The following is a 57,671-nucleotide window of genomic DNA, read 5'->3' as shown; positions in this document are numbered from 1 at the left end:
CTGGTGTTTGCCAAGCAGTACATCATGCAATGCGAGGAGCGCCATGGTATCGACGCCGTCGAGGACCTGCTGGACTCCTGCCACGCCCTGATGAACTACGGCGTCGATCGCTACAAACGCCCCTACCCGATCTCGGCGGAGGAAGAACGGCGCCGCCAGAAGGATCGTGAAGAACACCTGCAAAAGCAGATCAACGACCTGTGGCGCACCATCCCCAAGGGCGCCGACAAGTACAGCGAGAAAGACAATGCGCGTTTTCCCGCCGAACCTCAGGAGAACATCCTGTATTTCATCGAGAAACACGCGCCGCTGCTGGAGCCCTGGCAGCGGGAAATCGTGCGCATCGTGCGCAAGATCGCCCAGTACTTCTACCCACAACGCCAGACCCAGGTGATGAACGAAGGTTGGGCGACGTTCTGGCACTACACCTTGATAAACGACCTGTATGACGAAGGCCTGGTCACCGACGGTTTCATGATGGAGTTCCTCACCTCCCACACCAGCGTGGTTTACCAGCCGGGGTTCGACAGCCCGTACTACAGCGGGATCAACCCCTACACCCTGGGATTTGCCATGTACCGCGACATCCGGCGCATGTGCGAAGAACCCACCGAGGAGGATTACCGCTGGTTTCCGGACATCGCCGGGACCGACTGGCTGTCGAGCATCAAGTTCGCCATGAGCAGCTTCAAGGACGAGAGTTTTATCCTGCAGTACCTGTCGCCCAAGGTGATCCGCGACCTGAAACTGTTCAGCATCCTCGATGATGACCAGAAGGACGACCTGCTGGTGCCCGCCATCCATGACGAAGACGGTTACCGGACCATCCGGGAAACCCTGGCCGCCCAGTACAACCTGGGCAACCGTGAACCCAACGTGCAGATCTACAGCATCGACCGCCGCGGCGACCGCTCGCTGACCCTGCGCCATCAACAACACGATCGCAAACCCCTGGGAGAATCCACCGAGGAAGTGCTCAAGCACCTGCACCGTTTGTGGGGCTTCGATATTCACCTGGAAACCCTGCAAGGCGATCAGGTCATGAAAACCCACCACGTCCCGCCCAGATCGGAGCACAGCGAGGGCGACTACGGCCGGCTCGACCTGGCCGTCATTCATCTTTGAAACCAACCTGGCCTCCGTTGGCTCGATGCAAGGGTTATCCTGTCGAGCTAACGGAGGTTTTTTATGCAGATTTATAAAGTCGGCGGCGCCGTGCGGGATCGCCTGCTCGGCAAACCTGTAACCGATATCGACTGGGTCGTGGTGGGTGCCAGTACCGAAGAAATGCTCGCCAAGGGCTTTCGCCCAGTCGGCGCTGATTTCCCGGTGTTCCTGCACCCCAGGACGGGGGAGGAATATGCCCTCGCCCGTACCGAACGCAAGAGTGGGCGCGGGTACGGTGGGTTCACGTTTCACGCCAGCCCCGAAGTGACCCTGGAAGAAGACCTGATTCGCCGGGACCTGACGATCAATGCCATGGCCGAAGACGATCACGGCCAATTGACCGACCCCTACCACGGTCAACGCGACCTCCAGGCCCGCGTACTGCGCCACGTTTCCCCCGCGTTCGCCGAAGATCCCCTACGAGTCCTGCGGGTTGCACGTTTCGCCGCCCGTTATGCCGGACTCGGTTTCACCGTAGCCCCAGAGACTCTGGAGCTGATGCGCCAACTGAGCGAATCCGGCGAATTGCAGGCATTGACCGCTGAACGCAGCTGGAAGGAAATTTCCCGCGCCCTGATGGAAGAGCAGCCCCAGGTGTTCATCCAGGTGCTACGCGACTGCGGCGCACTGAAGGTTTTGCTGCCGGAGATTGACGCACTGTTCGGCGTACCCCAACCCGAAGTCCATCACCCGGAAATCGACAGCGGCGTGCATACCTTGAGCGTCCTGCAGCAGGCCGCCCAACACCAACAACCGCTGACCGTGCGCTGGGCCTGCTTGCTGCACGATCTGGGTAAAGGCCTGACCCCACAAGACGAGTGGCCCCGACACATCGCCCATGAACACAAGGGGCTGAAGCTGATCAAAGCGGTCAACACCCGCTTCAAGGCTCCGCGTGACTGCCAGGAACTGGCAATGCTGGTGGGCGAGTACCACACCCACGGCCACCGCGCACTGGAGCTGAAGCCCTCGACCTTGCTCGAGTTGCTGCAAAGCTTTGACGTTTATCGGCGCCCGCAGCGCTTCGAAGAGTTCATCGTCGCCTGCGAGATGGACGCTCGCGGGCGCAAGGGCCTGGAGCAAAGAAGTTATCCACAGGCGGACTACTTGCGTGGCGCAGCGACCGCCGCTCGCAACGTGGCGGTGCAACCATTGCTGGAACAGGGATTCAAGGGCCCGGAACTGGGCGAAGCGCTCAAGCGCGAACGGCTCAAGGCGCTGAAAGCCTACAAAGAGACGGCATCAGTCTGAAAAACATCGCGGGCAAGCGCGCTCCCACAACGGGCTACATCACACCTGTGGGAGTGGGCTCGCCCGCGATGGGGCCACCTGATCAGAGCAAGTTCAAAGGCGTCAGCGACTCACCGCGCCATTCGAAGGCCACCGGCGCCAGCACCTGATCAATCTGCGCTTCAGCCCACAGCGTCGCGAAGCTTTTTCCCGCCCCCGGATGCACCCGATCCGGGGCAATCAGCGACAACGGCCACAACACAAAGGCATTCTTCAGAATTTCGGCACGCGGCAGAATCAAACCGTCAAAGTTGCCCACCAGATCGCCGTACAACAACACGTCGATGTCCAGCGGCAAACCCTTGCGATCCGGCGCGTAACGGCCGTTGTCGGCCTCGATGAATTTCAAGCGGCGATCCAGTTCGATCAACGGCAGATCGGTAAACGCCGACACCACAAAGTTGAAAAACGGCCCGCTCTTGATCCCCACCGGCTGGCTTTCGAACACCGCCGAGCAGCGCATATCCACCAGAAACCCACTCAGCGCTTCCAGCCCCGCCAACAAATGGGTTTCACGCTCGACATTGCTGCCCAGCCCAAGAAAAACCTGAGTTAGCGACATCCGCGCTCGATCTCCACGCCCACGCCGGTAGCCGCCGGAACGGCCCCTGGCTTGGTCAGCTTGAGACGCATCCAGGTAATCTTGAATTCGCTCATCAACACTTCGGCCAGGCGCTCGGCAAAGGTCTCCACCAACTGGAACTGGGCCTGTTCGGCAAATGCCTGGATACGCGTCGAAACACTGGCGTAATCGAGCGCCAGGGTCAGGTCATCACCGGCTGCTGCCGGGCGATTGTCCCAGGCAAAGCTCAGATCAAGACGCAGGCACTGACGGATGCCGCGCTCCCAGTCGTAGGCACCGATTACCGTGTCGACTTCCAGGCCCTCGATAAACACTCTGTCCAAGCACTTTTCTCCGCAGCACGACAAGGGCGCAATGCGCCGTTAGAATCAGGGCGTCCTCGCCCGGAATAGTTAGCATGTTTTGGTCACTGGCGATTTTCGCCTACCTGCTTGGCTCGCTGTCCTTCGCCATTTTGCTCAGCCGCCTGACCGGTAACCCCGATCCGCGAATGAGTGGCTCGGGTAATGCCGGCGCCACCAACATGTTACGCCTGGCGGGAAAAAAACTCGCGGTCCTGACGTTGCTGGGCGACCTGTGCAAAGGCCTGCTGCCGGTTTTACTGGCGGCCATCGCCGGATTGTCGATCCAACAACAGGCTTGGGTCGGCATCTGCGCCGTCATCGGCCACCTGTTCCCGCTGTACTTTCGCTTTCGCGGCGGCAAAGGCGTGGCTACCGCCGCCGGCATGCTGCTGGGGCTCTACCCTCCTGCCGCACTCCTGGCCATTGGTGGCTGGCTGCTGACCTTCTACCTGACCCGCACCAGCTCGCTGGCGGCGTTGATTGCCACACCCCTGACCCTGCCATTGCTGGCCTGGCAGGAGCCGGCAGCGCTGCTGCCGATGAGCGTCCTGACGATCCTGATCGTCTGGCGCCACCGCGGCAATCTACGCGACCTGTTTGCCGGGCGCGAACGGCATTTTTAACCCCGCCCCCTGAGCCACATTCACGAACCCCGGCTTACAACGCAGACAATTGCTCCATCGGCCAACGTGCCTGCACGCTGATCGCCAGGCTTTCGTGCTGCCCGGCCTGCAGACGCTGACAGCCGGCAAAAGCGATCATCGCGCCGTTATCGGTGCAGAACTCCGGGCGGGCGTAGTAAACGTCGCCCTTCATGTCACCCAGCATTTTCTCCAGGGAAACCCGCAAAGCCTTGTTTGCACTGACGCCGCCAGCGATCACCAGACGCTTGAGACCCGCCTGTTTCAAGGCGCGCTTGCACTTGACGGTCAAAGTCTCCACCACCGCCTGCTGGAAGGCCAGCGCGATGTCGCTACGAGTCTGCTCGCTGTCGTCCCCAGCACTGACGCACTGCTGCCAGGTGTTCAGAGCAAAGGTTTTCAGGCCACTGAAGCTGAACGCCAGGCCCGGTCGGTCACACATCGGCCGCGGGAAGGTGAACCGCCCCGGCACACCCTGCTCTGCCAGACGAGCGATTTCCGGACCGCCGGGGTAATTGAGCCCCATCATCTTCGCCGTCTTGTCGAATGCTTCACCCGCGGCATCGTCGAGGGTCTCGCCCAACAACTCGTATTGACCGATCGCATCGACCCGAACCAGCTGCGTATGCCCACCGGAGACCAACAAAGCGACGAACGGAAATTCAGGCGGTTGTGGCTCCAGCATCGGTGCCAGCAAATGCCCTTCCATGTGGTGCACGCCGAGGGCCGGAATGCCCCAGGCAAACGCCAGCGCCTGGGCGCAGGAAGCGCCCACCAGCAGAGCACCCACCAGGCCAGGACCCGCGGTGTAGGCGATCGCGTCGATCTCGGTCGGCACGCAGTCCGCCTCGGCCAAGACCTGACGGATCAAGGGCAGCATGCGCTTGACGTGATCCCGTGAAGCCAGCTCCGGCACCACGCCACCATAGGCGCGGTGCAGGTCGATCTGGCTGAACAGTGCATCGGCCAGCAGGCCTTTTTCACTGTCGTAGAGTGCGACGCCGGTTTCGTCGCAGGACGTTTCTAATCCCAGTACTAGCATGGGTTTGCGCCTTGTTTAGGCTAAATTCGAAGGCGCGCATAATAGTCGCCATGGGATGCCCCGACCAGCGGTTTTCGATCAGAGGCTTTGCATTCCGAGCGATGAGGGGTTAACATCCGCAACCCTTAAAAACCGACGTCTTCAAGTGCTCTTTTGCCGCGAGGATGTTGACCCCGGTAATGAATGAAGGTAGCTCTGGATGCCAGCCGTCAAAGTAAAAGAGAACGAACCCTTCGACGTAGCTCTGCGTCGTTTCAAGCGCTCCTGCGAAAAAGCCGGTGTACTGGCTGAAGTTCGTAGCCGCGAATTTTACGAGAAGCCAACTTCTGAGCGTAAGCGCAAAGCAGCAGCCGCTGTTAAGCGTCACGCCAAGAAAGTTCAGCGCGAACAGCGCCGCGCCGTTCGTCTGTACTAATACACAGACGATCGTAGCAAGCTTCTGCCAAGCCCGGCCCTCAGCCGGGCTTATGGCATTTGCGGATATCGCTTGATGCTTCACTGTCAAAGCCGCAGACGCGACCGAGACAAACTGCTTCACACGTCAGACCTGGCTCTTTTGCCAGCAGTGCACGTCTCTTCTGACGAGCCTTCCAAGGCTACTGACGAGCACACCCTACTGATTCCTCTCAACGACGATCAGCCCAAGGCGCCTTCTTGCGTGCCTGCTTTTGAGCTATCCGAGGCCTTTCACCAGGCACTGCGGGACTCAGCACAGTACTTTCCAACAGTCGAACCCTATTGGGACTAACCTCAGTGGATTTTCGGCGGATACACTCCCCTACCGCGAATACGCAGACGATACCTGGTCGAGCCGCACATTTGCCGCGCCTCAAAATCATGACCGGTATCCACTCACCCTCGCGTGGGCCAGATACTCACAAGCAGTGATGACGAGAACGCCATGGCCGGGCTAATTCCCCAGAGCTTTATTGACGACCTTCTGAACCGCACCGACATCGTCGATGTGGTCAGCTCGCGGCTGCAACTGAAAAAAGCCGGCAAGAACTACACCGCCTGCTGCCCGTTCCACAAAGAAAAGACCCCCTCCTTCAGCGTCAGCCCGGACAAACAGTTCTACTACTGCTTTGGCTGCGGCGCAGGAGGCAATGCCCTCGGCTTCCTCATGGACCACGACAACCTGGACTTCCCCCAGGCCGTCGAGGACCTGGCCAAAGCCGCCGGCATGGAAATCCCCCGCGAAGAAAGTGGCCGCCCGCCCAAACCCCGGCAACCCACCGATTCGCCGCTGTACCCACTCCTGAGCGCCGCGGCCGACTTTTACCGCCAGGCCCTGAAAAGCCATCCGGCGCGCAAGGCCGCGGTCGACTACCTCAAGGGCCGCGGCCTGACCGGCGAGATCGCCCGGGACTTTGGCCTGGGCTTTGCGCCCCCTGGCTGGGACAACCTGTTCAAGCACTTGAGCAGCGACACCCTGCAGCAGAAAGCCATGATCGATGCCGGCCTGCTGATCGAGAACGCCGAGAGCGGCAAGCGCTACGACCGCTTCCGCGATCGCGTGATGTTCCCGATCCGCGACAGCCGTGGGCGCATCATCGCCTTTGGCGGCCGGGTCCTGGGTGACGACAAACCGAAATACCTGAACTCACCGGAAACCCCGGTCTTTCATAAAGGCCAGGAGCTCTACGGCCTGTATGAAGCGCGGAAAAACAACCGCAACCTCGACGAAATCATCGTCGTCGAGGGCTACATGGACGTTATCGCCCTCGCCCAGCAAGGCCTGCGCAACGCTGTCGCCACCCTCGGCACCGCCACCAGCGAAGAACACCTCAAGCGCCTGTTCCGGGTAGTGCCCAGCGTGCTGTTCTGCTTCGACGGCGACCAGGCTGGGCGCAATGCCGCGTGGCGCGCCCTGGAGTCGACGCTGTCGAGCCTGCAGGACGGACGACGCGCGCGCTTTCTGTTCCTGCCGGAAGGCGAAGACCCGGATACCCTGGTCCGCTCCGAAGGCACCGACGCCTTTCGCGCCCGCATCAACCAGCATGCCCAGCCCCTGGCCGACTATTTCTTCCAGCAGTTGATCGAAGAGTCCGACCCGCGCTCGCTCGAGGGCAAGGCCCACATGGCCACCCTCGCCGCGCCGCTGATCGACAAGGTGCCCGGGGCCAATCTGCGCACCCTGATGCGTCAGCGCCTGAGCGAGATCACGGGCCTCAACAACGAAGCGGTCAGCCAACTGGTGCAAAGCGCACCACAGGAGGCGCCGCCAGCCTACGACCCAGGCATCGATTACGACGCCATGCCGGATTATTCCGACTACCATCAACCGCAGGAAGCCTACGCGCCCCAGCAGGAATGGACACCGAAAAAGCCTGGCGGCGGCAAGAAATGGGAAGACAAACCCTGGGACAAAAAAGGCAAGCGTGGCGCTGATCGCGATCAGCCACGTGCCCCGCGCGTGCCGGCCGCCGTCGAACCACCAACACTGGCCGCTTTACGCACGCTACTGCACCACCCGCAACTGGCGGAAAAAGTCGAGGACGCCGGGCACTTCGCGGCCGAGGACCACTCCAACACACAATTGCTGGTGGCACTGCTCGAAGCGGTACAGAAGAATCCCAAGCTAAACTCATTTCAGTTGATTGCGCGCTGGCACGGGACCGAACAAGGTCGCCTGCTCAAGGCATTGGCCGAAAAGGAATGGTTGATTGATGGCGACAACCTTGAACAACAGTTTTTCGACACCATAACTAGCTTGTCAGCCCGCCAACGCGAGCGAAACCTGGAACAACTGCTCAGGAAAGCACGTCAAAGTGAGCTGAGTAGCGATGAGAAAAACCAACTGCGCGACCTTCTAAGTCGCAATGTTTCCGCATCAAGCCCGACCTCAACTGGCGCGTGAGGTCATAGCTCAGGTATAATCCTCGGCTTGTTTTTTGCCCGCCAAGACCTTCAGTGGATAGGGTGTTATGTCCGGAAAAGCGCAACAGCAGTCTCGTATCAAAGAGTTGATCCTTCTGGGTCGTGAGCAGGGCTACCTGACTTACGCAGAGGTCAACGACCACCTGCCTGAGGATATTTCAGATCCAGAGCAGGTGGAAGACATCATCCGCATGATCAACGACATGGGGATCAACGTATTCGAGGTTGCGCCAGATAAGGATGCCCTTATGCTGGCCGACGCCGACACCGATGAGGCGGCCGCTGAAGAAGCGGCCGCAGCGTTGGCAGCCGTCGAGACCGACATTGGTCGCACTACCGACCCAGTGCGCATGTACATGCGTGAAATGGGTACCGTAGAGCTCCTCACACGTGAAGGCGAAATTGAAATCGCCAAGCGTATTGAAGAGGGCATCCGTGAAGTGATGGGCGCGATTGCGCACTTCCCTGGCACGGTTGATCACATTCTCTCCGAATACACTCGCGTCACCACCGAAGGTGGTCGCCTGTCTGACGTCCTGAGCGGTTACATCGACCCGGACGACGGCATTGCGCCGCCTGCCGCAGAAGTGCCGCCGCCTGTCGACCCGAAAGCCGCTCCCGCTGCCGACGATGCCGAAGACGACGACGCTGAAGCCAGTGACGACGAAGAAGAAGCCGAAAGCGGTCCGGATCCGGTCATCGCAGCCCAGCGTTTTGGCGCTGTGGCCGACCAGATGGAAATCACCCGCAAGGCCCTGAAAAAGCACGGTCGCGACCACAAGCAAGCCATTGCCGAAATGGTTGCGCTGGCCGAGCTGTTCATGCCGATCAAGCTGGTGCCCAAGCAATTCGAAGGCCTGGTCGAGCGTGTTCGCAGCGCCCTGGATCGTCTGCGTCAGCAAGAGCGCGCGATCATGCAACTGTGCGTACGTGATGCACGTATGCCGCGTGCCGACTTCCTGCGCCAGTTCCCGGGCAACGAAGTCGACGAAAGCTGGACCGAAGCACTGGCCAAAGGCAAAAGCAAATACGCTGAAGCCATCGGTCGCCTGCAACCGGACATCATTCGTTGCCAGCAAAAGCTGACCGCACTGCAAACCGAAACCGGTTTGACGATCGCCGAGATCAAGGACATCAACCGTCGCATGTCGATCGGTGAGGCCAAGGCCCGCCGCGCGAAGAAAGAGATGGTCGAAGCGAACTTGCGTCTGGTGATCTCCATCGCCAAGAAGTACACCAACCGTGGCCTGCAATTCCTCGACCTGATCCAGGAAGGCAACATCGGCTTGATGAAAGCGGTGGACAAGTTCGAATACCGTCGTGGCTACAAATTCTCGACTTATGCCACCTGGTGGATCCGTCAGGCGATCACTCGCTCGATCGCCGACCAGGCCCGCACCATCCGTATTCCGGTGCACATGATCGAGACGATCAACAAGCTCAACCGTATTTCCCGGCAGATGCTGCAGGAAATGGGTCGCGAACCGACCCCGGAAGAGCTGGGCGAACGCATGGAAATGCCTGAGGACAAGATCCGCAAGGTATTGAAGATCGCTAAAGAGCCGATCTCCATGGAAACCCCGATCGGTGATGACGAAGACTCCCATCTGGGCGACTTCATCGAAGACTCGACCATGCAGTCGCCAATCGATGTCGCTACCGTTGAGAGCCTTAAAGAAGCGACGCGCGAAGTACTCTCCGGCCTCACTGCCCGTGAAGCCAAGGTCCTGCGCATGCGCTTCGGCATCGACATGAATACCGACCACACCCTCGAGGAAGTTGGTAAGCAGTTCGACGTTACCCGTGAACGGATTCGTCAGATCGAAGCCAAGGCGCTGCGCAAGCTGCGCCACCCGACGAGAAGCGAGCATCTGCGCTCCTTCCTCGACGAGTGATCACAAAACCCCCGGCCCTGCCGGGGGTTTTGCTTTATGCAGATTTAATCCTCGCAGCATCGCTATCGCCCCCCTAGCCCGTCTACACTCGAAACATTCCCCCGAGCCATAACGAGACCGTTATGCCCAGACTCCCGGCCGCGCTGCTACTGTCGCTGATGACCTGGACCGCAACGGCTGGCGCTCTGACTCTTAGTGACGAAGAACGTGGCTGGCTGGCGGCTCATCCAGAGTTACGCCTGGGCGTGGACGCCTCGTGGCCGCCCTTCGAGTTTCGTGACGAGCAAGGCCGCTACCAGGGCCTGGCGGCGGACTACATCAACGTCGTGCGCGATCGCCTGGCCGTCAAGGTTACGCCCGTGGAGCCGGTCAGCTGGACCGAGGTGCTGGACCAGGTCAAACACGGCAAGCTCGACCTGCTGCCCGGCATCATGTCCACCGCCGAGCGCCAGAACTACCTGGCCTTCACCCGCCCCTACCTGGATTTCCCCATCGTTATCCTGGCCCATGTGGGCGGCGCCCAGCCCCGCAATATTGAAGACCTCTACGGCCTGAAAATCGCCGTGGTGGAAAACTACGCCCCGCACGAATTGCTGCGCACCCAACACCCCGACCTCAACCTGGTGCCCTTGCCCAACGTCAGCTCGGCGCTGCAGGCCCTGGCCACCGACCAGGTCGACGCGGTCGTCGGCGACCTCGCGTCCAGTGTCTGGAGCCTGCGCCAACTCAAGCTCGAAGGGCTCTACGTCAGCGGCGAAACCCCCTATCGCTACCAACTGGCGATGGCCGTGCCACGGGATAACAAACTGCTGGTAAGCATCCTCGACAAAGTGCTGGCCGACATGAGCCCCGGGGAAATCAGCGCCATCCAGGAGCACTGGGTCGGCAACGTGCTCGATCACCGCGGCTTCTGGTCCGACCTGTTGATCTACGGCCTGCCCAGCGTCGGTTTGCTGATCGCCATACTCGCCGCGGTGATCCGCATCAATCGCCGCCTGAGCTCAGAGATTTCCCGCCGGGTCGCCCTGGAGCAGGAACTGCGCAGCAGCGAATACCACTACCGCGGCCTGGTGGAGAGCCTGTCCGCCATCGCCTGGGAAGCGCGCATCAGTGACTTCACCTACAGCTACGTGTCGCCCCACGCCGAAGAACTGCTCGGCTATCCCCTGTCCCACTGGCTGATACCCGGCTTCTGGCGCAACATCATTCATCCCGCCGACCTGACACGGGCCCAGAGCTTCTGCGATCACGAAGTACTGGCCGGACGCGATCACAGCCTCGACTACCGGGTGATCACGGCCGACGGGCGCTGCCTGTGGGTACGCGACATCGTCAGCCTGATTGAACACGGCCACGAGCCAATCATGCGCGGCCTGATGATCGACATCAGCGAAGCCAAGCGCACCGAAGAAGCCCTGCGCCTCTCCGAGCAGAAGTTTGCCTCGGTGTTCCAGCAGTGCCCGGACATCCTGGTGATTGCGCGCCTGTCGGACGGCTGCCTACTGGAGGTCAACGAGGCCTTCGAAGAACAGATCGGCCTGAGCGCCGCACAAGTGGTGGGACAAACCGCCACTGATCTGAATATCTGGGGCATTGCCGGCGTCGGCCCGGGCCTGTTGCAGCGCTTGCAGGCCGGCAGCATTCGCAACCTGGAGATGCCCTTTCGCCGCAGCAATGGCCAGGTGTTCACCGGCCTGATCTCCGCCGAGCCCTTCGAACTCGACACCACGCCAGCGCTGGTGGTGGTGGTCCGGGACATCAGCCAGCTCAAGGAAACCCAACAGCAACTGCAAACCTCCGAGGAAAAGTTCGCCAAGGCCTTCCATGCCTCGCCTGATGGCCTGCTGCTCTCACGGGTCAGCGACGGTCTGCTGATCGAGGTCAACGAAGGGTTCAGCCGCATCACCGGCTTCAATAGCGCCATGTCCCTGGATCGCTCGACCCTCGACCTGGGCATCTGGGTCAACCTCAATGAACGCCGCAAAATGCTCGACCTGCTCAAGCGCGACGGCTTCGTGCGTGACTTCACCTGCCACATCCGGCGTAACGACGGGCAGATCCGCCTGTGCGAAATGTCCAGCCGACCGCTACCGATCGGCGACGAAGAATGCATGCTGACCATCGCCCGGGACATCACCGAGCGGCACCTGATGCAGGAAAAACTGCAACAGGCCGCCACCGTGTTCGAGAGCACCGCCGAAGGCGTGTTGATCACCGACACCCAGCAGCACATCAGCGCCGTCAACCGGGCCTTCAGCGAGATCACCGGCTACAGTGAAACCGAGGCCCTGGGCCACACCCCTCGACTCCTGGCCTCGGGCCTGCACGACAGCGCCTTCTACGCGGCCATGTGGCATCAATTGACCGCCGAGGGCCACTGGCAGGGCGAGATCTCCAACCGGCGCAAGAATGGCGAGCTGTACCCCAGCTGGCTGACCATCAGCGCGGTGCGCAACAAGGACCGCTTCATCACCCACTTCGTCGCGGTGTTTGCCGATATTTCGAGCCTCAAGCACGCCCAGGCCAAGCTCGACTATCAGGCCCACCACGACCCGCTGACCGGCCTGCCGAACCGCACACTGTTCGAAAGCCGCCTGCTGACCGCCCTCAACGGCCAGCGTGAACAGGGTGGCCTGGGAGCCGTGCTGTTTCTCGACCTCGACCGCTTCAAACACATCAACGACAGCCTCGGCCACCCGGTCGGCGACCTGCTGCTCAGGGGCATCGCCGTACGCCTCAAGGAGCAACTGCGCGACATCGACACCGTGGCCCGCCTGGGGGGCGACGAGTTCATCATCCTGCTGCCGGGCCTGCAGCAAGCCAGCGATGCCGACCACATCGCCAACAAACTGCTGAACTGCTTTGGCGCGCCGTTCCAGGCCGGCGAACATGAGTTCTTCATCAGCGCCAGCATCGGCACCAGCCTCTATCCCAAGGACGGTAGCGACGTCGCCACCCTGGTCAAGAACGCCGATGCGGCCATGTACCGCTCCAAGGCCAAAGGGCGCAACCGCGTCGAAAGCTACACCCGCGACCTCACCGCCCAGGCCAGCGAGCGCATAGCCCTGGAACATGAACTGCGCCGCGCCATCGAACGCAACGAATTGTCCCTGTACTACCAACCGAAAATCAGCCTCAACCATCCACGCCTGGTCGGCGCCGAAGCACTGATCCGCTGGCACCACCCGACCTTCGGCGATGTACCGCCCGAGCACTTCATCTCCCTGGCCGAAGAAAACGGCATGATCCTGCAGATCGGCGACTGGGTACTGGAACAGGCCTGCCTGCAGATGCACGAGTGGAGCAAACGCTACGAGGGCTTCGGCTCACTTTCGGTCAATCTCGCCGGCGCGCAACTGCGCCAGCCCAACCTCTTGGGGCGCATCGAACAACTGCTCAAGGACAACCGCCTCAAACCCGGCCTGCTGCAACTGGAAATCACCGAAAACTTCATCATGAGCCAGGCGGAAGAAGCCCTGGAAGTCCTGCACCAGCTCAAACGCCTGGGAGTGCAACTGGCCATCGACGACTTCGGCACCGGCTACTCCTCCCTCAGCTACCTCAAGCGCCTGCCCCTGGACTACCTGAAAATCGACCAGTCCTTCGTCCGCGGCCTGCCCGACGACCCCCACGACGTGGCCATCGTCCGCGCAATCATCGCCCTTGGCCGCAGCATGCAGTTCACCATCATCGCCGAAGGCGTCGAGACCCAGGCCCAACAGCAATTCCTCGCCGGCGAAGGCTGCGAACAGATCCAGGGCTACATCGTCAGCCTGCCACTGCCCGCCGACGAATTCGCCGCCACCTTCCTTCGTATCGCAGTTTCGGACTTTTCGGATAGCACAGCCGAGAAACCATCGCTATAATCCGCGACCTACTGAGGGCCTATAGCTCAGTTGGTTAGAGCAGAGGACTCATAATCCTTTGGTCCACGGTTCAAGTCCGTGTGGGCCCACCATACTCAAAGCCGCGCATTGCGCGGCTTTCGTGTTTCTGATGGGTCGAAACTGGACATTTCACAAACGAAAAAGTCCACAAAACGTCCACACCAGAACAGTTATCGAATCAAGCGGTGGGTGTACTTCCGTGAGATCCAACCTTCCACACCGTCTTCACCAACCACGGAAACATGCAGCCAATCACGGTTTCCGCTGTCCAGAACTTCAAGCACCGACCGGTCTGGAATACTAACCGAGATGATCCTGTGCTTCATTCCTGGGCCCTCGCGTAACCGAACATCATCGCCGTTCACTAGACGATAGCCCTGCAGCAATTCCGCAGGCACATCCTTCTCGCACAGGAAATTCCGAACGGCTTTGCCTGCCTGGTTTGCCGTCAACATCGGTGCAATTTTTGGCCGAAAGAAGCACAGCTCCTGCCTAGCAGCGCTCTGAAACTCTATGTACTTACCCATAAAGCTGATGATCAGCATCAGCACTAAAGCCAGATACTGACTTTGATCCTTGGGTAGAGCGCCAGGGGATTCGCCACGATTAAGGCGTTCAATGATCTGCTGTTCAAGCTCCAAATGGTCACTGCTGACCACCCTTGCATCACAAGTCGCCTCGACCGATACGGTTGCAACACCGACCCCATCAATGAGCTGTCCGATATCTGACCCACGCCCTGACAGAAGGTATCCGGCAACGCGACCTGCACGACAGCCCTTTCCAGCCTCGCAAGTTTCGCAAGCAAGGGCAGAAGAAACGCATGCTCACCGCGCTGGCCAAAAGAATGGGCGTCAGGCGCCTGGTCGGAAACGCCGCTGAAGTGGGCTGGGGCAACGCCAAAGGGCACACAGATTGGCAAGGTCGAGATCCACACCAGCCAACCCCTGTCCCAACACGAACTCGACAAGATGCTGGAGATGGCCGCCGGATGGAGCTAACCGCTGGAGCTGAATTCCAGCAGCGCTTAGAGACCGCGAGAACGCAACCGGCTGGTTAAGTGGAGTGCAATGTTGCAGTAGCTTGCGCTTCAGCCAAAGCCGACGGACCGGCCGGTAGTGGCCCTAGCTCAATGTCGGCCCCATGCGCGCGCATGGTGGCGACGACACGGGACAATTCATCCTCACTCAGCGTCAGCAGGGCCGCCATGTAGAAGTGCATGTGCATGCCCATCACGCGGTCCTCAGTGCGGCCCGTGTACTTGCGCCACTGCGACCCCTTCGCCAACCCGGCCAGACCCGCCATCTGAGGACTGGTGAACCCCAGTTCGATTTTCAGGCGCGCCAAATCTTCCGCTGTGGGCGGTCCGTGGTGCTGAATTCGTTTCATTGAAAGTCCGAAAGCCCCAACACAATGGGGCAAAACTGGAAAGGGTCGGTTACAGGTGCGAGATGTAGCTGTAAGCCATGAACACCACACCGGCACATATGGCACCTATTAGGAACGGCGCGAAGCCGTAGGTGGGCTTCTTGCTTAGGAGCTTGTCCAGGGCGGCGATCTCATCTGCCATCGGCTTGATCCGCGTCTTGTGGTTGTGGTTCATCGTTCATCCTCGTGAGGGGGGTGGCAGGCGCGCCTATCGCGGCCCTTTTGGAAAAACTCATGCGCAAAGAAAGCGCAGGCGAGGAACGCACTTTTCCCCCTCCCGCCGGCGGGCCCCGTGTCAAAAATTCGCGAAAAGATTTAGGGGATGAAAAGACCCGGCGAGCCCAAGCGGGCTGCGGGGTTAGGCAGTGGTTGGCGTTTTTCGTTTTGTGAAGCGCTTGGAAAGGAATTGGTACGCAGCTTCACATTCGACACTTGGAAGCGCTGATAGGAAAAAAGAGAGAGCCCCGGTTTAGAGCGGTAGAAAATCGGAAAACACGGGGTTTGTTGAACTTTCAAAATCTGCACAGCTCAATTTAGAGACGCTGTCCTTGCACCCCTGGCTCGCAGTCCCCGGCAGCTGTAGACCTTACAGAATGCGTATCTCAAGCAGCTTACCGGCGAATCTTTACGCTTCATTTTTTACAAAAAAAACCATCATTACAGATGCATCGCTTCATTCATCTAGGAAATGCTCGATAAAGTACATGTTCTCGCAAAGGATGCCCTAAAGGGATGGATGGATTTTCAAACGTGAATTCGTCACGTTGCATTCCAAGCCTCTTCATAACCCGCTCAGAGCGGTTGTTAGTTAGTGCTGTAAAAGAAACCACTTCGGTTAAGGCCAGCTTTTCGAATGCAAAGGAAAGCACCGCAGTTGCACCCTCTGTAGCCAAGCCTTTCCCCCAAGCTGTCTTTACTAGCCGCCAACCAATTTCCACGCAGGGAGAACATGGAAACTCAAGCGAAGGCACATGCAGGCCGATGAAGCCGACAAACGTTTCTGTAGTTTTTTCCTCCGCAGCCCAGAATCCCCAGCCTCTCATTTCAATGAGTTCACGGCAGCGTTTCGCCATTGAGTTACTTTGTTCAACGGTGAAAGTGGAAGGAAAATAACGCATGGTTTCTGCATCTGCGTTCATCATCGCAAAGACAGGCAAGTCAGAATCTCTCCATTGTCGGAGACGTAATCTATCAGTTTCAATTTCGTAAACATGCATATTCAATTTGCTCAAATAGGGTTCGATTCACAAGTCGGATGGAATGTACATCAGATTTTGGCCGATGCTACGCAGAGCAGAAGAGAGAAAAATTAGCAAAAATCAAGCAGTGGACGCTAGTCTCGGATTCTAAGCAGTCGCTTGGGTATCGCAGAATCCTCCTTTCTCGACAGCCCACTGGCCCAACACCTGAAAAATGTCCACACTTGATAGCAACATACGCAGCACATGTAGCTATATGTCTAATGAAATAAGGGAGTTGCTCTGTTACGCCCTGCTAAACAGGCCATTTTTCGGACTCATAATCCTTTGGTCCACGGTTCAAGTCCGTGTGGGCCCACCAAACAAAAAGCCGCGCATTGCGCGGCTTTTGTGTTTCTAGTCGACGCGCGCTGGCTCACCTCTAATCACGCTAACCAAAAGAACTCATAAACGGCGCAGCACACTGCCTGATTGCTGCAGCCACATCCGGCGCCTGCTCACAGAGTTCAGGGAAACGCGCCAGCACCTGCTCCAACGCTTGCAGTTGCTTGCGAATAACCTCTTCAGGCTCTGCGACATCACACATCAATGCGAAGTCCAGCAATCCCTGTCGCGAGGCGAACAACGATTTGTTGCCGATAAGATCAAGTGCCAATACATCGTTTGGAAGGTAGGCTGTGGTGTTAACGATATCGTAGGCCGGTGCTAGCCGCGCATCGCGCTGGGTAGGGTCGGAATAGAGCAGTCCGAAGTTCTTTAGATGTGCGTCGCCGTTACCCACTATGCAGCTCAACGTCACCATGGAAAACAGGTGGGCCAATGAGCCCTGTACGTGCTCAGGAGGGCAGTACAACCGGACAGCCTTGGCGATAGCCGAGTAACTCTTGCTGTACTTCTGTTCCGCGGCGAGCCCCATCAATGCAGCCATGTCCTCGAAACCGATCGGGTTGAGCTGCTCGTCGCGGTCAAAACGCCGCATGACGAACAGTTTGGCGTTATCGGAAAGGTAGAACTCCGGCACCATAATCCCGGCATCCCTGGCTACCGACATACAAAGGAATTCGTTAATCGCCAGTCCCGGAAACTCGTTGCGCCCGCTCTTGATAATGAGGTCTGACGTTTTCGAGGTGAATCGTTGAGGTGCGCATTCCTGATGTTCTGGTACTAGTACTTTGGGCTGCACTCCCGAAATCCCTGCACGCAGAATATAGCGATCGACCAGATCGGCAAAAATGTCCTCTGCACCGTCCCAAGCAAGGATCTCTTCCAGCTTTTCGCCAGGGAACTGCTGACGCAGCAAGAGCGCATCGACTTGCGCTGAACTCACCGCTATCCGCCCGATGGGCGAACTGCTGCCAGTTAGCGCCAATAACAACATGGGGTCGACATTCGCTACCTTGGCCAAGCGATTGCGCAACTGCTCCAGGACGTAACCTTCCGGCAGGTTCATCTGGAAGATCGGGTGGAGTTCACGGTGGCGGTATTCATCCAGGCGCACAGGCATTAGCAAACTGATCGCCGTCTGCGCCTTGGCATCTTCGTGATACCGAAACAAATAGTCCCCACCACTGCCCAGGATCTTCCCGCTACTACCTTCAGGTGTCGTAACCCGCAATACATTGCTCATCAGTCGAACACTCCCTGGATTTCATCAAGCGTCGGCATGGCGGCCGGAACTATAGCGAACTCACCATCCAGAGCCCCCAGGACTCGTGCATACGCGACCATGCCCACCGACAGATCACCCTTTTCGATGGCGATAACCTTTTGTCGAGTGATGCCCGCCAGGGCCGCCAGGCGGGCTTGGGTCAGCCCGCGATTCAGGCGGCGTTGGCGGAGTTGCTCGCCGAGACGAGCGGTGATAAGGGAATAATCCATGTTCTGTATACGCGACAATTTTGAATAAATGTAACGTATACCTAACCTTTGAATAAATCAAAGAGAGGCAGACCAACGCAACGCAGGAAGCTGCTCATCACCTCAATATTCCCCGTCATTCGCTCCCTGCAGCACCTTTTCCTCCTATTTGCGACCGCTTGCCCATTCGTGCGTTTAGGGGTTGGTCACATCACGTCGCATTTGCTAGATTCAACCCTTGCCTGCCTGGCGAGCCTGAGAGTTGTGGGTGTCATTCCGTGCTTGAAGCAGCCGCGAATGATCCTGTTTCAGGGCCAATAAAAAAAACATCAATACAGTCAATGGCATACCTAGCGGACATCGGACATGGAAGTAGTTCAGGCACATCCAGCAGTAGACTCGAAGTTGAGTCATGTGCGTGATTTCGAAGAGTGTCGCCACACCGAGAGCGGCGCGGTGTTCATTATTGCCTCGGGCAGTTCGGCCAAGGACTTTCCGATTGAAGAGTTCGCCCACGTCCCGATGATCACCATGAATGGCGCGATCTCGCTGTTCAGCAAGACGGCCATCCGGCCGCACTTCTATGTGTGCACCGACATGAGCTTTCCGCTCCAGCAACCCGAGTTTTTTGCCCACGCGATGAAAATCAGCCAACGGGTGGCCTTGTGGGCAGAGTATGCGCGGCGCACGAATGTGCGCCCGGCAGGCACACTGTTCACGCTCAAACGTGCCCCGAAACAAACCTGGCTCGACTATTTCTTGCGGCGCAACAAGAATCTGGTGCAAAGCCGTGCGCTCATCGGGCAACGGACCAAGAGCATCGGCTTCAGCAAGAACCTCAGCGATGGCTTTTATGATGCCCGCACGGTGGCCTATCTGGCATTGCAGCTGGCCCACCACTTGGGCTTCAACAAAGTGTTCCTGGTGGGGGTCGATCTGAATCAGTCCACCGGGCGATTTTATGAAACCACAGGTTCAGTGCTCTCCCCTTGCGGGCTCGACAAGCACTACCACACGCGGATTCTTCCATCGCTGAAGTTGATGTCCAGCAAAGTCATGGGCGATGACTTCGCCGTGTATAACCTCTCCAGCAGCCCACGGATTCCCGACAAGCTCATTCCAAGAATCGATCTCCCGACCCTCAGAACACTGCTCAAGTGAGACGCTGACGGGCGCAGTCATCCCCCAGCGCCGCCATGGATGTGCTGTAACATGCACGCCCACTGACCTGTGCTGTTGGAGAAGCCCTTTTGCCTGACACTCGCCCCCTCGCGCTCGATGAAATCGACCGCCAATTGATCGCCGCCTTGCAGCTCAACGCCCGCGAAAGCGTGGCCATGCTCGCCCGGCAACTGGGCATTGCGCGCACCACGGTGACGTCGCGGCTGACGCGCCTGGAAAAGGCCAAGGTGATCACCGGCTACGGCGTGCGTCTTGGCCAGCGGGTGGTCGACGGGGGCTTGCAGGCCTATGTCGGCATCACCGTGCAACCGCGCTCCGGCAAGGAAGTGCTGCGCCGCCTGAGCAGCATGGCCCAGGTCCAGCAACTCTGTGCGGTCAGCGGGGAGTTCGATTACGTCGCCTGGCTGCGCACCGACTCGCCGGAGCAACTGGACCAATTGCTCGACCAGATCGGCAGCGTCGATGGGGTCGAAAAAACCACCACGTCGATCATCCTCAGCAGCAAGATCGACCGTGGCCAGCCAGTCTGACCACAATATTCGTCATATCGCATCACCACCCTGCAAAACGACGACACTTTGCGTCTTATTAACGTGCACTACGCTCCCTAGAATGGCGACAGTCTTTTCCTATACTCAGCACCTCGTGCGAGTCGCCAGCAAGGTCAGCCATGAACAACAACAATCGCCATCCTGCAGACGGTAAAAAACCGGTCACCATCTTCGGTCCCGACTTCCCTTTCGCCTTTGACGACTGGATCGAACACCCGGCCGGCCTGGGCAGCATCCCGGCGCACAACCACGGCGCGGAAGTGGCGATTGTCGGTGCCGGCATTGCCGGGCTGGTGGCGGCGTATGAGCTGATGAAGCTGGGCTTGAAACCGGTCGTCTACGAAGCCTCGAAAATGGGTGGACGCCTGCGCTCCCAGGCCTTCGAGGGTGCCGAAGGAATCATCGCCGAACTGGGCGGTATGCGCTTCCCGGTGTCGTCCACCGCCTTCTATCACTACGTCGACAAGCTGGGTCTTGAGACCAAGCCCTTCCCCAACCCGCTGACCCCCGCCTCCGGCAGCACGGTCATCGACCTGGAAGGCCAGACCCACTACGCGCAGAAACTCGCCGACCTGCCCGCGCTGTTCCAGGAAGTCGCCGACGCCTGGGCCGATGCCCTGGAGGACGGTTCGCGCTTTGGCGAAATCCAGCAAGCGATCCGCGACCGCGACGTACCGCGCCTCAAGGAGCTGTGGAACACCCTGGTGCCACTGTGGGATGACCGCACCTTCTACGACTTCGTGGCCACCTCCAAAGCCTTCGCCAAGCTGTCGTTCCACCACCGTGAAGTGTTTGGCCAGGTGGGTTTCGGCACCGGTGGCTGGGACTCGGACTTCCCCAACTCGATGCTGGAAATCTTCCGCGTAGTGATGACCAACTGCGACGATCACCAGCACCTGGTGGTCGGTGGCGTGGAACAGGTACCCCTGGGGATCTGGCGCCATGTGCCGGAACGTTGTGCGCACTGGCCAGCAGGCACCAGCCTCAGCTCGCTGCACAACGGCGCGCCACGCACCGGGGTCAAGCGCATCGCCCGCGCCGCCGATGGGCGCTTCAGCGTCACCGACAACTGGGGTGATACCCGCGAATACGCGGCCGTGCTGACCACCTGCCAAAGCTGGTTGCTGACCACCCAGATCGAGTGCGAAGAATCGCTGTTCTCGCAAAAGATGTGGATGGCCCTGGACCGCACCCGCTACATGCAGTCGTCCAAGACCTTCGTCATGGTCGACCGGCCGTTCTGGAAAGACAAAGACCCGGAAACCGGTCGCGACCTGATGAGCATGACCCTCACCGATCGCCTGACCCGTGGCACCTACCTCTTCGACAACGGCGACGACAAGCCGGGGGTCATTTGCCTGTCGTACTCGTGGATGAGCGACGCGCTGAAAATGCTCCCGCAGCCGATCGAAAAACGGGTGAAGCTGGCCCTCGATGCTCTGAAGAAGATCTACCCGAAAGTCGACATCGCCGCGCGCATCATCGGCGACCCGATTACTGTGTCCTGGGAAGCCGACCCGCACTTCCTCGGCGCCTTCAAAGGTGCCCTGCCCGGCCATTACCGCTACAACCAGCGGATGTACGCGCACTTCATGCAACAGGAGATGCCGGCCGAGCAACGCGGGATTTTTATCGCCGGCGATGACGTGTCCTGGACACCGGCCTGGGTCGAAGGCGCGGTGCAGACCTCGCTCAATGCGGTCTGGGGCATCATGAATCACTTTGGCGGCAGCACCCATGCCGAGAACCCGGGCCCGGGTGATGTGTTCAATGAAATCGGGCCAATCGCCTTGCCTGAGTAAGAGGAATCCGAAATGCGCGTAGCCCTTTACCAATGCCCACCGCTGCCGCTCGACGTTGCCGCCAACCTGCAACGCCTGCAGCAGCTCGCGACAGAAGCCAAGGGCGCCGACCTGCTGGTGGTTCCGGAGATGTTCCTGACCGGCTACAACATCGGCGTCGACGCGGTGAACGTCCTGGCCCAGGGGCGCGACGGTGAGGCCGCGCAGCAGGTCGCCCAAATCGCCAAGACCTCGGGGGTCGCCATCCTGTATGGCTACCCCGAGCGTGCCGAGGACGGGCAGATCTACAACGCCGTGCAGTTGATCGACGCGCAGGGCGAGCGCCTGTGCAACTACCGCAAGACCCACCTGTTCGGCGACCTCGACCACTCGATGTTCAGCGCCGGGGAGGACGACTTTCCCCTGGTCGAGCTCAACGGCTGGACGCTCGGCTTTCTGATCTGCTACGACCTGGAGTTCCCGGAAAACGCCCGGCGCCTGGCCCTAGCCGGGGCCGAGCTGATCCTGGTGCCGACGGCCAACATGATTCCCTTCGACTTCATCGCCGACGTCACCGTGCGCGCCCGGGCCTACGAGAACCAGTGCTATGTGGCCTACGCCAACTACTGCGGCAGTGAAGAGCAGATCCACTACTGCGGGCAAAGCAGCATCGCCGCGCCGGATGGCAGCCGTATCGCCCAGGCCGGCCTCGATGAAGCATTGATCGTCGGTACCCTGGATCGCCAATTGATGCTCGACTCGCGCGCCGCCAATCGCTACTTCCTCGATCGTCGGCCAGCACTCTACGACGCGCTGAACAAGCGCTGACCCAGGGTTTTCGCTAGCATGAGCACTTACCCAGTAGCGGAAGTGCCCATGCCTGCGCCGATCCACCCCCCTGTCCACCACGAAAGCCTGGCCAACGGCCTGCGGCTTGCGCTGCGTCATGCACCCGGTTTGAAACGTTGCGCCGCCGTGTTGCGCGTGGCCGCCGGCAGCCACGACGCGCCCCTGCCCTGGCCTGGCCTGGCGCATTTCCTTGAACACCTGCTGTTCCTGGGTACCGAGCGGTTTCCGGCCAGCGAAGGGCTGATGGCCTATGTGCAACGCCAGGGCGGCCAGTTGAATGCGCAAACCGGCGAGCGCCGCACAGACTTTTTCTTCGAACTGCCACCCCAGGCTTTTGCATCGGGGCTGGAGCGCCTGGGCGACATGCTCGCCCACCCGCGGCTGCATCCAGACGAGCAACTGCGCGAACGCGAAGTGCTGGAAGCCGAGTACCTCGCCTGGTCCCAGGATGCCGCCGCCCAGCAGCACCAGGCCCTGTTCGACGGCCTGGCGACGGATCACCCCTTGCGCGGCTTCCACGCTGGCAATCGTGACAGCCTGGCGGTGCAACACCCTGATTTCCAGCAGGCGCTGAAGGACTACTATCAGCGGTTTTACCAGACCGGGCAGATGACCTTGAGCCTGGTGGGCCCGCAGCCTGTGGATGAATTGCAGCGCCTGGCGCAGCTGTTGATCAGCCCGTTGCGGGTCGGCGCCCGGCAACCGCAAAGCCCGCCGCGCCCTTTGATGTCCGAGGCGGTCAGCTGTTATCAACAGGCCAGCGAACAGCAACTCAACCTGCTGTTCGCCTGCGAAGGGTTGCCCGAGTCATCCGCCGAAGCCCTGGACTATCTCTGCACCTGGCTCAACTGCGCCAAGCCCGGCGGCCTGCTCGCCGAGTTGCGCCAGCGCCAGTGGGCCGACAACCTCAAGGCGACAGCGCTGTACCACTTTGCCGGGCAAGCGCTGCTGCATGTGCAGTTCCAGCTCAGTGCCACCGCTACCGCGCAGCCTGCCTCAATCCGCAGCCTGTTCAACGACTGGCTGAGCTTCTTCGGCCAGCAGTACACCGCGCCAACACTGGGCGAAGAATATGCCCTGCTGCAGCAACGCAAGCGCCAGTCGGGCAGCGCCTTGAGCCTCGCTCGCCTCGACATCGAGCCCGTGCAACCGCTGCTGCCTGAGCCCGCAGTCGGCGCCCTCGCGGCGATCCTGCACCAGCTCAATCCGGCACCTGTGGATAACCCGGCCAGCACCTGGCAACTGCCACCGCCCAATCCGTTCCTGCGCAGCGCCGAAGAGCCGCCCGCCGCCGGCCTGATTCGCGGACAAACCAGCGCGCACCGGGGCTTGCGGACCTTCGCCCAGGACCGCACCCGCGGTCGTCGCGAGCGTTCGGCGCTGCAGTTCAGCCAGGCGTTGCCAGAGACCAGCGGTGAGGGCGCCCTGTGCCTGCGCTGGCGCCTGGCCTCAACGCCACCGGCCAACCTGCAGCCGGTGCTGGCCCGCAGCCTGCAGGGCCTGATCGACGACGCCGGCCAGGCGGGCGTGGAACTGTCGTTCAGTGAAACCGGCAACCAATGGCTGTTGAAGTTGCTGGGGCGGCATGAGCCGATGCCAGCGATTCTCGAGCAGGCCCTGTTGTGCCTGAGTCAGCCCGCCGACGCACACTGGCAGGCCACACAATCGCCGCCCGCGTTGATCGCCATCCGGCAATTGCTCAAGGCACTGCCCGAGGTGTGCCTGGGCCAAGTGCCGGGCACCACCGCAGCCGCTGCCGGCCCCGCGGACCTGCCAGCGATCTGGGCCAGCGCGCATTGGGACGGCCTGGCTGCCGGTCTGCCGGCCAGTACACACAGCGCCGTTACCCGGGCCCTGAGCCGGGCGCCGGGCAGCGCCGACAGTGAGCCGACGTCGCCTGTGGCCATCGCCGGTCAACGGCTCTGGAGCACCGTGCCCAGCCACAGTGACGAACACGCGCTGCTGTTGTTTTGCCCCACGCCTTCGCGGGAAGTGGCCGACGAAGCCGCATGGCGCCTGCTGGCCCAGCTCAGCCAAACGCCTTTTTACCAGCGCCTGCGGGTCGAGCTGCAGTTGGGCTATGCGGTGTTCAGCGGGGTGCGGCAGATCCACGGGCAAACCGGTCTGCTGTTCGGCGTACAGTCGCCAGGCACCCCGGCAGCGCAATTGCTCGGTCACATCGAGGCCTTTATCCGGCAACTGCCCGCACAACTCGCCAGCCTGGACGATGCCACGCTGGCCGAGCAGGTGCAGACCCTGGCCGGGCAACTCGACAGCCATACCCTGCCCTTGCCCCAGGCCTTCGAGCTGCTCTGGCAGGGCAAACTGGCCCACCATCCGTCGGATTACCTGGCGCAGTTACAACAGGCCGTATTGCACCTGCAGCGCCCCGCCCTGCTGGACGCCGCCCATTACCTGGAACAGGCGGCTGGCGGATGGCGATGCGTGTCCAGCGATGCCTCTCCACAGGGTGCGTGGCAAACGGCCGGGGGATCATTACCGGGGCTGTAATGGGTTTTCTTCGAGAGAAGTCTCCAATAAGCGGAAACGTTTCAGTAAGATAGCCACCTAAGCATCTGAACATCTCCGGCTGGAGATGAACTATATGTATAGGGTTCACTCATTCCATCCATTTGAAGGAGCATCTTTATGACCTGGTCCAAGCCTGCCTACACCGACCTGCGTATCGGCTTTGAAGTCACCATGTACTTCGCCAGCCGTTGATTTTGCCTGCGGGCGAAACACGCGGTACAACGCCTCGGCCAACCCGGGGCGTTTTCATTTTTAGCGTTGATGTGATGGAGCAGCCATGTTTGTCCAGATTCTAGGTTCCGCCGCCGGCGGTGGATTTCCGCAGTGGAACTGTAACTGCGTGAACTGCGCCGGGTTTCGTGACGGCAGTCTGCGGGCCCACGCCCGTACCCAATCGTCGATCGCGATCTCCGATGACGGCGTGAACTGGGTACTGTGCAACGCATCGCCGGACATCCGCGCGCAACTCCAGGGTTTTGCGCCGATGCAGCCTGGTCGCGCCCTGCGCGATACGGGGGTGCAGGCAATCATCCTGATGGACAGCCAGATCGACCACACCACCGGCCTGTTGAGCCTGCGTGAAGGCTGCCCGCACCAGGTCTGGTGCACCGACATGGTCCACGAAGACCTGAGCAGCGGCTTCCCGCTGTTCACCATGCTCAGCCACTGGAATGGCGGCCTGAACTGGAACCGCATCGAACTCGACCAGAGTTTCAGCATCCCGGCCTGCCCCAACCTGCGTTTCAGCCCCCTGCCGCTGCGCAGCGCCGCACCGCCCTACTCGCCCCATCGCTTCGACCCGCACCCGGGCGACAACATCGGCCTGATCGTCGAAGACCTGCGCACCGGCGGCAAACTGTTCTACGCCCCGGGACTGGGCAAGGTCGATGCGCCGCTGCTGGAGATCATGGCCGGCAGCGACTGCCTGCTGGTGGACGGCACGCTGTGGGACGACGACGAAATGCAGCGCCGCGGCGTGGGCACCCGCACCGGCCGGGAAATGGGCCACCTGGCCCAGAACGGCCCTGGCGGCATGCTTGAAGTACTGGAGCAACTGCCCAAGCAACGCAAGGTGCTGATCCACATCAACAACACCAATCCGATCCTCGATGAAGACTCGGCCGAGCGTGCCGAGCTGGTGCGGCGCAATGTTGAAGTGGCCTACGATGGCATGAGCATCGAGCTGTAGGAAACCTATCGCGAGCAGGCTCGCTCCCACAATCAGTCGCACAACTCTGTGGGAGCGAGCTTGCTCGCGAAAATGCCCGACCAGACCCCAACAGTCTCACGGATACCCCCGGAGAACCGCAATGACCGACACACCGCTGTCCCCCGCCGAGTTCGAAGCCGCGCTGCGGGCCAAGGGCGCCTTCTATCACATCCATCACCCCTACCATGTGGCGATGTACGAAGGCCGGGCCAGCCGCGAACAGATCCAGGGCTGGGTCGCCAACCGCTTCTACTATCAGGTGAACATCCCCCTGAAGGACGCGGCGATCCTGGCCAATTGCCCGGACCGCGAGATCCGCCGCGAATGGATTCAGCGCCTGCTCGACCACGACGGTGCGCCCGGTGAAGACGGCGGTATCGAGGCCTGGTTGCGTCTCGGCCAGGCCGTGGGCCTGGACCCCGAGCAACTGCGCTCCCAGGAACTGGTGCTGCCGGGCGTGCGGTTTGCCGTCGACGCCTACGTCAACTTCGCCCGCCGCGCCAGTTGGCAGGAGGCCGCCAGCAGCTCCCTGACCGAACTCTTCGCCCCGCAGATCCACCAATCGCGCCTGGACAGTTGGCCACAGCACTACCCCTGGATCGACCCGGCCGGCTACCAGTACTTCCGCACGCGCCTGGGCCAGGCCCGGCGTGACGTCGAGCACGGGCTGGCGATCACCCTGCAGCACTACACCACCTATGCAGGCCAGCAGCGCATGCTGGAAATTCTCCAGTTCAAACTGGACATACTTTGGAGCATGCTCGATGCCATGAGCATGGCCTATGAACTGAAACGCCCGCCTTACCACAGCGTGACCGAGCAACGGGTCTGGCACCGAGGAATCGCCTTATGAGTTTCGACCGCAGCAAGACCCCGACCTGGCGTCCCGGTTACCGCTTCCAGTACGAGCCGGCGCAAAAAGGCCATGTGCTGCTGTACCCCGAGGGCATGATCAAGCTCAACGAAAGCGCCGCGCTGATTGGCGGCCTGATCGATGGCCAACGTGACGTCGCCGCGATCATTGCCGAACTGGACAGCCGATTCCCCGGCGTACCCGAGCTTGGCGATGACATCGAGCAATTCATGGAGGTCGCCCGTGCACAGCATTGGATCGAACTCGGCTGATCCCGCGGCCCTGCCGGCCAAGCCTGAAGTCGGCCTGCCGCTGTGGCTGCTCGCCGAGCTGACCTACCGCTGCCCGCTCCAGTGCCCCTACTGTTCGAACCCGCTGGACTTCGCCGCACAAGGCCAGGAGCTGAGCACCGAACAGTGGCTCAAAGTGTTCCGCGAGGCCCGGGAAATGGGTGCCGCGCAGTTGGGCTTCTCCGGCGGCGAACCGCTGGTGCGCCAGGACCTCGCCGAGTTGATCGGCGAGGCGCGCAAGCTGGGGTTCTACACCAACCTGATCACCTCGGGCATCGGCCTCACCGAGCAGAAAATCAGCGACTTCAAAAAGGCCGGCCTGGACCATATCCAGATCAGCTTCCAGGCCAGCGACGAGCAGGTGAACAACCTGTTGGCCGGCTCGAAAAAAGCCTTCGCGCAGAAACTGGAGATGGCCCGGGCAGTGAAAGCCCATGGCTACCCGATGGTGCTGAACTTCGTCACCCATCGGCACAACATCGACAAGATCGACCGCATCATCGAGCTGTGCATCGCTCTGGAAGCCGACTTCGTCGAGCTCGCCACCTGCCAGTTCTACGGCTGGGCCCAGCTCAATCGGGTCGGCCTGCTGCCGACCCGGGAGCAACTGGTGCGCGCCGAACGCATCACCAATGAATATCGCGCCAAGCTGGAGGCCCAAGGGCATCCGTGCAAGCTGATCTTCGTCACCCCGGATTATTACGAAGAGCGCCCGAAAGCCTGCATGAATGGCTGGGGCAGCATTTTCCTGACCGTCACCCCGGACGGCACCGCGCTGCCCTGTCACGGTGCCCGACAGATGCCGGTGCAATTCCCCAACGTGCGCGAGCACAGCATGCAGCACATCTGGTACGACTCGTTCGGCTTCAACCGCTTTCGCGGTTACGACTGGATGCCCGAACCGTGCCGCTCATGCGACGAGAAAGAAAAGGACTTCGGCGGCTGCCGCTGCCAGGCCTTCATGCTCACCGGCGACGCCAGCAACGCTGACCCGGTGTGCAGTAAATCCGAACATCACGGCATGATCCTCAAGGCGCGCGAAGAAGCCGAGCACGCCACCCAGACCATCGAACAGTTGGCCTTTCGCAATGAACGAAACTCACGCCTCATCGTTAAAGGCTGAAGCCTTGAGCGCCCTCAAAGCCGTGTCCGCGGGGGTCGACTTCGCGGACCTGCAGGTGGGCGCACAGGGCCTGTTCTGGAATGAATATCGCCCCCAGGATGGCGCCTGCCGGATCTGGCACTGGCGCGAGCAGCGCGCCCATTGCCTGACTCCGCCCGGCTTCAGCGTACGCAGCCGGGTTTACGAATACGGCGGCGGCGCGTTTTGCCTGGGTGATGAGGCGCTGTTCTTCGTCAACGAGGCCGACCAGCAGCTCTACCGCCAAGCCCTGACTGGCGCAACACCCCAGGCATTGACCTCGGGCGAGTGCCGATACGGCGACCTGCAGTGGGCCAACGGCCAGGTGTTGGCCGTCGAAGAACAGGCCAACCAGCACCGCCTGGTGGCCATCACTGCCGAGGGTCAGCGCCAACTGCTGGTGGAAGGCGCGGACTTTTACGCCGCGCCGACGTTGAGCCCCGACGCCCGGCAACTGGCCTGGATCGAGTGGAGCCGCCCCCATCAACCCTGGACCGCCACGCGCCTGATGCTCGCCGAATTGAACACCGACGGCAGCCTGGCCCCACCCCGCTGCGTGGCCGGCGCAGACATCGAAGAGTCGCTGCAACAACCGCGCTTCGATGAGCGCGGGCGCTTGTATTGCCTGAGCGACCGCGATGGATTCTGGCAGCCGTGGGTCGACAGCGAATCAGGCTGGCAACCGCTGCCCAGTGCCGCGGCCGACCACGCTCCGGCGCCCTGGCAACTGGGGGGTTGCACCTGGTTGCCGCTGGACGACCAACGCTACCTGGCCAGTTGGACAGTGGCCGGGTTTGGCCGCCTGGGCCTGTGCTCAGGCCAGCAGGTCGAGGACTACACCGGCGATTACAGCCGTTTTCGCAACCTCGCACAGGATCCGCAGTTCATCTATTGCATTGCCGCCTCACCGATCAGCCCCTCTGCCGTGATCGCCATCGACCGCCAGAGCCACCAGGTGCAGGTCCTGGCCGGCGGCGTCGCGCTGTTACCCGCCGAGCAGATCAGCCAACCCCAGACCTTGCGCTACCCCAGCGGCAAGGGCGAGGCCCATGGGTTCTTTTACCCGGCCATCGGCAATGTGGAAAAACCACCGTTGCTGGTGTTCATCCATGGCGGGCCGACCTCGGCCTGTTATCCGATGCTCGATCCGCGCATCCAGTATTGGGCCCAGCGCGGCTTTGCCGTGGCCGACCTCAACTACCGCGGCAGCAGCGGCTACGGCCGAGCGTATCGGCAGGCCCTGCATCTGCGCTGGGGCGAGGTGGATGTCGAAGATGCCTGCGCGGTGGTGACGTACCTGGCCGGACAAGGCTTGATCGATGGCGAGCACGCGTTCATTCGCGGCGGCAGTGCCGGCGGCTACACCACCTTGTGTGCCCTGGCGTTTCATCAGGTGTTCCGCGCGGGCGCCAGCCTGTACGGGGTCAGCGACCCTGTGGCCCTGGGCCGTGCGACCCACAAGTTCGAGGGGGATTATCTGGATTGGCTGATCGGCGACCCCCTCGCCGACGCCGAGCGCTACGCCGCCCGCACCCCGCTGCAACACGCGCAGAACATCCAGGTGCCGGTGATCTTTTTTCAAGGTGAACTCGACGCCGTCGTTGTCCCGCAACAGACCCGCGACATGCTCAAGGCCCTGCAAGACAACGGCATCGCGGCGCAGGCTCATTACTACCCGGACGAACGCCACGGCTTTCGCAAGGCCAGCAATCAGGCCCATGCGCTGGAGCAGGAATGGTTGTTTTATCGCGAGGTGATGAAGCCGGCAAAGGGCTGATCGCAGCGCGGTTCACGCTGCGATCCACAGGTTTACCGCTTGGCGATGATGTACACCGCGTGAACGATGCCCGGAATGTAGCCACACAAGGTCAGCAGGATATTCAGCCAGAACGCGCCGCCGAACCCCACTTGCAGGAATACGCCCAGTGGCGGCAACAGAATGGCGATGATGATGCGAATGAAATCCATAGGGGCAGCTCCTGAGTAAGGTGGGCTGTGATCAGCCACACTCCTAATCGACCCTGGGCGTTGGCCAGGGTTCCGTAACCTTCCGGCCAGGTGCCACTATTGAGCCTCTTGCCAGCGAAGAGACCCAGATAGTGTTTGCGCAAAAAAAACGCCCCATGCCAAAAGGATCAGGCATGGGGCGATGCGTTATACCGCGAGACGGTTCGGGAATTCAGGTGTTGCGATCGCGTCAGACCGCGATGCCTTTGCGGCATTGCAATTGGGCGGTGCGCACCCGGGAAAAGGCGCGCGCCAGCCGTAGGAGCATTTCGTCGATGTTGGCCTGGCTGACGGTCAGCGCCGGGGTGAAGCGCAGGCAATCGGCTTGTGGGGCGCTGATCAGCAGGCCTTCGTACAGCGCGGCCTTGACCACGGCGTCGGCCGAGTCATCACTGAGCCTGAGCCCCCAGAGCAAGCCGTGACCGCACAACTCGCCGTGTCCGTAGCGATTGGCCAGGCGCGCCAGGCCTTCGTGCAGGTGTTGAGCGCTGTCACGCACATGCTCGAGAAAACCGTGATCGAGCACGCTATCGAGCACTGCCAGGCCGGCCGATGCCATCAAGGCATTGCCGTGATGGGTACCGTCCAGCTCGCCCGGTGCAAAACAGCAGGCGCTGCCCCGGGCCAGCAAGGCCGCCACCGGCACGCCGCCGCCGAGGCCCTTGCCCATGACCACAATGTCGGCACGCACGCCATACAGTTGCTCGGCCAGCAATCGACCGCAACGGCCCATGCCGGTTTGCACCTCGTCGAGGATCAGCAGAATCCCCAGCTCACGGCACAAGCGCTCGACACCCTTGAGGTAATGCTCGGTCGCAGGCAATACGCCCGCCGCCTGGATCGGCTCCAGCATGATGGCCACGGTTTGCGCATCCACCGCCGCGTGCAGGGCCGGCAAGTCGTTGAACGGCACACGATCGAAGCCCGGGAGCCGGGGCTCGAAGCGATTGTCCTGAGAGTCCGAGGCCGACAGGGCCGCGAAGCCATGACCATGGCAGCTACCGCTGGCGGTAATGATTCGCGAAGCCCCGCCGCGATGCAGCTGGCCCCATTTGCGCGCCAGCTTGATTGCCGCTTCACACGCCTCGCTGCCGGTATTGAGCAGGTACACCTGGTCGCTGCCGGTGCTGCTGCACAGCCGCTCGGCCAGGTTCAACTGGCCGCGATTGAGCAACCCCGAGCCAGGGTTGATCAGCGCCTGCGCCTGGGCCGCCATCGCCTTGACCAGTGCCGTGGGGCTATGGCCGAGGCTGTTGGCGCCGGCGCCCTGGGTAAAGTCCAGGTAGGCGCGGTCGGCGCTGTCCCACAGCCAGGAACCCTGGCCGCGGACGAAAATCTGCGGGGCTCGCTCAACACTCGGCATCAGGCACTCACTGGACAGGTTGTCGCTCCTTGCGGGTAACAAACGCTCGGCCGCCAGGTCATCCAGGCTCGGCTGCGGGCGACGCAGGTTGAACAGGTTCATGCGCGCAAGCCCTCCAGCGGCAAGCCCAGCAGGCGCGCAGTCCAATCCTCGACCCGCCCGCTGCGCAGACGTTTGATGGCGATATCGCGCCAGCGCGAAGACAGCGCCGGGCAATCAATCAGTTTTTTCAAACCGGCATGTTCCAGCGGCTCGCGATAAAAACTGCGTAACGCCCAGGCCACGGTCAGGCCGGGGTAACTGCGCTGGATCAGTTCGAACGGTTGCTCGGCGCTGACAAAGCCGGGCTTGAGCACGCGGTAGAACCAGCCGCAGCGCCCGGTGTCCTGGGCGAGCTGGGGCAGGATCGGCACCCCCCAGCGATGGCTCAGGCGGTAGCACGGCGAACGCGGCTGGCTGACCTGCAACAGCGCGCCACCCCAGCGAAACAGATCGCCCAGGCACACTTGCTCTTCACCCAGGCCGTGGGTCGAGAGGTTCTCGCCGAAGGCCGGCGCCTGCCAGTCGATCTGTGGATAACGTTTACGCCAGTACGCGTAGTGCTCGGCCGGGTAATGATGCAGGGCCCGCTCGGGACCGGTGTGAAAGCGCGGGTCGCCGTGCTCGTCACTGCCCAGGCCCTGCGGCCACAACCAGAGTCGATTGGCAATCCGCTCTTTGTCGGTATCGCTGATCAAACCCTGTCCCAGGTTTTTTGCCTTGCCTATGTAAACACCATCAACGTAAACGGTATTCATCGCGCTTTCTGGCCCTATAAGCCTTGTGAATGCGGTTAGACTAGGCTTCTGTGGGGCGCTGAGCCATTTCGATTTCCCAGCTTTTTCGATAAGAAATACTTATGGATTTTAAGCAACTGCGTTATTTCGTCGCGGTGTACGAAGAAGGCCATGTCGGCCGGGCCGCCGAACGCCTGTCGATCTCCCAGCCGGCGCTCTCGCAACAGATCCGGCAACTGGAACAGAACCTCGATGTGAGCCTGTTCGAGCGCAGCAGCAAACGGCTGCTGCCCACGCTGGCCGCGCATACCCTGTACAACCACGCCTTGCCTTTGCTTGATGGCATGCAACGGGCGCGCGAAGCCTTGGGCAACTTCAAGGGCCAGGCCTCGCGCACCCTGGCCATCGGCGTCCTGCAAACCGTGCACACCAGCCTGGTGCCGAAAATGCTCGAACGGGTACGCACGGCCCAGCCCCATTTGGTGGTGCAGATCTACGAGCTTACCGGGCTGGAGATCGAGCGCCGCCTGCTCAACGGCTCGCTGGACATCGGCATCAGCTATCTGCCGCCGCGCCAACCGGGGTTGCATGGCGTGCTGTTGTACGAAGACGAACTGACTCTGGTCATCCCCGTCGACCACCCGCTGCGTGAATTCAAGAAAGTCTCCATGAGTCAGGCTGCCGAGTTGCCGATGTTGTTGCTGGGCGAGGAGTTTCAGATCCGCCAGATCTGGCAGGGACAACTGGCCAGTCTCGGCCGCCGCCCACAGGTGCAGGCCGAGCTGAACAACATGGCGGGGATCCTCGACAGTTTGCCCCACACCCGGCTGGCGACGGTCCTGCCCGGACGCTCACAGCGCGAGCATGGCAACAAGGCGTTGCTGTGGAAACCGTTGAGCGAACCGCGGGTGCCGCTGAAGGTGGGATTGGTCTGTCGGGACGTGCAGCGTCAACAGGCCACCCTGGCGTTGTTGCGCAACCTGCTGGAGGATGTGATCAATGGCCCGGACGGGCGCCTGGCGAGCCCGACGGTCCTGGATGTCCAGGGTTGACGGGCAAAACATAAATCGCAGGCAAAAGAAAACCCCGCCGAAGCGGGGCTTTGCAGACTGTTTCCCTGACATCCATTTCACTCCGCCGTCCTGGCAGAATCCTACGTGTCCGTGTTGTTGCTTTGCGCTTCCTGCGCGACGTCCATGTGAGTAGATTAGCTGTGGATCCAATCTGCGAACAGGGGAGAACAGCAGCACGTCATGTAAGCAAATGCTTACATGCGGTTACATACCTCAGAACTGCGCGGCATCCAGCAGGAACAGCGACTCGCTACCGGCTTTGACCGAAGCGCTGAGCGAGTGGATCCGCGGCAGCAAACGGGCGAAGTAGAAGCGCGCAGTACCCAGCTTGCTGGCGTAGAACTCATCCTGTGTTTCCTTGCCCATCGCCGCCTTGGCCATCAGGGCCCACATGTAGGCGTAGGACACATAACCAAACACCTGCAGGTATTCGACCGACGCCGCGCCGATTTCGTTCGGATTGCCTTGCACCCGGTCCAGCAGCCAGGCGGTCAGCTCATCCAGCGTCTCCACCGCTCGGTTCAACGGCCGGGTGAACTCACCCAGCTCGGCGCCAGCGGTCGCGGTGAAATGACGAATCTCATCAGCGAACAGGTTATAGAGCGCCCCGCCGCTGCCCACGATTTTGCGCCCGACCAGGTCCAGCGCCTGAATGCCGTTGGTGCCTTCGTAGATCTGGGTGATGCGCACGTCACGCACCAGTTGCTCCTGGCCCCATTCGCGAATGTAGCCATGACCGCCGAACACTTGCTGGCCGTGAATCGTGGTTTCCAGGCCCAGGTCGGTGAGGAACGCCTTGGCGACCGGGGTCAGCAACGCCACCAGGTCTTCGGCACGCTTGCGGGTGGTTGGGTCTTCGCTGAACTTGGCGGTGTCCAGTTGCATCGCCACGTAGGTTGAGAAGGCACGGCCGCCTTCGTTCGACGCCTTCATGGTCAGCAGCATGCGCCGCACATCCGGGTGAACGATGATCGGGTCGGCAACCTTGTCCTTGTTCTGCGCGCCGGTTGGCGCACGGCTTTGCAGGCGGTCACGGGCGTATTCGACCGCGTTCTGGTAGGAGCGCTCACCGGTGGCCAGGCCCTGGATACCGACGCCCAGACGCTCGTAGTTCATCATGGTGAACATCGCCGCCAGGCCCTTGTTCGGCTCGCCGACCAGGTAACCCACGGCTTCGTCGAAGTTCATCACGCAGGTGGACGACGCCTGGATGCCCATCTTGTGTTCGATCGACCCACAGTTGACCGGGTTACGCGCGCCCAGGCTGCCGTCAGCGTTGACCATGAACTTGGGCACCAGGAACAACGAAATGCCTTTCGGACCCGCCGGGGCGTCCGGCAGCTTGGCCAGCACCAGGTGGATGATGTTCTCGGTCAGGTCGTGTTCGCCGCCGGTGATGAAGATCTTGGTCCCGCTGACCTTGTAGGAACCATCGGCCTGAGGCTCGGCCTTGGTGCGGATGATCCCCAGGTCCGTACCGGCATGGGGTTCGGTCAGGCACATGGAACCGGCCCAGACCCCGGCGTACATGTTCGGCAGATACTGGGCCTTCAGTGCTTCGCTGGCATGGGCGTTGATCGACAGGCAGGCACCGGCGGTGAGCATCGGGTACAGGCCGAACGACAGACTGGCGGAGTTGACCATTTCCTCGACCTGGGCCGATACGCTCTTGGGCATGCCCATGCCGCCGAACGCCGGATCACCCCCTACGCCGACCCAGCCCCCTTCAGCGTAAGTCTGATAGGCCTGTGGGAAACCTGCCGGGGTGGTCACGACGCCGTCGCTCCAGTGGCAGCCTTCTTCGTCGGCGGCCCGACTCAGTGGCGCGATGCTTTTGCTGGTGACTTTGCCGGCTTCCTCAAGGATCGCCTCGACGGTCTCGGCATCCACGGTGTCGGCCAGTGCTGGAAGTTCAGCCCAGAGCTTGGCCACCTCGAAAACTTCATTGAGGACGAAGCGCATATCGCGCAGGGGCGCTTTGTAGTCAGCCATGGCAAACCTCGTAATACGTGAAAGGTGATTCGTGGGGATCGGGATACAACCAGTGCCGGGAGTGTACCCGAACAACTTTTGCGACACATAGGGTCGACTCGTGACTTTTTTGTTATTTTTAGTCACTAAAGACCATCGCGGGCCATTCTCGCCCCTTCTCCCCCAGAGGTGCAGGGCTTGCCCGCGACGGGCTTAAACCACCACCGTCAAAGCGCAAACAGCCCTGCGGGCAGCTTCATCAGGCAATCACTGCCTGCCTGCACCGCTGCCCGGTGGGCCGCCGTGCGCGGCAGCAGACGCTTGAAGTAGAACTCGCAGGTGGCCAATTTGCCCTCACAGTAGTCGGCATCACCACTGCCCGCCTCCCGCTGTGCCTGAGCCACCAGCGCCATGCGCAGCCACAGGTAGGCGTGGATGATGTAACCGCTGTACATCAGGTAATCCAGCGCTGCGGCCCCCACTTCGTCAGGGTTCTTCAGCGCCGCCATGCCAACCTGGGTGGTCAGCTCACCCCACTGCTGATTGAGCCCGTCGAGCTGCGCTACATAGGTTTTGAGCTGTGGATGCTGGGCGTTGGCCTTACAGAACGTATGGACGATTTTGGTGAAACCACGCAGCAACTGGCCCTGGCTGCCCAGCACCTTGCGCCCCAGCAGGTCCAGCGCCTGGATGCCGTTCGTGCCCTCATAAATGGGCGCAATGCGGCAGTCACGCACCAACTGCTCCATGCCCCACTCGCGGATATAGCCGTGGCCACCCAACACCTGCATCCCGTGGTTGGTCACTTCCAGGCCGGTTTCGGTCATGAACGCCTTGCAGATCGGCGTCAGGAACGCCAACAGGTTCTCGGCGTCCTGGCGTTGGCCGGCGTCGCTGGACAGGTGCGCAACATCGAGCAATTGGGCGGTGAAGTAAGTCAGCGCCCGGTTGCCTTCGTTGAAGGCTTTCATGGTCAGCAACATGCGCCGCACATCGGGGTGGACGATGATCGGGTCGGCGACTTTGTCCGGGGCCTTGGGCCCGGTCAGCGCGCGCATCTGCAGGCGATCGTTGGCGTACTTGATCGCCCCCTGGAAACTCGCCTCCCCCAGGCACAAGCCCTGCATCCCGGTGCCGAGCCGAGCGTGGTTCATCATGGTGAACATGCAGTTCAGGCCTTTGTTCGCCTCACCGATCAGGTAGCCCGTGGCGCCGTCGAAGTTCAGCACGCAGGTGGCTGAAGCCTTGATGCCCATCTTGTGCTCGATCGACCCACAGCTGACCCCATTGCGCTCGCCCGCTTCGCCTTGGGCGTCGGGCAGGAACTTGGGCACGATGAACAGCGAGATGCCCTTGGTCCCGGCTGGCGCATCCGGCAGCTTGGCCAGCACCAGGTGGATGATGTTGTCACTCAGGTCGTGCTCGCCGGCGGAGATGAAGATCTTGCTGCCGGTGACCGCGTAACTGCCGTCGGCCTGGGGCACCGCACGGGTCTTGATGATCCCCAGGTCAGTGCCGCAATGGGCCTCGGTCAGGCACATGGTGCCGGTCCACTGGCCGGCCGTGAGTTTGCTCAGGTAGGTCTTTTTCTGCGGCTCGGTGCCGTGGGCGTGAATCGCCGACATCGCACCGTGGGTCAGGCCCGGGTACATGCCCCAGGAAGTGTTGCTGGAACCGACCATCTCGCTGATCACCAGCCCCAGGGAACTCGGCAGCCCCTGCCCGCCATACGCCGGATCCGCCGCCAGCCCATGCCAGCCACCCTCGACGTACTGGGCGAACGCCTGCTTGAAGCCCTTGGGGGTGGTGACCACGCCATTGTCGAAATGGCAGCCTTCTTCGTCGCCGCTGCGGTTCAGCGGGGCCAGGACGTTTTCGCAGAAGCGGGCGCCCTCTTCGAGGATCGCATTGACCATGTCCGGACTGGCATCGGCGGCCCCGAGCGCGGCGTAATTGGCATGGAAGTCAAACACGTGGTCGATCAGAAAGCGCATGTCGCGCAGGGGGGCTTTGTACTCAGGCATGGTCATTGCTCCGTCAGCAGATCCTTGTAACCTACTGCCGCGCGCCACCCCGGACAATCACCGTGCAGGCGCTGAATGCGCCATCATCACTCAATCCGTTGCACCCTCCATACGCACCGCGCCACGGCGGCTCTGCCCGAACGCCATCACGCAGTTTCGCCCGGCCCCCTTGGCGCTGTAGAGCGCCTGGTCGGCGCTTTTCAACACCTCTTCCGGCGTGCGCTGCTCCAGGCGCTCGGCGACCCCAATGCTCACCGTGACCGCCACACTGCAGGCACTGGCCCCGGAGCGGCGCTGCCGACCTTGTTGATCGTCCAGGGGGCGACTGTCCTGATTGCGCAACTGAATGTTGTAGCTGGCAATCGCTTCGCGGATCTCCTCCAGGTGCGGCAAACACTCTTCAAGGCTCCTGGCCGCGAACACCAGGGCAAACTCTTCGCCGCCATAGCGGTAGGCACGGCCACCGCCACCGATCTTCGACAGCTTGCTGGCCACCAGGCGCAACACCTGGTCGCCGACGTCATGGCCATGGGTGTCGTTGAATTTCTTGAAGTGATCGACGTCGCTCATGGCCAGCACGTAATTGCGTCCCAGCCGTTGCAAGCGCTCGTTCAGCGCACGACGCCCAGGCAAGCCGGTCAACTCATCGCGAAACGCCATCTGGTAGGCCTCGTGTGCCACTGCGGCGGCGATCATCAACATCACCTGGCTGCACATGATGTTCAGGGTAAACGGCAGGATGAACGTCTTGGGCAACATCCAGAACAGACCGAGCAGGCCCACCAGTTGGGCGGCGTGCAAAGGCCGGGGGTGGCGCCAGTACTGATAGGCCAGTAACACAAAGGCCGCAAGGAACAGCGGGTACGCCAGCTGGATCAAGCTCATCCAGGCACCATGCAGCGCCGGCCAACGGATTTCCGCCAGCCAGGCCTGCACGGCCTGGGGATAACTTTGCTCGAGGGCCAGGGCCACACTGCCCACGGCCAGCAGGACGGCGAACCGCGCGACCAGGTCCTGAAACAGGTGGGTCCGCTCCTGCCACGCGGCGAATGTCCCGTACAACACTGGCAACAGCAGGCAGCAGAGATGGAAGACCACCGCAGCGTCTTCCCGCACCCCGCCAAAGTCACGGTAGTAGTCGGTTTGGGTGTCGAGCAGAAAGTAGGCGATGTACACCGTGACCATCAGGAACAACTCACGCTGACGTCGATAAACCGCGCAGTACGCACCGCCGAGCAGCAGCACCAGGGTCGGCAGGACGTTGAACAACGAGGTGAAAAACACGTTGAGTTCCCTGACGTAAGCCACCGCGAGGCCTGCCAGCAGCAACAGCAACGACGGCAGGAAGTGACTCAAACGTACAGCAGAGGAACGCGACAAGGGTAAAGCTCCGGCCCGGCAAATTGATTGATGGCATTATGCCTTCATGCTGGCACGACAGTGCATGAAATGCACGGTCTACCGCTCTTTAACGGCTGCCACCTCGAACGGTTGAGGGCTCCTGGCCGGGGGGTTGTATCGCTTTATTACGGGCAAAAAAAAACCGCCCCACCCGAAGGTGCAGCGGTTTGTTGAAGGACGTGCCCGAGGCTTAGTAGCCCAGTGCGAAGTCTTCTTCTTTCATGTCCATCAGGTTGTTGGCACCCGACAGCATGGTTGCAACGTGGGTACGGGTACGCGGCAGGATGCGCTGGAAGTAGAAACGCGCCGTCTGCAACTTGGCGGTGTAGAACGCCTCTTCGGTAGTGCCGGCCGCCAGTTTTTCCGCGGCCAGGCGCGCCATGTCAGCCCAGAAGTAAGCCAGGCAGGCGTAACCGGAGTACATCAGGTAATCCACGGAAGCCGCGCCCACTTCTTCGCGGTCTTTCATCGCGGCCATGCCGACCTTCATGGTCAATTCGCCCCACTCTTTGTTCAGTGCTGCCAGCGGTGCCACGAACTCCTGGACCGCTTCGTTGCCTTCGTTGGTCTGGCAGAACTTGTGCACGATCTTGGTGAAGCCTTTCAGAGCCTCGCCTTGGGTCATCAGCACTTTACGGCCCAGCAGGTCGAGCGCCTGGATGCCGGTGGTGCCTTCGTACAGCATGGAAATCCGGCTGTCGCGAACGTTCTGCTCCATGCCCCACTCGGCGATGAAGCCGTGGCCGCCATAGATCTGCACGCCATGGTTGGCCGACTCAAAACCGACTTCCGTCATGAAGGCTTTGGCGATTGGAGTCATGAAGGCCAGCAGTGCGTCGGCTTTCTTCTTCTCTTCTTCATCCACGCCGTACTTGACGATGTCGACCTGCTTGGCGGTGAAGTAGACCATCGCACGGTTGCCTTCGGCGAACGCCTTCATGGTCAACAGCATGCGACGTACATCTGGGTGCACGATGATCGGGTCAGCGGCCTTTTCCGGGGCTTTCGGCCCGGTCAGGGAGCGCATTTGCAGACGATCGCGAGCGTATTTCAAGCCACCCTGGAAACCGATTTCGGCGTGGGCCAGGCCTTGCAGGGCGGTGCCCAGACGTGCGGTGTTCATGAAGGTGAACATGCAGTTCAGGCCTTTGTTCGCCGGGCCGATCAGGAAACCGGTGGCCTCGTCGAAGTTCATCACGCAGGTGGCGTTGCCGTGGATACCCATCTTGTGTTCCAGGGAACCACAGGTCACGGCGTTGCGTGCACCGATGCTGCCATCGGCGTTGGGCATGAACTTTGGAACGATGAACAGGGAAATGCCTTTGGTGCCAGCCGGTGCATCCGGCAGGCGGGCCAGTACGATGTGGACGATGTTATCGGCCATGTCGTGTTCACCGGCCGAGATGAAGATCTTGGTCCCGGAAACCTTGTACGAACCGTCGGCCTGTGGCTCGGCCTTGGTGCGCAGCATGCCCAGGTCGGTGCCGCAATGCGGTTCGGTCAGGCACATGGTGCCGGTCCATTCGCCGGAAACCAGCTTGGTCAGGTAAGCCTCTTGCTGCTCTGGCGTGCCGTGCTCGGAGATGGTGTTCATCGCGCCGTGCGACAGGCCCGGGTACATGCCCCACGACCAGTTGGACTCGCCAACCATTTCGCTGACTGCCAGACCCAGAGACTCCGGCAGGCCTTGGCCGCCGTGCTCGACGTCGTGCGCCAGGCTTGGCCAGCCGCCTTCAACGAATTGTTTGTAGGCTTCCTTGAAGCCCGTCGGCGTCTTAACGCCGGACTCGCTCCAGGTGCAGCCTTCGGTGTCACCCACGCGGTTCAGCGGAGCCAGCACCTGCTCACAAAACTTGGCGCCTTCCTCGAGAATGGCGTTAACCATGTCCGGGGTAGCGTCCTGGCAAGCCGGAAGGCTCTGATAGTGCGCTTCGTAGCCGAGCAGTTCGTCACGAACGAAGCGAATATCACGCAAGGGGGCCTTGTAGTCAGGCATAGCGATAAACCTCTGCTGATGTAACCGGGAATGAACGACCGCGATGATTTGTTGTGACGGTCAAACAGTTGTTTGAAACATACGTTTACGCTGAAATCTTGTCAAGCGTCGATCCTTCGCCGTTCGTCAACGTCTTCTGAATGACGCGCACGCCAAGGCGCACGGCCGATGCACAACGCATCACCGTGTGTCACAAAGATTAGTTGAAGGCGCCGCAATAGCCCGGCCCGGCAGCGTATCCATCACGCTGCCGGCCCGAGATCGAGTGCGAGCTAGTCGAGCAGGTCCAGCTGCAGGTGTTCGGCCACCGCTTCGGCGGTGACCACCTTGAGTTTCGGTACCCGTCCCAGACAAGGCGCGGGCAGTCGTTCGGCCAGGGTGGCGAGGTTTTCCTCCAGGCGCGAGGTTTTGGGTTCGATGATATTCGCCACCCATCCGGCCAGTTGCAGTCCGTCGCGGGCAATCGCTTCGGCGGTCAGCAAGGCGTGATTGATGCACCCCAGGCGCACCCCGACCACCAGGATCACCGGCAGGTCCAGGGCCATGGCCAGGTCCGACAGATTGTCCTGGTCGGCCAGCGGCACTCGCCAGCCACCGGCGCCCTCGATCAAGGTGAAGTCCGCCTGTTTATCGAGGATATGGCGCATCGGCGCCAGCAACGACTGGACCGTCAGCGCAATACCGGCCTCCCGCGCCGCCAGGTGGGGGGCGATGGCCGGCTCGAACGCCTGCGGATTGACCTCGGCGTAGGTCAGCGGCAGCGAACACTGCGCCAGTAACGCCAGTGCGTCGGCATTGCGCAGGCCCTTGGGTGTCACGTCGCATCCGGAAGCCACAGGCTTGCCGGCCGCCGTGCTCAAACCGGCCAACCGTGCGGCGTGCAACAAGCCGGCGGCTACGGTGGTCTTGCCGACATCGGTATCGGTGCCCGTGATGAAATACGCTGCGCTCATCGAGGTTTCTCCAATACGGCGTAGACCACCTGATACGTGGCCGGCAGCCCTTGCGCCTGACGAAACTGCTCATAGGCTGCGATCAAACCAGTGATGCGCGCCCGACCGGTCAGCCCACCTGGCCGACCCGGATTCAGATTATGCGCGCCCAGCGCTTTAAGTTCATGGGTCAAGCTGCGCACATCCGGATAATGCAGCACGTGGGCACACTGCTGCAGGTCCAGCACGTTCAAGCCGCTGGCCGCACACAACTGCTGATAACGGCTGAACTCACGGAACCGATTGACGTGCACCTGGCCGTCGACCTGCCGCCAACTGTCGCGCAACTCATACAACGTGCCGACGCACAGGCTGGCAAACGCCAACACGCCTCCCGGCTTGAGCACCCGATAGGCTTCACTGAGCACCGCGGCAAAATCGGCGCACCACTGCACCGCCAGACTGGAAAACACCAGGTCGCAACTGGCGTCCTGCAAGGGCAGGCGTTCGGCGTCTCCGGCAATGAAATGCTGCGCGCCCCCCAAGGGCCGGGCGTGCTCGAGCATGCCTTCGGCAATGTCCAGCGCCACTCCGGCGCCCGCCGGAAACGCCTCCCCCAATGCTCGGCTGAAATACCCGGTGCCGCAGCCCATGTCCAGCCAAACAGCGGGGACAAAATCTTCCGGTAGCCGACGCAGCAACGCACTCCCCACGTCGCGCTGCAACTCGGCCACGCTGTCGTAACTGGCCGCCGCGCGGGAAAAGGACGCCGCCACCTGGCGCTTGTCGGGCAAACCGCCGGGCAGGTTGGGAACAGACAAATCAGTCATCACCGCACTCGTGCAAAAAGGCCTGGATCGCCCCCGCCACTCCATGGGGGTCTTCCAGAAGAAATGCATGACTGGCCTGTTCAATCAGGCCAATTTCCACATCGGGTAGCAGGCTCAACAACTCGCCCGCAGCTTCGGCCGGCACCAACCCATCGAGGCCGGCGAACAGGTGCAACTGCGGCCCGCGAAAAGCCTGCAAGGCCTTGCGGGTGTCCAGTTGGGCGAGCAGTTCCAGGCCACTCATCAGCACCGCTGGTGCCGTATGGGGGGCGCCGCCCAACAACAGCCGCGACAGGCCGCGCGGGTCTTCGGCGCCCTGGGCACAGAGCAGGCTGAAGCGCTTGAGAGTGGTGCGTGGGTCGGCGCTGCACCCGGCCTGAAACCCATCGAACGTCTGCGCCGGCATGGCGCTGGACCACTCGGCATGGGCGACAAACGATGGATTGCTCGCCAGCGTCAGCAGGCCACAGCAGCGCTCGCCACGGCGTGCGGCCAGTTCTGCGGCAAGCATCCCGCCCAGTGACCAGCCGCCCAGCCAGGCGTCTTGCGGCACACTGGCGTCGAGCTCTTCGAGCCATTCATCAAGGTCGCTGGAATCCAGCTCCGGCAAGGGCTCGATCTCCACCCGCAGGTGTTCGTCGAGCCCTTGCAACGCGGCCGCCAACGGCTCCAGTGGAGAAATACCCAGGCCCCAGCCCGGCAACAGAATCAGACGATCACGCATGGTTCGCCGCCGCTCCCAGTTGCTGCACACAATCGGCCAGCCCCTCTAACAATAGCTGCACCTGTGCTTCGCTGTGGGCGGCAGTCAGGGTCACGCGCAACCGGGCGCTGCCGGCCGGTACGGTGGGTGGGCGAATCGCTGTGACCATCAATCCGCGCTCACGCAGCATCTGCGAGAATCGCAGCGCCCGCCCGGCATCGCCGATCATGATCGGCTGGATCGGCGTGGCGCTGTCCATCAGTTCCAGGCCAATCTGCTCGGCGCCCTGGCGGAACTGGCGGATCAGCACCTGCAAGTGCTCACGTCGCCAATGCTCGCTGCGCAGCAACTCCAGACTCTTGAGGGTCGCGCAGGCCAGCGCCGGAGGCTGGCTGGTGGTGTAGATGTAAGGACGAGCGAACTGGATCAGGCTTTCGATCAACGCTTCACTGCCAGCCACAAAAGCACCGGCCGTCCCGAAGGCCTTGCCGAGGGTGCCGACCAGAACCGGCACATCCTCCTGGCTCAGGCCGAAATGCTCGACGACCCCACCGCCATTGGCACCCAGCGGACCAAAGCCGTGGGCGTCATCGACCATCAGCCAGGCGCCCCTGGCTTTGGTTTCCCGAGCCAGGGCCGGCAGATCGGCGATGTCGCCGTCCATGCTGAACACGCCATCGGTGACCACCAGGGTATTGCCGGTGGCTTTCTCCAGGCGCTTGGCCAGGCTCACGGAATCGTTGTGCAGGTAGCGATTGAAACGCGCGCCCGACAACAGCCCGGCATCCAGCAACGACGCGTGGTTGAGGCGGTCTTCGAGCACCGTGTCGCCCTGCCCGACCAGCGCGGTTACCGCGCCGAGGTTGGCCATGTAACCGGTGGTGAACAGCAACGCACGCGGGCGCCCGGTCAGATCGGCCAAGGCCTCTTCGAGGGCGTGATGAGGTGTGCTGTGACCGATCACCAGGTGCGAAGCGCCACCACCGACGCCCCAGCGGGTCGCCCCGGCGCGCCAGGCTTCGATCACCTGTGGGTGATTGGCCAGGCCCAGGTAATCGTTGTTGCAGAACGCCAGCAACGGCTGGCCATCAACCACCACTTCCGGGCCCTGGGGGCTTTCGAGCAGCGGGCGCTGGCGATAAAGATTTTCGGCACGACGGGCCGCAAGACGCGCGGCGAGATCGAAAGACATGCAGACCTCGATTAGCGCTCAACCCTGTGGGAGCTGGCTTGCCTGCGATGACGGCGGCACATTCAGCATCAATGTGCCTGACAGACCGCTATCGCAGGCAAGCCAGCTCCCACACTGGACCGCACTTCGACAAGAGATATGGCTTAAACAGCCGCGTTGTAGAACTGCTCGCTGCTTTTCTGTTCTACCAGCGCCTGCTCGATCGCCGCCTGGTGCACTTCATCGGCATGCTCTTCACGGGCCTCCGGCAAGATGCCCAGGCGCGCGAACAACTGCATGTCCTTGTCCGCCTGCGGGTTGGCGGTGGTCAGCAATTTGTCGCCGTAGAAAATCGAGTTGGCACCGGCGAAGAAGGCCAGGGCCTGCATCTGCTCGTTCATGGCCTCACGGCCGGCCGACAGGCGCACATGGGATTGGGGCATCAGGATGCGCGCAACGGCCAGCATGCGAATGAAATCGAACGGGTCGATGTCTTCGGCGTTCTCCAGCGGCGTGCCCGCCACTTTCACCAGCATGTTGATCGGCACCGACTCCGGGTGCTCTGGCAGGTTGGCCAGTTGGATCAACAGATTGGCGCGGTCGTCCAGCGACTCGCCCATGCCCAGGATTCCGCCCGAGCAGATCTTCATCCCCGAGTCACGCACATAGGCCAGGGTCTGCAGGCGCTCGCTGTAGGTGCGGGTGGTGATGATGCTGGTGTAGAAATCCGGCGATGTGTCGAGGTTATGGTTGTAGTAGTCCAGGCCTGCCTGCGCCAGGGCCGCGGTCTGGTCCTGGTCGAGCCGACCCAGGGTCATGCAGGTTTCCAGGCCCATGGCCTTGACGCCTTTGACCATCTCCAGCACGTAGGGCATGTCTTTGGCCGAAGGGTGTTTCCACGCCGCGCCCATGCAGAAACGGGTCGAACCGATGGCCTTGGCGCGAGCGGCCTCTTCCAGGACCTGCTGCACTTGCATCAGTTTTTCTTTTTCCAGGCCGGTGTTGTAGTGACCGGACTGCGGGCAATATTTGCAATCTTCCGGGCAAGCACCGGTCTTGATCGACAGCAGGGTCGAGACCTGAACGCGGTTGGCATCGAAATGCGCACGGTGCACCGTCTGCGCCTGGAACAACAGGTCATTGAAAGGCTGAACGAACAGCGCTTTAACTTCGGCCAAAGACCAATCGTGACGCAATTTGGCGGTGATACTGGCGCTCATCGGCTCATTTCCTTTCTTATGCTTTGACACGTACCCCGGGGAAAACCGAATCCCCACAGGTACAACACGGATGTTTCAGCATATTTAAGGAAGACTCATGCACTGTCAACCACAGTACGACGGACCGGTTTACATCTGGTTAAAAAACACACAGAGCTGTTTACTCTGCAACGAACCCGCCGACACCCCGCAGCCCCTTTGCCAGCCCTGTGAAGCCGAACTGCCCTGGCTGGTCGAGCATTGCACGGTCTGCGCACTGCCCCTGCCCCTCAGCGGCCTGGTCTGCGGCCAGTGCTTGAGCGCCCCTCCAGCTTTCGAACAGGTAATCGCGCCCTGGTCCTACAGCTTCCCGGTCGACAGTTTGATCACCCGATTCAAACACTCGGCCAACTGGCCTTATGGCCGCCTGTTGGGCGAACTTCTCGGGCAATTCGTGCAGCATCGCTTCGATGAAGGATTGCCGCGCCCCGCCGCGCTGGTGCCGGTCCCCCTGGCGCGGCAAAGGCTGCGCGCGCGAGGCTTTAATCAGGCGGCGATGCTGGCCAACTGGCTCAGCGCCAGCTTGCAGATACCCAGCGAGGAACACCTGCTCCAACGCATCCACGACACCACCGCGCAGCAGGACCTCAGCGCCAGGGCGCGCCGGCAGAACCTGCGCAACGCCTTCGCGCTGACCCCGCAAGCAACGATCGAAGGCCGGCATCTGGCCCTGGTCGACGACGTGCTGACCACCGGCGCCACCGCCCAGAGCCTGGCACGCTTGTTGATCGACGCGGGCGCCAGCCGGGTCGATGTCTATTGCCTGGCGCGCACCGCAAAACCCAGCGCAGCGGCTTGACTCTGACGCGCCGAGCCGCCAACGTCCGACTCCATCACCCGCACTCGCAGCGCAGAACATGTCCTTGCCTACCTTGTTGTCTCAACACATCGTCCGTCGCCCGCAACGCATTGCCCTGCTGCAGCACATTGCCGAACAGGGCTCGATCACCCGCGCCGCAAAAAGCGCCGGGCTGAGTTACAAGGCCGCGTGGGATGCCATCGATGAACTCAACAACCTGGCACAAAAGCCCCTGGTGGAGCGCAGTGTCGGCGGCAAGGGGGGCGGTGGCGCGCGACTGTCCAGCGAAGGCGAGCGAGTGCTGCGCCTCTACCTGCGCTTGCAGGCCTTGCAGGCGCAAGTGCTGGAGGCCGCCGAAGATGCCAGCGACCTCGACCTGCTCGGCCGCCTGATGCTGCGCACCAGCGCCCGCAACCAGTTGCATGGCACCGTCGCCAGCATCCAGGCCCAGGGACGCAATGACCAGATCGCCCTGACCCTGGCGGGCGGCTTGACCCTGCACGCGCAAATCACCCACGACAGCACCCAGCACCTGGACCTGCAAATCGGCACCGAAGTGGTCGCGCTGATCAAGGCCGGCTGGCTGGAACTGCTGGCGCCCGAACACGCGCCTACGCCTGGCTACAACGCCCTGAGCGGTACGATCGAGCAGATCCTCGATGCCGAAGACGGCCCCAGTGAAGTGCGAATCGTCCTGCCCAACGCTCAAACCTTGTGTGCCCTCGCCGAGCCCTTGCACCTCAGCAGCAACAGCCTGCTGATTGGCAAACCGGTGCTGGTGCAGTTCTCCCCCGCCAACGTGCTGCTCGGCACACCGCGCTGAACCGCTGAGCACTGCAATATTTGTGTCATCAACGCCCCTTATGGTGACTGCCAAAACCAGCAGGGAGCCTGATGTGAGCCTATTAGAAGAAAACCAAGCCACCGACCTCGAACAAATCGTCGGCCTCAGCCGTCGCGGTTTTATCAGTGCCGGTGCGCTGTGCGGGGCAGCGATGTTCCTCGGCGGCAACCTGTTGAGCCGCAGCGTGCTGGCCGCCAGCGTCAGTGCCGGCAACAGCAAACTGCTGGGTTTTGCCAGCATCGCCGCCGCCACCAGCGACACCCTCACCCTGCCGGCGGGCTACACCTCCTCGGTATTGATCAGTTGGGGCCAGCCCCTGCACAAAGACGGCCCGGCCTTTGACCCCAGTGGCCACGGCACCGCCCTGCAACAGGAAGCCCAGTTCGGCGACAACAACGATGGCATGAGCCTGTTCGCGTTCCCGGACGACGACAACCGCGCCCTGATGGCCATCAACAACGAATACACCAACTACCGCTACCTCTACCCCCACGGCGGCATGCCGCAGTCGGCCGAAGAGGTCCACAAGGCCCTGGCCTGCGAAGGCGTATCGGTCATTGAAGTGCAGCGCCAGGACGGCCAATGGCACTTCGTCCAGGGCTCGCGCTACAACCGCCGCATCCACGGCAACGCGCCGATTCGTGTCGGTGGCCCGGCCGCCGGCCACGCCTTGTTGCAGACCAGCGCCGACCCCAAGGGGATGAATGTGCTCGGCACGTTCCAGAACTGCGCCAACGGCAAGACGCCCTGGGGCACCTACTTGACCTGCGAAGAGAACTTCACCGACTGCTTTGGCAGCAGCAACGCCGAACAGAAGTTCGACGCCGCGCAAAAACGCTACGGCGTGGTGGCGGCCAGCAAAGAGATCAACTGGCACCCCCACGACCCGCGTTTTGACCTGGCGAAAAACCCCAACGAGCTCAATCGCCACGGCTGGGTTGTGGAAATCGATCCGTTCGACCCCCAGTCGACTCCGGTCAAACGCACCGCCCTGGGCCGTTTCAAGCACGAAAACGCAGCCCTGGCCGAAACCCATGACGGGCGCGCCGTGGTGTACATGGGCGACGACGAGCGCGGCGAGTTCATCTACAAGTTCATCAGCCGCGACAAGATCGACCATCAGAACCCCAAGGCCAACCGCGACCTGCTGGACCATGGCACCTTGTACGTCGCCCGCTTTGATGCCGGCGACAGCAACCCCGATCACCCCAAGGGCCAGGGCCAGTGGGTCGAACTGAGCCACGGCAAGAACGGCATCGATGCCAGCAGCGGCTTCGCCGATCAGGCCGAGGTGCTGATTCACGCGCGCCTGGCGGCCAGCGTGGTCGGCGCAACGCGCATGGACCGCCCGGAGTGGATTGTGGTCAGTCCCCGCGACGGCCAGGTCTATTGCACCCTCACCAACAACGTCAAGCGCGGGGAAGAGGGGCAGCCGGCGGGCGGACCGAACCCGCGGGAGAAGAACGTCTACGGGCAGATCCTGCGCTGGCGCACCGGGGGCGACGACCATGCCTCGCCGACATTCGCCTGGGACCTGTTCGTGGTCGCCGGCAACCCGGCGCTGCACGCCGGCACGGCCAAGGCCGGCTCGTCGAACATCACCCCGCAGAACATGTTCAACAGCCCAGATGGCCTGGGCTTCGACCAGGCCGGTCGCCTGTGGATCCTCACCGACGGCGACTCCAGCAACGCCGGGGACTTTGCCGGCATGGGCAACAACCAGATGCTTTGCGCCGACCCTGAAACCGGGGAAATCCGCCGCTTCATGGTCGGCCCGGTGGGCTGCGAGGTCACCGGCATCAGCTTCTCGCCCGACCAGAAGACCCTGTTCGTCGGCATTCAGCACCCCGGCGAGAACGGCGGCTCGACCTTCCCCGAGCACCTGCCCAACGGCAAGCCGCGCTCCTCGGTAATGGCCATCCGCCGGGAAGACGGCGGGATCGTCGGCGCCTGACCCGGCACCTTCGCGAGTCGGCTCGTTTGCACAGCCCCATGTGCGAGCCGGCTCGCGATACCATCCGCACAGCCCCCACCTATCTGCGTCCGTCTGCGCTACCATGCTTGGCCGGACGCGGCAGCCTGCTGCGCGCAGGAGTCAGCATGTCTCACCCGTTTGAAACACTTACCCCCGATCTGGTGCTCGATGCCGTTGAAAGCATCGGCTTTCTCAGCGACGCCCGCGTCCTGGCACTCAACAGCTACGAAAACCGCGTGTATCAGGTCGGTATCGACGACAGCGAACCCCTGATCGCCAAGTTCTATCGCCCGCAGCGCTGGACCAACGAAGCCATTCTCGAAGAACACCGCTTCACCTTCGAGCTGGCCGAGTGTGAAGTGCCGGTGGTGGCGCCGCTGATTCACAATGGCGAAAGCCTGTTCGAACACGCCGGCTTTCGTTTCGCCCTGTTCCCGCGCCGTGGCGGCCGTGCCCCGGAGCCGGGCAATCTCGACCAGCTCTACCGACTGGGCCAGTTGCTCGGGCGTTTGCACGCGGTGGGCTCGACCCGCCCGTTCGAGCACCGCGAAGCACTGGGGGTGAAGAATTTCGGCCATGACTCGCTGAACACCCTGCTCGAAGGCAATTTCGTACCACGTAGCTTACTGCCCGCCTACGAGTCAGTGGCACGCGATCTGCTCAAGCGTGTGGAAGAGGTGTACGCCAGCACGCCGCACAAGAACATCCGCATGCACGGCGACTGCCACCCCGGCAACATGATGTGCCGCGACGAGATGTTCCATATCGTCGACCTCGACGACTGTCGCATGGGCCCGGCAGTGCAGGACCTGTGGATGATGCTTGCCGGCGATCGCCAGGAATGCCTCAGCCAGTTGTCGGAACTGATGGACGGCTACCGCGAGTTCCACGACTTCGACCCGCGAGAACTGGCCCTGATCGAGCCGCTGCGCGCCCTGCGCCTGATGCACTACAGCGCCTGGCTGGCCCGCCGCTGGGACGACCCGGCATTCCCGCGCAGCTTCCCTTGGTTCGGCACGGAGCGGTACTGGGGCGACCAGGTGCTGGCGTTGCGTGAGCAACTGGCAGCGCTCAACGAAGAGCCTCTGAAGCTCTTCTGACCCATACAAATCCCCCCTGTAGGAGCGAGCGCTCCTACAGAGACCGATGTTCACAAATGACCTACCTATTCAGTCAGGGCATTCGCAGACAAATCTCCTTACAATCCATTCTTTGTTAGTTGCCTAAGCAAGGATTCTGCATGCAAGCCGCCAACCCGCGTCGCGGTTACATCCTGGGCCTGAGTGCCTACATCATCTGGGGCTTGTTCCCGCTCTACTTCAAGGCCATCGCCAGCGTACCCGCCGTGGAAATCATCATCCACCGGGTGCTGTGGTCGGCGTTGTTCGGCGCGTTGCTGCTGATGGTCTGGAAACACCCGGGCTGGTGGCGCGAACTGCGGGAGAACCCACGCCGCCTGGCGATCCTGGCCCTGAGCGGGACGCTGATCGCGGCCAACTGGCTAACCTACGTCTGGTCGGTGAACAACGGGCGCATGCTCGAAGCCAGCCTTGGTTACTACATCAACCCGCTCGTGAACGTGCTGCTGGGCATGCTGCTGCTCGGTGAGCGCCTGCGTCGCATGCAGTGGCTGGCCGTTGGCCTGGCGGCCGTGGGGGTGGCGCAGCAGGTCTGGCAAGTCGGCAGCCTACCCTGGGTGTCGCTGGTGCTGGCTTTGACCTTTGGCTTCTACGGCCTGATCCGCAAGCAGGCGCCGGTCAAGGCCCTGCCCGGGCTGGTGGTGGAAACCTGGATGCTGGTGCCGATTGCCGTCGCCTGGCTGCTCTTCAACCCGACCGCGAGCAGCGCTCAAGCCGAATTCTGGACCACCTCCGAGGCCTGGTGGCTGGTGGCGGCCGGTCCGGTGACACTGGTGCCGCTGGTCTGCTTCAACGCCGCAGCCCGGCACCTGCCCTACACCACCCTGGGCTTCCTGCAGTACCTGGCGCCCACCCTGGTGCTGTTGCAGGCAGTGCTGCTGTTTGGCGAACACCTGTCCTCCAGCACCCTGGTCGCCTTCATGTTTATCTGGGCCGGGCTGGCGGTCTACAGCGTCGACGCCTGGATCAGTCTGCGTCGGCGCAACTGATCAAAAAACGCACAACCAACTGCAGGCCACGAGGTGCGTGGCCTGCAGCCATCCTTCCCAAGGTTATCCACAACCTGATCCCCGCCGTTTGTGCACAAGCCCTTGAAACTGCTGGTTTTTTGATCAACACCTGAAAAGCCACGGCCCGCCTGGGCTGCAGCTCTGTCTCTACAGGTTATCCACAGGCAGGTGCAGGTTTTTCTTGGATAACCCGGCTTGCGCCTACGGATCGCTGCGCAACACCAACTCCACCATCAGGTCATCGGCCAGGGTTTCCAGGCGCGACTGCAGCACGTCCAGCGACAGGGTCAAGGGCACCGCCAGAATCGCTTCGGCGTGGAACAGCGGTTCACTGCTCATGGGCGCTGGCCGCACCTCGGTCACCAACCGCTCCAGGTTGACCCCCTGCTCACTGAGCAGGCGGGTAATGTCCCGGACAATGCCCGGACGATCGTTGCCTACCAGCTCCATGGCAATCGGCTTCCAGGTGCAGGACTGTTCGATCCCGCTCTCGGCAATCAATACCCGAATCCCTTGGCTGGCCAACGCCTGCAGCGCATCCACCAGTTCGTCGTAGGCCTCGGCCGGCACCCCCACCCGCAGGATCCCGGCAAATTGCCCGGCCATCCGCGACATCCGGCTTTCCAGCCAGTTGCCGCCATGTTCGGCGATACATTGGGCAATGCGCTCGACCTGACCGGGTTTATCCGGGGCGAATACCGTGAGTACGAGGTGGTCCATGGCGCAGCCCTCTTGTCATGACTCTTGTTCTGGAAAGGCAAGTATAGGCAAGGGTTCAAGGGGCGGGTCCGGCACCTTCGCAGGCCAGCCCCACGCGAACGGCCGCACCACCACAATCCGGCAAAACCACAAATCGTGTACAAGTTCTTATATTTAGCTGGAACAATCTCATGGTTTTTTGAGAACATCCCGTGCCCCGACGTGACTGCAATGCGTCATGGGGTCGCAGAACGACGTAATTAGTCTAATTTTCACAACCGCAATTCATCATGTAGTATGCCGCAGCGCGCACTACATAACGTTGGATCGATGTCTGCCGCAGGCACAATCGCAACCCTGAAAGCCCCGTCAGCAAGGCCTCCAAGCCGTTGATTGGTCCCACCCAGCCGCCCTTCATGGCATGTACTGGTAGGGCGGTTTGTGGTTTAAATGGCCAGTGGCTTCATTGTCATAATTGAAGAGCTGAAAAGCGAAATAGCTGAGCAGAGTGAGGCAAGCAATGACTGAACACGTTCAAGTCGGTGGCCTGCAGGTCGCCAAAGTCCTGTTCGACTTCGTGAACAACGAAGCCATTCCCGGTACCGGCCTCACCGCCGATAAGTTCTGGGCCGGTGCCGACAAGGTCATTCACGACCTGGCCCCGAAGAACAAAGCCCTACTCGCCAAACGCGATGACTTCCAGGCGCGTATCGACGCCTGGCACCAGTCCCGTGCCGGTCAAGCACACGATGCTGTGGCCTACAAAGCCTTCCTGCAAGACATCGGTTATCTGCTGCCAGAAGCGGCTGATTTCCAGGCGACGACGCAAAACGTCGACGAAGAAATCGCCCGTATGGCCGGCCCGCAACTGGTGGTGCCGGTGATGAACGCCCGTTTCGCCCTGAACGCCTCGAACGCTCGCTGGGGCTCGTTGTACGACGCGCTCTATGGCACTGACGCCATCAGCGAAGCCGATGGCGCGCAGAAAGGCAAAGGCTACAACAAGGTCCGCGGCGACAAGGTCATCGCCTTCGCCCGCGCCTTCCTCGACGAAGCCGCACCGCTGGCCGCCGGCTCCCATGTCGACTCCAGCCACTACGCGATTGTTGCCGGCAAGCTGGTCGTCAGCCTCAAGGGCGGCAGCAACACGGGCCTGCGCAACGACGCGCAACTGATCGGCTTCCACGGCGACGCCGCGGCGCCGACCGCGGTGTTGCTCAAGCACAACGGCCTGCACTTCGAAATCCAGATCGACGCCAGCACCCCGGTCGGCCAGACCGACGCAGCCGGTGTCAAAGACGTACTGATGGAAGCGGCGCTGACCACCATCATGGACTGCGAAGACTCGGTCGCCGCCGTCGATGCCGATGACAAGGTCGTGATCTACCGTAACTGGCTCGGCCTGATGAAGGGCGACCTGTCGGAAGAAGTGAGCAAGGGTGGCCAGAGCTTTACCCGCACCATGAACGCCGACCGTACCTACACCGCGCCTGACGGCAGCGAACTGAGCCTGCACGGCCGCTCCCTGCTGTTCGTGCGTAACGTCGGCCACCTGATGACCATCGACGCGATCCTCGACAAGGACGGCAACGAAGTCCCGGAAGGCATCCTCGACGGCCTGGTGACCAACCTGGCGGCGATCCACAGCCTCAACGGCAACACCCGCCGCAAAAACAGCCGCACCGGTTCGGTCTACATCGTCAAACCGAAAATGCACGGCCCTGAAGAAGCGGCGTTCACCAACGAGCTGTTCGGACGCATCGAAGACGTCCTCGAACTGCCACGCAACACCCTCAAAGTCGGGATCATGGACGAAGAGCGGCGCACCACCATCAACCTCAAGGCGTGCATCAAGGCCGCCAGCGAGCGCGTGGTGTTCATCAACACCGGCTTCCTCGACCGCACTGGCGATGAAATCCACACCTCCATGGAAGCCGGCCCGATGGTCCGCAAGGCCGACATGAAGGCCGAGAAATGGATCGGCGCCTACGAAAACTGGAACGTCGACATCGGTCTGAGCACCGGCCTGCAAGGCCGTGCGCAAATCGGTAAAGGCATGTGGGCCATGCCCGACCTGATGGCCGCCATGCTCGAGCAGAAAATCGCTCACCCTCTGGCCGGTGCCAACACCGCCTGGGTGCCGTCGCCGACGGCTGCCGCCCTGCACGCCCTGCACTACCACAAGGTCGACGTGTTCGCCCGCCAGGCCGAACTGGCCAAGCGCACCCGCGCCTCGGTGGACGACATCCTGACCATCCCGCTGGCGGTGAACCCGCAGTGGAGCGCCGAGCAGATCAAGAACGAACTGGACAACAACGCCCAGGGCATCCTCGGTTATGTGGTGCGCTGGATCGACCAGGGTGTGGGTTGTTCGAAGGTGCCGGACATCAATGACGTCGGCCTGATGGAAGACCGTGCGACGCTGCGTATCTCCAGCCAGCACATCGCCAACTGGCTGCGCCATGGCATCGTCACCGAGAGTCAAGTGATGGAAAGCCTCAAGCGCATGGCGCCGGTGGTTGACCGCCAGAACGCCAACGACCCGCTGTACCGTCCGCTGGCACCGAACTTCGACAGCAACATCGCCTTCCAGGCGGCGGTCGAACTGGTGATCGAAGGCACCCAGCAGCCGAACGGCTACACCGAGCCGGTCCTGCACCGTCGCCGGCGCGAATTCAAGGCTGCCAATGGCCTGTAAGTAAGCGCTGACGCCGGACAAAAAAAGGCCCTGATCGACAGATCAGGGCCTTTTTTCATGGCGCCGGGAGTGACGGATTACAGGGACATGCCCAGCTCATGCCTGACCAACTCCAGCAATTTGCCGGTATCGATTGGCTTGAGCAGGAAGTCCACCACGCTCATGTGCATGGCCGCAATCGCGTCCTTCACATCGGCCTCGCCGGAGACAATGATGATCGGCAGTTCGGCCCGGACCGACTCACGCACCTGGCGAATCAGGTCCAGGCCATCGACATGGCCCATGCGCAGGTCGGTGATCACCAGGCCGATCGAGGGGGTTGTCTCCAACAGCTTCAGCGCGCTTTCGCCGCTGGCGGCGGTCATGCAGCGAATGCCGGCAAGGGCCAGGAACTGCTTGAGCAGTTCGCGGGCATCCTGATCATCATCGACAATCAGTACCCGCTGGGGCGGTAACTCCGGCTCAAGCAAGATTGCACTCAGCGCTTCACGCTCGGCATCGCTCAAAATATCGTGGTCGGACATAGGTCACTCAACAGGTTCAGATCATTCCCCTAGCACACTTATCTGACATCGCTAAGCAGAGCTTAAATGTGCGCTTCGTCGGATAGTTTTCCAAGAGGGTCGAGTAAAGGTTTTAGGTACCCAGGGCGTAGGACCTCTCCGGTTTTTTCTCTCGAGGTCCAGCGACCTAGACTTACGTCCAATGGGCACCCCGTGCGTAGGGGCCGACCATGCAGATACCCCACAACAATAAATCGAAAAAGACTGCGGTCATGGTTATGAGTAAAACGGACGCCTTCACCCAGGCTGGGAAAACGGCGGTGTTGCAAAACATCCAGGGCACCTTGCAGTTCCTGCAGCGCTTCCCGCCGTTCAACCAGATGGAACACGCGCACCTGGCGTTCCTGGTGGAGCAGTGCCAACTGCGTTTCTATGCGCCTGGCGAAAGCATCATCAAGCCGGCCGACGGTCCGGTTGAGCACTTCTACATCGTCAAGCAGGGCCGGGTGGTGGGTGAGCGTCCGCACACCGCCAAGGGCGGCACCGAAACCACCTTCGAAATCACCACCGGCGAGTGTTTTCCCCTCGCCGCGCTGCTCGGTGAGCGAGCGACCCGCACCGAACACCTGGCGGGCGAAGATACCTTTTGCCTGCAGTTGAACAAGCTGGCGTTCATCAAGTTGTTCGCCCTCTCCAGCACCTTTCGCGACTTCGCCCTGCGCGGTGTCAGCAGCCTGCTGGACCAGGTCAACCAGCAGGTCCAGCAAAAGGCCGTGGAAACCCTCGGCACCCAATACTCACTCAACACCCGCCTCGGCGAACTGGCGATGCGCCACCCCGTGACCTGCGGCCCGACCACGCCCCTGCGCGAAGCCGTGACCCTGATGCATGAGCAACAGGTCGGCAGCATCGTGATCGTCGATGAACACAAGGCCCCACTGGGGATTTTCACCCTGCGCGATTTGCGCCACGTGGTGGCCGACGGCACTCGCGACTTCGACCAACCCATTGCCCAGCACATGACCCAGGCGCCGTTTTACCTGAGCCCCGACCACAGCGCATTCGACGCCGCCATCGCCATGACCGAGCGGCACATCGCACACGTCTGCCTGGTCAAGGACCAACGCCTGTGCGGCGTGGTCTCCGAGCGCGATCTGTTTTCGCTGCAGCGGGTCGACCTGGTGCACCTGGCTCGCACCATCCGTAACGCGCCACGGGTCGACAACCTGGTGGCCATTCGCGGTGAGATTGGCCAACTGGTCGAACGCATGCTCGCCCATGGCGCCTCCTCGACCCAGATCACCCAGATCATCACCCTGCTCAACGACCACACCGTGTGCCGGGTGATCGAGCTGACGCTGGCGGAAAAAGGCGACCCCGGTATCCCCTTCAGCTGGTTGTGCTTCGGCAGTGAAGGCCGCCGCGAGCAAACCCTGCACACCGACCAGGACAACGGCCTGCTGTTCGAGGCGCGCGACGCCGCCCATGCCGCCGAGATCCGTGGCCGGCTCCTGCCCATCGCCCAACAGATCAACCAAAGCCTGGCGCTCTGCGGCTTCACCCTGTGCAAGGGCAACATCATGGCCGGCAATCCCGAGCTGTGCCTGTCCCGAGCCGAGTGGGCCAGGCGTTTCGCCGCCTTCATCCGCGAAGCCACCCCCGAGAACCTGCTGGGCTCGAGCATCTACTTTGACCTGCGGGTGGTCTGGGGCGACGAGCAGGGGTGTGCGCAACTGCGCCGGGCCATCCTCGACCAGGTCGCCGACAATCGCCTGTTCCAGCGCATGCTGGCCGAGAATGCCTTGCGCCAGCGACCGCCGGTGGGACGTTTGCGCGAGTTCGTGCTGAGCAAAAAGAACGGCGAAAAAGCCACCCTCGACCTCAAGGTGCAGGGCC

The 57,671-nt window shown here is 61.7% G+C and carries 49 protein-coding genes and 1 tRNA gene (2 of these 50 running past the window's edge); 27 read left to right on the top strand and 23 right to left on the bottom strand.

The annotated features are described in order from the left end of the window. Nucleotides 1–1,125, top strand: partial view of a SpoVR family protein gene (locus H7995_RS06150; RefSeq protein ID WP_166591569.1) — the 3' portion only. 438 nt of this gene lie to the left of the window's left edge; only the last 1,125 of its 1,563 coding nucleotides appear in the window; its start codon lies beyond the left edge, outside the window; it ends in the stop codon at nt 1,123–1,125. A gap of 63 nt (nt 1,126–1,188) precedes the next feature. Next, complete coding sequence (locus tag H7995_RS06145; protein ID WP_185818124.1) at nt 1,189–2,418, top strand: multifunctional CCA addition/repair protein; 1,230 nt, start codon at nt 1,189–1,191, stop codon at nt 2,416–2,418. 82 nt (nt 2,419–2,500) lie between these two features. On the opposite strand, the gene folK is transcribed toward H7995_RS06145, so the two are convergent. Then, complete coding sequence (gene folK, locus H7995_RS06140; protein WP_166591571.1) at nt 2,501–3,019, bottom strand: 2-amino-4-hydroxy-6-hydroxymethyldihydropteridine diphosphokinase; 519 nt, start codon at nt 3,017–3,019, stop codon at nt 2,501–2,503. Further along, nucleotides 3,010–3,363, bottom strand: a complete 354-nt coding sequence (gene folB, locus H7995_RS06135) for a dihydroneopterin aldolase (RefSeq protein ID WP_095170590.1) — start codon at nt 3,361–3,363, stop codon at nt 3,010–3,012. The genes folK and folB overlap by 10 nt, the downstream gene beginning before the upstream one ends. Nucleotides 3,364–3,437: 74 nt before the next feature. Between folB and plsY the strand changes: the two genes are divergently transcribed. Beyond that, the gene (gene plsY, locus H7995_RS06130; protein ID WP_095170592.1) at nt 3,438–4,007 is read left to right on the top strand and encodes a glycerol-3-phosphate 1-O-acyltransferase PlsY; all 570 of its coding nucleotides are present in this window, start codon (nt 3,438–3,440) and stop codon (nt 4,005–4,007) included. 34 nt (nt 4,008–4,041) lie between these two features. On the opposite strand, the gene tsaD is transcribed toward plsY, so the two are convergent. Further along, entirely contained in the window at nt 4,042–5,067 is a 1,026-nt protein-coding gene (gene tsaD, locus H7995_RS06125; RefSeq protein WP_166591572.1) for a tRNA (adenosine(37)-N6)-threonylcarbamoyltransferase complex transferase subunit TsaD, read from the bottom strand. A 199-nt stretch (nt 5,068–5,266) separates the two neighbouring features. On the opposite strand from tsaD, the gene rpsU reads away from it, so the two are divergent. From rpsU to H7995_RS06100, 5 genes are all read left to right on the top strand, one after another. Then, nucleotides 5,267–5,482, top strand: a complete 216-nt coding sequence (rpsU, locus tag H7995_RS06120) for a 30S ribosomal protein S21 (RefSeq protein WP_002551877.1) — start codon at nt 5,267–5,269, stop codon at nt 5,480–5,482. A gap of 486 nt (nt 5,483–5,968) precedes the next feature. Next, nucleotides 5,969–7,927, top strand: a complete 1,959-nt coding sequence (gene dnaG / locus H7995_RS06115) for a DNA primase (protein ID WP_185818123.1) — start codon at nt 5,969–5,971, stop codon at nt 7,925–7,927. A gap of 67 nt (nt 7,928–7,994) precedes the next feature. After that, the gene (gene rpoD / locus H7995_RS06110) at nt 7,995–9,842 is read left to right on the top strand and encodes an RNA polymerase sigma factor RpoD (protein WP_185818122.1); all 1,848 of its coding nucleotides are present in this window, start codon (nt 7,995–7,997) and stop codon (nt 9,840–9,842) included. A gap of 122 nt (nt 9,843–9,964) precedes the next feature. Next, the gene (locus tag H7995_RS06105; protein ID WP_166591284.1) at nt 9,965–13,708 is read left to right on the top strand and encodes an EAL domain-containing protein; all 3,744 of its coding nucleotides are present in this window, start codon (nt 9,965–9,967) and stop codon (nt 13,706–13,708) included. 15 nt (nt 13,709–13,723) lie between these two features. Continuing rightward, nucleotides 13,724–13,800 (top strand) — tRNA-Ile (locus H7995_RS06100). Nucleotides 13,801–13,899: 99 nt separating this feature from the next. On the opposite strand, the gene H7995_RS06095 is transcribed toward H7995_RS06100, so the two are convergent. From H7995_RS06095 to H7995_RS06070, 6 genes are all read right to left on the bottom strand, one after another. Continuing rightward, complete coding sequence (locus H7995_RS06095) at nt 13,900–14,370, bottom strand: SH3 domain-containing protein (protein ID WP_166591283.1); 471 nt, start codon at nt 14,368–14,370, stop codon at nt 13,900–13,902. A gap of 415 nt (nt 14,371–14,785) precedes the next feature. Then, nucleotides 14,786–15,118, bottom strand: a complete 333-nt coding sequence (locus H7995_RS06090; RefSeq protein ID WP_166591282.1) for an XRE family transcriptional regulator — start codon at nt 15,116–15,118, stop codon at nt 14,786–14,788. A gap of 49 nt (nt 15,119–15,167) precedes the next feature. Then, a complete protein-coding gene (locus H7995_RS06085; RefSeq protein WP_166591281.1) occupies nt 15,168–15,332 on the bottom strand; it encodes a hypothetical protein in 165 nt (54 codons plus the stop codon). A gap of 502 nt (nt 15,333–15,834) precedes the next feature. After that, nucleotides 15,835–16,389 carry a GNAT family N-acetyltransferase gene (locus H7995_RS06080; RefSeq protein WP_306109757.1) on the bottom strand — a complete coding sequence of 185 codons (555 nt, stop codon included), beginning with the start codon at nt 16,387–16,389 and terminating at the stop codon, nt 15,835–15,837. A gap of 397 nt (nt 16,390–16,786) precedes the next feature. Further along, nucleotides 16,787–17,983, bottom strand: coding sequence for a type II toxin-antitoxin system HipA family toxin (locus tag H7995_RS06075; RefSeq protein WP_166591280.1), 1,197 nt, complete (start codon nt 17,981–17,983; stop codon nt 16,787–16,789). Continuing rightward, nucleotides 17,983–18,234 (bottom strand): helix-turn-helix transcriptional regulator, encoded by a 252-nt coding sequence (locus tag H7995_RS06070; RefSeq protein ID WP_166591279.1) that lies wholly within the window; start codon nt 18,232–18,234, stop codon nt 17,983–17,985. The genes H7995_RS06075 and H7995_RS06070 overlap by 1 nt, the downstream gene beginning before the upstream one ends. 345 nt (nt 18,235–18,579) lie before the next feature. Here H7995_RS06070 and H7995_RS06065 point away from each other — a divergent pair, with 345 nt between their 5' ends. The 11 genes from H7995_RS06065 (at nt 18,580) to H7995_RS06015 (ending at nt 30,379) form a co-directional block, all read left to right on the top strand. Continuing rightward, entirely contained in the window at nt 18,580–19,374 is a 795-nt protein-coding gene (locus H7995_RS06065) for a lipopolysaccharide biosynthesis protein (protein ID WP_166591278.1), read from the top strand. Nucleotides 19,375–19,463: 89 nt separating this feature from the next. Further along, nucleotides 19,464–19,925 carry an Lrp/AsnC family transcriptional regulator gene (locus tag H7995_RS06060; RefSeq protein WP_166591277.1) on the top strand — a complete coding sequence of 154 codons (462 nt, stop codon included), beginning with the start codon at nt 19,464–19,466 and terminating at the stop codon, nt 19,923–19,925. Between the two features lie 140 nt (nt 19,926–20,065). Next, nucleotides 20,066–21,748, top strand: coding sequence for a flavin monoamine oxidase family protein (locus H7995_RS06055; RefSeq protein WP_095170611.1), 1,683 nt, complete (start codon nt 20,066–20,068; stop codon nt 21,746–21,748). A gap of 12 nt (nt 21,749–21,760) precedes the next feature. Next, entirely contained in the window at nt 21,761–22,555 is a 795-nt protein-coding gene (locus H7995_RS06050; protein ID WP_166591276.1) for a carbon-nitrogen hydrolase family protein, read from the top strand. A 48-nt stretch (nt 22,556–22,603) separates the two neighbouring features. Continuing rightward, nucleotides 22,604–25,087: a pyrroloquinoline quinone biosynthesis protein PqqF gene (gene pqqF, locus H7995_RS06045; protein ID WP_185818133.1), complete on the top strand. Its 2,484-nt coding sequence runs from the start codon at nt 22,604–22,606 to the stop codon at nt 25,085–25,087. A 138-nt stretch (nt 25,088–25,225) separates the two neighbouring features. Further along, nucleotides 25,226–25,300, top strand: coding sequence for a pyrroloquinoline quinone precursor peptide PqqA (pqqA, locus tag H7995_RS06040; protein ID WP_003194766.1), 75 nt, complete (start codon nt 25,226–25,228; stop codon nt 25,298–25,300). 85 nt (nt 25,301–25,385) lie between these two features. Next, the gene (gene pqqB / locus H7995_RS06035; RefSeq protein WP_185818121.1) at nt 25,386–26,297 is read left to right on the top strand and encodes a pyrroloquinoline quinone biosynthesis protein PqqB; all 912 of its coding nucleotides are present in this window, start codon (nt 25,386–25,388) and stop codon (nt 26,295–26,297) included. A 121-nt stretch (nt 26,298–26,418) separates the two neighbouring features. Continuing rightward, nucleotides 26,419–27,171, top strand: coding sequence for a pyrroloquinoline-quinone synthase PqqC (gene pqqC / locus H7995_RS06030; protein ID WP_185818120.1), 753 nt, complete (start codon nt 26,419–26,421; stop codon nt 27,169–27,171). Further along, the gene (gene pqqD / locus H7995_RS06025) at nt 27,168–27,443 is read left to right on the top strand and encodes a pyrroloquinoline quinone biosynthesis peptide chaperone PqqD (protein WP_166591273.1); all 276 of its coding nucleotides are present in this window, start codon (nt 27,168–27,170) and stop codon (nt 27,441–27,443) included. The genes pqqC and pqqD overlap by 4 nt, the downstream gene beginning before the upstream one ends. Next, complete coding sequence (gene pqqE, locus H7995_RS06020) at nt 27,415–28,584, top strand: pyrroloquinoline quinone biosynthesis protein PqqE (protein ID WP_185818119.1); 1,170 nt, start codon at nt 27,415–27,417, stop codon at nt 28,582–28,584. Before pqqD ends, pqqE begins: the two co-directional genes overlap by 29 nt. Next, nucleotides 28,550–30,379, top strand: a complete 1,830-nt coding sequence (locus H7995_RS06015; protein WP_185818118.1) for a S9 family peptidase — start codon at nt 28,550–28,552, stop codon at nt 30,377–30,379. Before pqqE ends, H7995_RS06015 begins: the two co-directional genes overlap by 35 nt. A 32-nt stretch (nt 30,380–30,411) precedes the next feature. Here H7995_RS06015 and H7995_RS06010 read toward each other — a convergent pair whose 3' ends face one another. From H7995_RS06010 to H7995_RS06000, 3 genes are all read right to left on the bottom strand, one after another. Then, nucleotides 30,412–30,570 (bottom strand): YqaE/Pmp3 family membrane protein, encoded by a 159-nt coding sequence (locus tag H7995_RS06010; RefSeq protein WP_003228885.1) that lies wholly within the window; start codon nt 30,568–30,570, stop codon nt 30,412–30,414. Nucleotides 30,571–30,799: 229 nt separating this feature from the next. Continuing rightward, nucleotides 30,800–32,074, bottom strand: a complete 1,275-nt coding sequence (locus H7995_RS06005; RefSeq protein ID WP_185818117.1) for an aspartate aminotransferase family protein — start codon at nt 32,072–32,074, stop codon at nt 30,800–30,802. Continuing rightward, nucleotides 32,071–32,769, bottom strand: a complete 699-nt coding sequence (locus H7995_RS06000; RefSeq protein WP_166591269.1) for an MOSC domain-containing protein — start codon at nt 32,767–32,769, stop codon at nt 32,071–32,073. Before H7995_RS06000 ends, H7995_RS06005 begins: the two co-directional genes overlap by 4 nt. A gap of 101 nt (nt 32,770–32,870) precedes the next feature. Between H7995_RS06000 and H7995_RS05995 the strand changes: the two genes are divergently transcribed. Next, entirely contained in the window at nt 32,871–33,800 is a 930-nt protein-coding gene (locus tag H7995_RS05995) for a LysR family transcriptional regulator (protein ID WP_166591268.1), read from the top strand. A 234-nt stretch (nt 33,801–34,034) separates the two neighbouring features. Here the strand turns inward: H7995_RS05995 and H7995_RS05990 are convergent, their stop codons facing one another. The 9 genes from H7995_RS05990 to bioB form a co-directional block, all read right to left on the bottom strand. Next, on the bottom strand, nt 34,035–35,813 hold the full coding sequence (locus tag H7995_RS05990) for an acyl-CoA dehydrogenase C-terminal domain-containing protein (protein WP_166591267.1): 1,779 nt from the start codon (nt 35,811–35,813) through the stop codon (nt 34,035–34,037). Between the two features lie 206 nt (nt 35,814–36,019). Then, the gene (locus tag H7995_RS05985; RefSeq protein ID WP_185818116.1) at nt 36,020–37,816 is read right to left on the bottom strand and encodes an acyl-CoA dehydrogenase C-terminal domain-containing protein; all 1,797 of its coding nucleotides are present in this window, start codon (nt 37,814–37,816) and stop codon (nt 36,020–36,022) included. 90 nt (nt 37,817–37,906) lie between these two features. Then, entirely contained in the window at nt 37,907–39,196 is a 1,290-nt protein-coding gene (locus tag H7995_RS05980; RefSeq protein ID WP_166591265.1) for a GGDEF domain-containing protein, read from the bottom strand. A gap of 211 nt (nt 39,197–39,407) precedes the next feature. After that, nucleotides 39,408–41,213, bottom strand: coding sequence for a phenylacyl-CoA dehydrogenase (locus tag H7995_RS05975; RefSeq protein WP_166591264.1), 1,806 nt, complete (start codon nt 41,211–41,213; stop codon nt 39,408–39,410). Between the two features lie 272 nt (nt 41,214–41,485). Then, the gene (gene bioD / locus H7995_RS05970) at nt 41,486–42,166 is read right to left on the bottom strand and encodes a dethiobiotin synthase (protein WP_182342649.1); all 681 of its coding nucleotides are present in this window, start codon (nt 42,164–42,166) and stop codon (nt 41,486–41,488) included. Then, nucleotides 42,163–42,975 (bottom strand): malonyl-ACP O-methyltransferase BioC, encoded by an 813-nt coding sequence (bioC, locus tag H7995_RS05965; protein ID WP_185818115.1) that lies wholly within the window; start codon nt 42,973–42,975, stop codon nt 42,163–42,165. The genes bioD and bioC overlap by 4 nt, the downstream gene beginning before the upstream one ends. Continuing rightward, on the bottom strand, nt 42,968–43,699 hold the full coding sequence (locus H7995_RS05960) for an alpha/beta fold hydrolase (RefSeq protein WP_166591261.1): 732 nt from the start codon (nt 43,697–43,699) through the stop codon (nt 42,968–42,970). Before H7995_RS05960 ends, bioC begins: the two co-directional genes overlap by 8 nt. Continuing rightward, a complete protein-coding gene (gene bioF / locus H7995_RS05955) occupies nt 43,692–44,870 on the bottom strand; it encodes an 8-amino-7-oxononanoate synthase (RefSeq protein WP_166591260.1) in 1,179 nt (392 codons plus the stop codon). The genes H7995_RS05960 and bioF overlap by 8 nt, the downstream gene beginning before the upstream one ends. Before the next feature lie 143 nt (nt 44,871–45,013). Then, nucleotides 45,014–46,069, bottom strand: a complete 1,056-nt coding sequence (bioB, locus tag H7995_RS05950; RefSeq protein ID WP_166591259.1) for a biotin synthase BioB — start codon at nt 46,067–46,069, stop codon at nt 45,014–45,016. Between the two features lie 97 nt (nt 46,070–46,166). Here bioB and H7995_RS05945 point away from each other — a divergent pair, with 97 nt between their 5' ends. The 5 genes from H7995_RS05945 to rarD all read left to right on the top strand — a co-directional run bounded on the left by H7995_RS05945 (nt 46,167) and on the right by rarD (nt 51,854). Further along, on the top strand, nt 46,167–46,907 hold the full coding sequence (locus H7995_RS05945; protein WP_185818114.1) for a ComFC family protein: 741 nt from the start codon (nt 46,167–46,169) through the stop codon (nt 46,905–46,907). A gap of 58 nt (nt 46,908–46,965) precedes the next feature. Further along, nucleotides 46,966–47,730, top strand: a complete 765-nt coding sequence (locus tag H7995_RS05940) for a TOBE domain-containing protein (protein ID WP_185818113.1) — start codon at nt 46,966–46,968, stop codon at nt 47,728–47,730. A 73-nt stretch (nt 47,731–47,803) separates the two neighbouring features. After that, nucleotides 47,804–49,705 carry a PhoX family protein gene (locus tag H7995_RS05935; RefSeq protein WP_166591256.1) on the top strand — a complete coding sequence of 634 codons (1,902 nt, stop codon included), beginning with the start codon at nt 47,804–47,806 and terminating at the stop codon, nt 49,703–49,705. Between the two features lie 146 nt (nt 49,706–49,851). Then, a complete protein-coding gene (locus tag H7995_RS05930; protein ID WP_166591255.1) occupies nt 49,852–50,826 on the top strand; it encodes a serine/threonine protein kinase in 975 nt (324 codons plus the stop codon). A gap of 140 nt (nt 50,827–50,966) precedes the next feature. Further along, nucleotides 50,967–51,854, top strand: coding sequence for an EamA family transporter RarD (gene rarD, locus H7995_RS05925; RefSeq protein ID WP_182342661.1), 888 nt, complete (start codon nt 50,967–50,969; stop codon nt 51,852–51,854). Nucleotides 51,855–52,076: 222 nt separating this feature from the next. Here rarD and H7995_RS05920 read toward each other — a convergent pair whose 3' ends face one another. Next, nucleotides 52,077–52,595 (bottom strand): glycine cleavage system transcriptional repressor, encoded by a 519-nt coding sequence (locus tag H7995_RS05920; RefSeq protein ID WP_166591253.1) that lies wholly within the window; start codon nt 52,593–52,595, stop codon nt 52,077–52,079. 499 nt (nt 52,596–53,094) lie between these two features. On the opposite strand from H7995_RS05920, the gene H7995_RS05915 reads away from it, so the two are divergent. Then, nucleotides 53,095–55,272, top strand: coding sequence for a malate synthase G (locus tag H7995_RS05915; protein WP_182342665.1), 2,178 nt, complete (start codon nt 53,095–53,097; stop codon nt 55,270–55,272). Nucleotides 55,273–55,349: 77 nt separating this feature from the next. Here the strand turns inward: H7995_RS05915 and H7995_RS05910 are convergent, their stop codons facing one another. Further along, complete coding sequence (locus tag H7995_RS05910) at nt 55,350–55,796, bottom strand: response regulator (RefSeq protein WP_166591251.1); 447 nt, start codon at nt 55,794–55,796, stop codon at nt 55,350–55,352. 251 nt (nt 55,797–56,047) lie between these two features. Between H7995_RS05910 and H7995_RS05905 the strand changes: the two genes are divergently transcribed. Next, on the top strand, nt 56,048–57,671 hold the 5' portion of the coding sequence (locus tag H7995_RS05905; protein ID WP_166591250.1) for a putative nucleotidyltransferase substrate binding domain-containing protein. It continues 317 nt past the right edge of the window; 1,624 of the gene's 1,941 nt are visible here — the first part of the coding sequence; its start codon is at nt 56,048–56,050; the stop codon falls past the right edge of the window.

Origin of the sequence: Pseudomonas kielensis (assembly GCF_014236655.1) — a bacterium.
GTDB classification, from domain to species: Bacteria; Pseudomonadota; Gammaproteobacteria; order Pseudomonadales; family Pseudomonadaceae; genus Aquipseudomonas; species Aquipseudomonas kielensis.
The sequence above is the reverse complement of the archived record's forward strand: the minus strand, read 5'-3'. Positions and strand labels throughout refer to the sequence as shown.

Excerpts from the sequence above, each read along its gene's own strand:
- H7995_RS06145 (WP_185818124.1), top strand. The coding sequence starts at position 1,189 with ATGCAGATTTATAAAGTCGGCGGCGCCGTGCGGGATCGCCTGCTCGGC.
- folK (WP_166591571.1), bottom strand. The coding sequence starts at position 3,019 with ATGTCGCTAACTCAGGTTTTTCTTGGGCTGGGCAGCAATGTCGAGCGT.
- plsY (WP_095170592.1), top strand. The coding sequence starts at position 3,438 with ATGTTTTGGTCACTGGCGATTTTCGCCTACCTGCTTGGCTCGCTGTCC.
- tsaD (WP_166591572.1), bottom strand. The coding sequence starts at position 5,067 with ATGCTAGTACTGGGATTAGAAACGTCCTGCGACGAAACCGGCGTCGCA.
- rpsU (WP_002551877.1), top strand. The coding sequence starts at position 5,267 with ATGCCAGCCGTCAAAGTAAAAGAGAACGAACCCTTCGACGTAGCTCTG.
- dnaG (WP_185818123.1), top strand. The coding sequence starts at position 5,969 with ATGGCCGGGCTAATTCCCCAGAGCTTTATTGACGACCTTCTGAACCGC.
- rpoD (WP_185818122.1), top strand. The coding sequence starts at position 7,995 with ATGTCCGGAAAAGCGCAACAGCAGTCTCGTATCAAAGAGTTGATCCTT.
- H7995_RS06105 (WP_166591284.1), top strand. The coding sequence starts at position 9,965 with ATGCCCAGACTCCCGGCCGCGCTGCTACTGTCGCTGATGACCTGGACC.
- H7995_RS06090 (WP_166591282.1), bottom strand. The coding sequence starts at position 15,118 with ATGAAACGAATTCAGCACCACGGACCGCCCACAGCGGAAGATTTGGCG.
- H7995_RS06085 (WP_166591281.1), bottom strand. The coding sequence starts at position 15,332 with ATGAACCACAACCACAAGACGCGGATCAAGCCGATGGCAGATGAGATC.
- H7995_RS06075 (WP_166591280.1), bottom strand. The coding sequence starts at position 17,983 with ATGAGCAATGTATTGCGGGTTACGACACCTGAAGGTAGTAGCGGGAAG.
- H7995_RS06070 (WP_166591279.1), bottom strand. The coding sequence starts at position 18,234 with ATGGATTATTCCCTTATCACCGCTCGTCTCGGCGAGCAACTCCGCCAA.
- H7995_RS06065 (WP_166591278.1), top strand. The coding sequence starts at position 18,580 with ATGGAAGTAGTTCAGGCACATCCAGCAGTAGACTCGAAGTTGAGTCAT.
- H7995_RS06055 (WP_095170611.1), top strand. The coding sequence starts at position 20,066 with ATGAACAACAACAATCGCCATCCTGCAGACGGTAAAAAACCGGTCACC.
- H7995_RS06050 (WP_166591276.1), top strand. The coding sequence starts at position 21,761 with ATGCGCGTAGCCCTTTACCAATGCCCACCGCTGCCGCTCGACGTTGCC.
- pqqF (WP_185818133.1), top strand. The coding sequence starts at position 22,604 with ATGCCTGCGCCGATCCACCCCCCTGTCCACCACGAAAGCCTGGCCAAC.
- pqqB (WP_185818121.1), top strand. The coding sequence starts at position 25,386 with ATGTTTGTCCAGATTCTAGGTTCCGCCGCCGGCGGTGGATTTCCGCAG.
- pqqC (WP_185818120.1), top strand. The coding sequence starts at position 26,419 with ATGACCGACACACCGCTGTCCCCCGCCGAGTTCGAAGCCGCGCTGCGG.
- pqqD (WP_166591273.1), top strand. The coding sequence starts at position 27,168 with ATGAGTTTCGACCGCAGCAAGACCCCGACCTGGCGTCCCGGTTACCGC.
- H7995_RS06015 (WP_185818118.1), top strand. The coding sequence starts at position 28,550 with ATGAACGAAACTCACGCCTCATCGTTAAAGGCTGAAGCCTTGAGCGCC.
- H7995_RS06010 (WP_003228885.1), bottom strand. The coding sequence starts at position 30,570 with ATGGATTTCATTCGCATCATCATCGCCATTCTGTTGCCGCCACTGGGC.
- H7995_RS06005 (WP_185818117.1), bottom strand. The coding sequence starts at position 32,074 with ATGAACCTGTTCAACCTGCGTCGCCCGCAGCCGAGCCTGGATGACCTG.
- H7995_RS06000 (WP_166591269.1), bottom strand. The coding sequence starts at position 32,769 with ATGAATACCGTTTACGTTGATGGTGTTTACATAGGCAAGGCAAAAAAC.
- H7995_RS05995 (WP_166591268.1), top strand. The coding sequence starts at position 32,871 with ATGGATTTTAAGCAACTGCGTTATTTCGTCGCGGTGTACGAAGAAGGC.
- H7995_RS05990 (WP_166591267.1), bottom strand. The coding sequence starts at position 35,813 with ATGGCTGACTACAAAGCGCCCCTGCGCGATATGCGCTTCGTCCTCAAT.
- H7995_RS05985 (WP_185818116.1), bottom strand. The coding sequence starts at position 37,816 with ATGCCTGAGTACAAAGCCCCCCTGCGCGACATGCGCTTTCTGATCGAC.
- H7995_RS05975 (WP_166591264.1), bottom strand. The coding sequence starts at position 41,213 with ATGCCTGACTACAAGGCCCCCTTGCGTGATATTCGCTTCGTTCGTGAC.
- bioD (WP_182342649.1), bottom strand. The coding sequence starts at position 42,166 with ATGAGCGCAGCGTATTTCATCACGGGCACCGATACCGATGTCGGCAAG.
- bioC (WP_185818115.1), bottom strand. The coding sequence starts at position 42,975 with ATGACTGATTTGTCTGTTCCCAACCTGCCCGGCGGTTTGCCCGACAAG.
- H7995_RS05960 (WP_166591261.1), bottom strand. The coding sequence starts at position 43,699 with ATGCGTGATCGTCTGATTCTGTTGCCGGGCTGGGGCCTGGGTATTTCT.
- bioF (WP_166591260.1), bottom strand. The coding sequence starts at position 44,870 with ATGTCTTTCGATCTCGCCGCGCGTCTTGCGGCCCGTCGTGCCGAAAAT.
- bioB (WP_166591259.1), bottom strand. The coding sequence starts at position 46,069 with ATGAGCGCCAGTATCACCGCCAAATTGCGTCACGATTGGTCTTTGGCC.
- H7995_RS05945 (WP_185818114.1), top strand. The coding sequence starts at position 46,167 with ATGCACTGTCAACCACAGTACGACGGACCGGTTTACATCTGGTTAAAA.
- H7995_RS05940 (WP_185818113.1), top strand. The coding sequence starts at position 46,966 with ATGTCCTTGCCTACCTTGTTGTCTCAACACATCGTCCGTCGCCCGCAA.
- H7995_RS05930 (WP_166591255.1), top strand. The coding sequence starts at position 49,852 with ATGTCTCACCCGTTTGAAACACTTACCCCCGATCTGGTGCTCGATGCC.
- rarD (WP_182342661.1), top strand. The coding sequence starts at position 50,967 with ATGCAAGCCGCCAACCCGCGTCGCGGTTACATCCTGGGCCTGAGTGCC.
- H7995_RS05920 (WP_166591253.1), bottom strand. The coding sequence starts at position 52,595 with ATGGACCACCTCGTACTCACGGTATTCGCCCCGGATAAACCCGGTCAG.
- H7995_RS05915 (WP_182342665.1), top strand. The coding sequence starts at position 53,095 with ATGACTGAACACGTTCAAGTCGGTGGCCTGCAGGTCGCCAAAGTCCTG.
- H7995_RS05910 (WP_166591251.1), bottom strand. The coding sequence starts at position 55,796 with ATGTCCGACCACGATATTTTGAGCGATGCCGAGCGTGAAGCGCTGAGT.